At 72.2% G+C, this 56344-nt stretch carries 55 protein-coding genes and 1 pseudogene (2 of these 56 cut by a window edge); 17 read left to right on the top strand and 39 right to left on the bottom strand.

Annotated features, from left to right (window positions below; translation table 11 throughout):
- Both AB0H12_RS03315 and AB0H12_RS03320 read right to left on the bottom strand, forming a co-directional pair.
- On the bottom strand, positions 1–45 hold the 5' end (the start) of the coding sequence (locus AB0H12_RS03315) for a maleylpyruvate isomerase family mycothiol-dependent enzyme (RefSeq protein WP_499620457.1). The gene continues 816 nt to the left of window position 1, outside the view; only the first 45 of its 861 coding nucleotides appear in the window; its start codon is at positions 43–45; its stop codon lies beyond the left edge, outside the window.
- Positions 46–99: 54 nt separating this feature from the next.
- Positions 100–990: a LysR family transcriptional regulator gene (locus tag AB0H12_RS03320; protein ID WP_499620459.1), complete on the bottom strand. Its 891-nt coding sequence runs from the start codon at positions 988–990 to the stop codon at positions 100–102.
- Between the two features lie 103 nt (positions 991–1093).
- Here AB0H12_RS03320 and AB0H12_RS03325 point away from each other — a divergent pair, with 103 nt between their 5' ends.
- On the top strand, positions 1094–3202 hold the full coding sequence (locus AB0H12_RS03325) for a caspase, EACC1-associated type (protein ID WP_499620461.1): 2109 nt from the start codon (positions 1094–1096) through the stop codon (positions 3200–3202).
- Positions 3203–3219: 17 nt separating this feature from the next.
- Here AB0H12_RS03325 and AB0H12_RS03330 read toward each other — a convergent pair whose 3' ends face one another.
- Complete coding sequence (locus tag AB0H12_RS03330; protein ID WP_499620462.1) at positions 3220–4350, bottom strand: DUF418 domain-containing protein; 1131 nt, start codon at positions 4348–4350, stop codon at positions 3220–3222.
- 262 nt (positions 4351–4612) lie between these two features.
- Here AB0H12_RS03330 and urtA point away from each other — a divergent pair, with 262 nt between their 5' ends.
- The 5 genes from urtA to urtE are packed head-to-tail and all read left to right on the top strand — an operon-like array spanning position 4613 to position 9210.
- Positions 4613–5830: an urea ABC transporter substrate-binding protein gene (gene urtA / locus AB0H12_RS03335; protein ID WP_499620463.1), complete on the top strand. Its 1218-nt coding sequence runs from the start codon at positions 4613–4615 to the stop codon at positions 5828–5830.
- Positions 5830–6720, top strand: a complete 891-nt coding sequence (urtB, locus tag AB0H12_RS03340) for an urea ABC transporter permease subunit UrtB (protein WP_499620465.1) — start codon at positions 5830–5832, stop codon at positions 6718–6720. The genes urtA and urtB overlap by 1 nt, the downstream gene beginning before the upstream one ends.
- Positions 6717–7769 carry an urea ABC transporter permease subunit UrtC gene (gene urtC / locus AB0H12_RS03345; protein WP_499620466.1) on the top strand — a complete coding sequence of 351 codons (1053 nt, stop codon included), beginning with the start codon at positions 6717–6719 and terminating at the stop codon, positions 7767–7769. Before urtB ends, urtC begins: the two co-directional genes overlap by 4 nt.
- Positions 7766–8515, top strand: coding sequence for an urea ABC transporter ATP-binding protein UrtD (gene urtD / locus AB0H12_RS03350; protein WP_499620468.1), 750 nt, complete (start codon positions 7766–7768; stop codon positions 8513–8515). The genes urtC and urtD overlap by 4 nt, the downstream gene beginning before the upstream one ends.
- Positions 8515–9210: an urea ABC transporter ATP-binding subunit UrtE gene (urtE, locus tag AB0H12_RS03355; protein ID WP_499620811.1), complete on the top strand. Its 696-nt coding sequence runs from the start codon at positions 8515–8517 to the stop codon at positions 9208–9210. Before urtD ends, urtE begins: the two co-directional genes overlap by 1 nt.
- Position 9211: 1 nt before the next feature.
- On the opposite strand, the gene AB0H12_RS03360 is transcribed toward urtE, so the two are convergent.
- The 12 genes and pseudogenes from AB0H12_RS03360 to AB0H12_RS03415 form a co-directional block, all read right to left on the bottom strand.
- On the bottom strand, positions 9212–10495 hold the full coding sequence (locus tag AB0H12_RS03360) for an NHL repeat-containing protein (protein WP_499620470.1): 1284 nt from the start codon (positions 10493–10495) through the stop codon (positions 9212–9214).
- On the bottom strand, positions 10492–11250 hold the full coding sequence (locus AB0H12_RS03365) for a bestrophin-like domain (protein WP_499620471.1): 759 nt from the start codon (positions 11248–11250) through the stop codon (positions 10492–10494). The genes AB0H12_RS03360 and AB0H12_RS03365 overlap by 4 nt, the downstream gene beginning before the upstream one ends.
- A 269-nt stretch (positions 11251–11519) precedes the next feature.
- Positions 11520–12611 carry a hypothetical protein gene (locus AB0H12_RS03370; RefSeq protein ID WP_499620472.1) on the bottom strand — a complete coding sequence of 364 codons (1092 nt, stop codon included), beginning with the start codon at positions 12609–12611 and terminating at the stop codon, positions 11520–11522.
- Positions 12608–12940: a hypothetical protein gene (locus AB0H12_RS03375; RefSeq protein ID WP_499620474.1), complete on the bottom strand. Its 333-nt coding sequence runs from the start codon at positions 12938–12940 to the stop codon at positions 12608–12610. The genes AB0H12_RS03370 and AB0H12_RS03375 overlap by 4 nt, the downstream gene beginning before the upstream one ends.
- A complete protein-coding gene (locus AB0H12_RS03380; RefSeq protein WP_499620476.1) occupies positions 12937–13737 on the bottom strand; it encodes a hypothetical protein in 801 nt (266 codons plus the stop codon). The genes AB0H12_RS03375 and AB0H12_RS03380 overlap by 4 nt, the downstream gene beginning before the upstream one ends.
- Positions 13734–14804, bottom strand: a complete 1071-nt coding sequence (locus tag AB0H12_RS03385; RefSeq protein WP_499620477.1) for a hypothetical protein — start codon at positions 14802–14804, stop codon at positions 13734–13736. Before AB0H12_RS03385 ends, AB0H12_RS03380 begins: the two co-directional genes overlap by 4 nt.
- A gap of 75 nt (positions 14805–14879) precedes the next feature.
- Complete coding sequence (locus AB0H12_RS03390; RefSeq protein ID WP_499620479.1) at positions 14880–15521, bottom strand: response regulator transcription factor; 642 nt, start codon at positions 15519–15521, stop codon at positions 14880–14882.
- Positions 15509–17038, bottom strand: coding sequence for a sensor histidine kinase (locus AB0H12_RS03395; RefSeq protein WP_499620481.1), 1530 nt, complete (start codon positions 17036–17038; stop codon positions 15509–15511). The genes AB0H12_RS03390 and AB0H12_RS03395 overlap by 13 nt, the downstream gene beginning before the upstream one ends.
- Before the next feature lie 36 nt (positions 17039–17074).
- Complete coding sequence (locus AB0H12_RS03400; RefSeq protein ID WP_499620483.1) at positions 17075–18373, bottom strand: FAD-dependent oxidoreductase; 1299 nt, start codon at positions 18371–18373, stop codon at positions 17075–17077.
- Between the two features lie 131 nt (positions 18374–18504).
- Positions 18505–21030, bottom strand: coding sequence for a DUF6801 domain-containing protein (locus AB0H12_RS03405; protein WP_499620484.1), 2526 nt, complete (start codon positions 21028–21030; stop codon positions 18505–18507).
- A gap of 323 nt (positions 21031–21353) precedes the next feature.
- Positions 21354–21626 (bottom strand): proprotein convertase P-domain-containing protein, encoded by a 273-nt coding sequence (locus tag AB0H12_RS03410; protein WP_372470772.1) that lies wholly within the window; start codon positions 21624–21626, stop codon positions 21354–21356.
- Between the two features lie 93 nt (positions 21627–21719).
- A pseudogene (locus tag AB0H12_RS03415) lies at positions 21720–22520 on the bottom strand (S1 family peptidase); the annotation flags it as partial.
- Positions 22521–22814: 294 nt separating this feature from the next.
- On the opposite strand from AB0H12_RS03415, the gene AB0H12_RS03420 reads away from it, so the two are divergent.
- Positions 22815–23387 (top strand): TetR/AcrR family transcriptional regulator, encoded by a 573-nt coding sequence (locus AB0H12_RS03420; protein ID WP_499620485.1) that lies wholly within the window; start codon positions 22815–22817, stop codon positions 23385–23387.
- A 304-nt stretch (positions 23388–23691) separates the two neighbouring features.
- Positions 23692–24489, top strand: coding sequence for a family 16 glycosylhydrolase (locus AB0H12_RS03425; protein ID WP_499620486.1), 798 nt, complete (start codon positions 23692–23694; stop codon positions 24487–24489).
- Between the two features lie 231 nt (positions 24490–24720).
- Here the strand turns inward: AB0H12_RS03425 and AB0H12_RS03430 are convergent, their stop codons facing one another.
- The gene (locus AB0H12_RS03430; protein ID WP_499620488.1) at positions 24721–26196 is read right to left on the bottom strand and encodes a chymotrypsin family serine protease; all 1476 of its coding nucleotides are present in this window, start codon (positions 26194–26196) and stop codon (positions 24721–24723) included.
- Between the two features lie 161 nt (positions 26197–26357).
- Complete coding sequence (locus tag AB0H12_RS03435; protein WP_499620489.1) at positions 26358–27170, bottom strand: nitroreductase/quinone reductase family protein; 813 nt, start codon at positions 27168–27170, stop codon at positions 26358–26360.
- 362 nt (positions 27171–27532) lie between these two features.
- On the opposite strand from AB0H12_RS03435, the gene AB0H12_RS03440 reads away from it, so the two are divergent.
- A complete protein-coding gene (locus AB0H12_RS03440) occupies positions 27533–28069 on the top strand; it encodes a DUF4232 domain-containing protein (protein WP_499620491.1) in 537 nt (178 codons plus the stop codon).
- Between the two features lie 27 nt (positions 28070–28096).
- Here the strand turns inward: AB0H12_RS03440 and AB0H12_RS03445 are convergent, their stop codons facing one another.
- The 8 genes from AB0H12_RS03445 to AB0H12_RS03480 all read right to left on the bottom strand — a co-directional run bounded on the left by AB0H12_RS03445 (position 28097) and on the right by AB0H12_RS03480 (position 36310).
- On the bottom strand, positions 28097–29398 hold the full coding sequence (locus AB0H12_RS03445; protein WP_499620493.1) for an ABC transporter permease: 1302 nt from the start codon (positions 29396–29398) through the stop codon (positions 28097–28099).
- Positions 29395–30066, bottom strand: a complete 672-nt coding sequence (locus AB0H12_RS03450) for an ABC transporter ATP-binding protein (protein ID WP_499620812.1) — start codon at positions 30064–30066, stop codon at positions 29395–29397. Before AB0H12_RS03450 ends, AB0H12_RS03445 begins: the two co-directional genes overlap by 4 nt.
- A gap of 62 nt (positions 30067–30128) precedes the next feature.
- Positions 30129–31139, bottom strand: a complete 1011-nt coding sequence (locus AB0H12_RS03455) for an efflux RND transporter periplasmic adaptor subunit (protein WP_499620494.1) — start codon at positions 31137–31139, stop codon at positions 30129–30131.
- Between the two features lie 141 nt (positions 31140–31280).
- The gene (locus AB0H12_RS03460) at positions 31281–32288 is read right to left on the bottom strand and encodes a GDSL-type esterase/lipase family protein (protein ID WP_499620496.1); all 1008 of its coding nucleotides are present in this window, start codon (positions 32286–32288) and stop codon (positions 31281–31283) included.
- A gap of 190 nt (positions 32289–32478) precedes the next feature.
- Positions 32479–32907 carry a hypothetical protein gene (locus AB0H12_RS03465; protein WP_499620497.1) on the bottom strand — a complete coding sequence of 143 codons (429 nt, stop codon included), beginning with the start codon at positions 32905–32907 and terminating at the stop codon, positions 32479–32481.
- Between the two features lie 97 nt (positions 32908–33004).
- Positions 33005–33949 carry a sporulation protein gene (locus AB0H12_RS03470; protein WP_499620499.1) on the bottom strand — a complete coding sequence of 315 codons (945 nt, stop codon included), beginning with the start codon at positions 33947–33949 and terminating at the stop codon, positions 33005–33007.
- Positions 33950–33974: 25 nt separating this feature from the next.
- Entirely contained in the window at positions 33975–35012 is a 1038-nt protein-coding gene (locus AB0H12_RS03475; RefSeq protein ID WP_499620501.1) for a hemolysin family protein, read from the bottom strand.
- Positions 35009–36310 carry a hemolysin family protein gene (locus AB0H12_RS03480; RefSeq protein WP_499620502.1) on the bottom strand — a complete coding sequence of 434 codons (1302 nt, stop codon included), beginning with the start codon at positions 36308–36310 and terminating at the stop codon, positions 35009–35011. Before AB0H12_RS03480 ends, AB0H12_RS03475 begins: the two co-directional genes overlap by 4 nt.
- 131 nt (positions 36311–36441) lie before the next feature.
- Between AB0H12_RS03480 and AB0H12_RS03485 the strand changes: the two genes are divergently transcribed.
- Positions 36442–36831 (top strand): helix-turn-helix domain-containing protein, encoded by a 390-nt coding sequence (locus AB0H12_RS03485; protein WP_499620503.1) that lies wholly within the window; start codon positions 36442–36444, stop codon positions 36829–36831.
- 57 nt (positions 36832–36888) lie between these two features.
- Here the strand turns inward: AB0H12_RS03485 and AB0H12_RS03490 are convergent, their stop codons facing one another.
- Together AB0H12_RS03490 and AB0H12_RS03495 are read right to left on the bottom strand one after the other, a co-directional pair.
- On the bottom strand, positions 36889–37551 hold the full coding sequence (locus tag AB0H12_RS03490) for a hypothetical protein (RefSeq protein WP_499620504.1): 663 nt from the start codon (positions 37549–37551) through the stop codon (positions 36889–36891).
- A 117-nt stretch (positions 37552–37668) separates the two neighbouring features.
- Entirely contained in the window at positions 37669–38607 is a 939-nt protein-coding gene (locus AB0H12_RS03495) for a cation diffusion facilitator family transporter (RefSeq protein ID WP_499620505.1), read from the bottom strand.
- An 81-nt stretch (positions 38608–38688) separates the two neighbouring features.
- On the opposite strand from AB0H12_RS03495, the gene AB0H12_RS03500 reads away from it, so the two are divergent.
- Complete coding sequence (locus tag AB0H12_RS03500) at positions 38689–39060, top strand: ArsR/SmtB family transcription factor (protein ID WP_499620506.1); 372 nt, start codon at positions 38689–38691, stop codon at positions 39058–39060.
- A 144-nt stretch (positions 39061–39204) separates the two neighbouring features.
- On the top strand, positions 39205–39384 hold the full coding sequence (locus AB0H12_RS03505; protein WP_499620507.1) for a hypothetical protein: 180 nt from the start codon (positions 39205–39207) through the stop codon (positions 39382–39384).
- A 272-nt stretch (positions 39385–39656) separates the two neighbouring features.
- Here the strand turns inward: AB0H12_RS03505 and AB0H12_RS03510 are convergent, their stop codons facing one another.
- Positions 39657–42716, bottom strand: a complete 3060-nt coding sequence (locus AB0H12_RS03510) for an AfsR/SARP family transcriptional regulator (RefSeq protein ID WP_499620508.1) — start codon at positions 42714–42716, stop codon at positions 39657–39659.
- A gap of 178 nt (positions 42717–42894) precedes the next feature.
- On the opposite strand from AB0H12_RS03510, the gene AB0H12_RS03515 reads away from it, so the two are divergent.
- Together AB0H12_RS03515 and AB0H12_RS03520 are read left to right on the top strand one after the other, a co-directional pair.
- Positions 42895–44055, top strand: a complete 1161-nt coding sequence (locus AB0H12_RS03515; protein ID WP_499620510.1) for an L-histidine N(alpha)-methyltransferase — start codon at positions 42895–42897, stop codon at positions 44053–44055.
- A gap of 6 nt (positions 44056–44061) precedes the next feature.
- Positions 44062–44628, top strand: a complete 567-nt coding sequence (locus AB0H12_RS03520) for a hypothetical protein (protein ID WP_499620512.1) — start codon at positions 44062–44064, stop codon at positions 44626–44628.
- A gap of 57 nt (positions 44629–44685) precedes the next feature.
- On the opposite strand, the gene AB0H12_RS03525 is transcribed toward AB0H12_RS03520, so the two are convergent.
- The 6 genes from AB0H12_RS03525 to AB0H12_RS03550 form a co-directional block, all read right to left on the bottom strand.
- Complete coding sequence (locus AB0H12_RS03525; RefSeq protein ID WP_499620513.1) at positions 44686–45042, bottom strand: DUF6292 family protein; 357 nt, start codon at positions 45040–45042, stop codon at positions 44686–44688.
- A gap of 120 nt (positions 45043–45162) precedes the next feature.
- The gene (locus tag AB0H12_RS03530; protein WP_499620515.1) at positions 45163–46782 is read right to left on the bottom strand and encodes a tannase/feruloyl esterase family alpha/beta hydrolase; all 1620 of its coding nucleotides are present in this window, start codon (positions 46780–46782) and stop codon (positions 45163–45165) included.
- 118 nt (positions 46783–46900) lie between these two features.
- Positions 46901–47431 (bottom strand): hypothetical protein, encoded by a 531-nt coding sequence (locus AB0H12_RS03535; RefSeq protein ID WP_499620516.1) that lies wholly within the window; start codon positions 47429–47431, stop codon positions 46901–46903.
- Positions 47432–47641: 210 nt separating this feature from the next.
- Positions 47642–48496 (bottom strand): NAD(P)-dependent oxidoreductase, encoded by an 855-nt coding sequence (locus tag AB0H12_RS03540; protein WP_499620517.1) that lies wholly within the window; start codon positions 48494–48496, stop codon positions 47642–47644.
- 34 nt (positions 48497–48530) lie between these two features.
- Positions 48531–50033, bottom strand: coding sequence for an amidase (locus AB0H12_RS03545; RefSeq protein ID WP_499620519.1), 1503 nt, complete (start codon positions 50031–50033; stop codon positions 48531–48533).
- A 97-nt stretch (positions 50034–50130) separates the two neighbouring features.
- Complete coding sequence (locus tag AB0H12_RS03550) at positions 50131–50289, bottom strand: hypothetical protein (RefSeq protein WP_499620520.1); 159 nt, start codon at positions 50287–50289, stop codon at positions 50131–50133.
- Positions 50290–50306: 17 nt separating this feature from the next.
- Here AB0H12_RS03550 and AB0H12_RS03555 point away from each other — a divergent pair, with 17 nt between their 5' ends.
- Together AB0H12_RS03555 and AB0H12_RS03560 are read left to right on the top strand one after the other, a co-directional pair.
- The gene (locus AB0H12_RS03555; RefSeq protein WP_499620521.1) at positions 50307–50942 is read left to right on the top strand and encodes a hypothetical protein; all 636 of its coding nucleotides are present in this window, start codon (positions 50307–50309) and stop codon (positions 50940–50942) included.
- Positions 50943–51044: 102 nt separating this feature from the next.
- Positions 51045–51977 carry a hypothetical protein gene (locus tag AB0H12_RS03560; protein WP_499620523.1) on the top strand — a complete coding sequence of 311 codons (933 nt, stop codon included), beginning with the start codon at positions 51045–51047 and terminating at the stop codon, positions 51975–51977.
- Positions 51978–51982: 5 nt separating this feature from the next.
- On the opposite strand, the gene AB0H12_RS03565 is transcribed toward AB0H12_RS03560, so the two are convergent.
- Both AB0H12_RS03565 and AB0H12_RS03570 read right to left on the bottom strand, forming a co-directional pair.
- The gene (locus AB0H12_RS03565; protein ID WP_499620524.1) at positions 51983–52834 is read right to left on the bottom strand and encodes an ABC transporter permease; all 852 of its coding nucleotides are present in this window, start codon (positions 52832–52834) and stop codon (positions 51983–51985) included.
- Complete coding sequence (locus AB0H12_RS03570; protein WP_499620526.1) at positions 52831–53715, bottom strand: ABC transporter ATP-binding protein; 885 nt, start codon at positions 53713–53715, stop codon at positions 52831–52833. The genes AB0H12_RS03565 and AB0H12_RS03570 overlap by 4 nt, the downstream gene beginning before the upstream one ends.
- Before the next feature lie 115 nt (positions 53716–53830).
- Between AB0H12_RS03570 and AB0H12_RS03575 the strand changes: the two genes are divergently transcribed.
- A complete protein-coding gene (locus AB0H12_RS03575; RefSeq protein WP_230572245.1) occupies positions 53831–54532 on the top strand; it encodes a MerR family transcriptional regulator in 702 nt (233 codons plus the stop codon).
- On the opposite strand, the gene AB0H12_RS03580 is transcribed toward AB0H12_RS03575, so the two are convergent.
- The 3 genes in view from AB0H12_RS03580 to AB0H12_RS03590 are tightly spaced (at most 20 nt apart) and all read right to left on the bottom strand, a layout consistent with a single transcriptional unit that may run on beyond the window.
- Complete coding sequence (locus tag AB0H12_RS03580) at positions 54502–55158, bottom strand: response regulator (protein ID WP_499620528.1); 657 nt, start codon at positions 55156–55158, stop codon at positions 54502–54504. The genes AB0H12_RS03575 and AB0H12_RS03580 overlap by 31 nt on opposite strands.
- Complete coding sequence (locus AB0H12_RS03585) at positions 55155–56114, bottom strand: sensor histidine kinase (protein ID WP_499620529.1); 960 nt, start codon at positions 56112–56114, stop codon at positions 55155–55157. Before AB0H12_RS03585 ends, AB0H12_RS03580 begins: the two co-directional genes overlap by 4 nt.
- Before the next feature lie 20 nt (positions 56115–56134).
- A protein-coding gene (locus AB0H12_RS03590) for a serine hydrolase domain-containing protein (protein WP_499620531.1) crosses the window boundary here: on the bottom strand, positions 56135–56344 show its 3' end. Its footprint extends 1197 nt past the window's final position; only the last 210 of its 1407 coding nucleotides appear in the window; the start codon falls outside the window, past its right edge — the gene reads right to left on this strand; it ends in the stop codon at positions 56135–56137.

Raw genomic sequence — 56344 nt, forward strand, 5'->3', positions numbered from 1 at the left:
GTCCGACAACACGTCCCGCACCACAGGCCACTGCTCGTCGACCACGGCACACCCCCAAGTTGCTCGACCCGTACGATAACAGCGTTTCGGTGATGGGGGCTACCGAAGCCGCACGGTGGTCTCCACGAACGCGCGCACCACCGGCCGGGCCGTCTCCGGCACCCACCCGACCGCGATCCGCAGCGGCTCGATGTCGGTCACCGGCCGCCACGCCAGGTCGGGATGCGCGTAGTACTCCACCATCGACTCCGGGCCGAAGCACACCGCCGCGCCGGCCGCGACGTGCTCCAGCATCTCGTCCGCGTTGTCGTTCTCCGGTCCCCACACGGGTTCGCCGCCGTCCGGCCGCGGGTTGACCGCCCACCAGTCCACCCACGCCTTCGGCGCCTTGCGCGTCCACATGAGCGGTTCGTCGCGCAGGTCCGCGATGCGCACCGACTCACGCGCCGCCAAGGGGTGCTCGCGGGCCAGGGCGACGTACCGCGCCTCGGTCGCCACCACGTGGGTGCGCAGGCCGGCGGTGTCGGCGGGCAGCCAGACGAACGCCACGTCGACCAGCCCCTGCCGCAACGCGTCCGGCTCGCCGCCCCAGTCGCACCGCTTCGGCTCGATCGTCACGTCGGGCCGCTGCTCGGCGAACGCCGCCCGGGCCCGCCGCGCCACGCTGCCACCGCCCGACGCGACGAACCCGACCCGCAGCACGTTCGCCTCGGCCGCCGCCGCGGAACGCGCCGACCGCACCGCGTCCCGCCACTCGTCCAACGCCTTGCGCGCCAACGGCAGCAGCTCGCCGCCCGCCGCGGTCAGCCGGACCTCCCGGCCGGTCCGCACGAACAACTCGACGCCCAGGTCCGTCTCCAACTGCCTGATCTGCCTGCTCAACGCGGGTTGTGAAACGTACAGGGCCCGCGCCGCCCCGGTGAAGCTCAAGCGTTCGGCCACGGCCACGAAGTACCGCAACACCCTGGTGTCCACGTCGAGAGGACTCATACCGGCAGCGTATTCGCAGGCCTGCGCGCCCCGTTGCGGGCCCGTTCTGGTGATCCAGGCGCGAATCGCGACGACCGGTGCGCCACGTCCCTAATCTCGTCCCATGCGCCGAGCGTTGCTGATCGCCACCGACACCTACCGGGATCCGACCTTCGGCGCCCTGCGCGCGCCGCGCCTCGACGCCGCCGAACTGGACGTCGTCCTGAGCGACCCGGCGATCGGCGGCTTCGACACCGAGGTGTTGGTCAACGAGCCCGTCCAGCACCTCCGCGAGCGCATCGAGACGGTGCTCGGCCAAGCCGGGCACGACGACCTGGTCCTGCTCTACCTCTCCGGTCACGGGGTCAAGGCGCGGCTCGGCGACCTGCACTTCGTCACCACCGACACCCGGCACACCGTGCTCGCGACCACGTCGCTCGACGCGGCGTTCGTCCGCAGGCAGATCGACGACAGCCTGGCCGGGCAGGTCGCGGTGTGGCTCGACTGCTGCTACGGCGGAGCCTTCCCCAGCGGAATGCTGCCCCGCGCGACCGAGGACGTCGACGTCGTCCAGCAGCTGGCGGAAGGCCGCGGCTGCGCGGTCATGACCGCGTCCACGCACATCCAGTACGCCTACGAGCCGGTCGGCGACCACGTCGACGACCGCGCCGAGCCGTCCGTCTTCACCAAGGCGATCATCGACGGCCTGCGGACCGGTGACGCGGACCTCGACCACGACGGCGAGATCAGCGCCCGCGACCTCTACGGCTACGTCCACGACCGCGTGCGCCGCACGAACCCCGACCAGACGCCGACGAGCAGCGGCACGCTGTCCGGCGACCTGCGGATCGCCTACGCGGGCACGCCGCTGCCCGCCGGGCTGCCCGACGAACTGCGCCGGCTCCTGCGCAGTGCCGAGGACGGTTTCCGCCGCGCCGGGCTGCGCATCCTGGACGACCGCGCCCGGGCAGGTGACCAGACCTCCCTCGCGGCCCTGCGCGCGCTGGCGGAGGGCGCCGACCAGGTCCTCGCCGCCGCTGTGCGGGACATCCTCACGGCGAGGACGACACCCGCCCCACCGGCGGCTCCGCGCCCGAACACCACCACGACGACCGAGGACGAGACCGGTCGGGTGATCCGGATGATGCTCCGCCGGTCCGCGCCGGCGTTCAGCGCCCAGGGCGTCGTGGGGCACGGCCACCTCAGGGCGGTCTTCAGCCACGACTCGTCCATGCTGGCCGCGGGCAGGCGAGTGCGGAGGACCGACGGCTGGCGGACGATCTTCGAGTTGCCCCCTTACACGGAGTTCCGCGCGTTCAGCCCCGACGACCGCTTGGTCGTGGCCTTCAACCACACGGAACTCGCCGTGTTCCGGACGGCGACCTGGGAACAGGTGGCCACGATCCGCTTCTCCGGGGCCGTCGACCAGGTGGGGTTCAACCACGACGGCACGGTGCTGGCGGTCACCGCGCGGAGAACCACGACGATCTTCCAGGCCATCGGCGACCGCTGGCAGCACCTCGACGAGCCGGTGTTCCGCGAGGTCCGCGACGTCCGGTTCTGCTCCGACACCCCACGGCTCGTGGTCGCGACGGCCGACGGGCGCATCGAACTGCGGGACACGGCCACCTGGACGCGGCTCGGCTCCACGACCCTCGTCGACGTGCGGGTCACGGCACTTCGGTTCGGGTCGCTCCTGGCCGCCGCGTCGAAGGAGACGGTCACGGTGTGGCGCACCGACACGTGGGAGGTGGTCAGCTCCGCGCGGCTCGACGAGTCGGGGTACCACGGCCCGGTCGCTTTCGGGCCGGAGCTGGACGTCCTGATCTGTCGCGGCCGGCACGGGATCGAGATCCGCAACGTCGCGGACGGGAAGACCAGCAGGAAGATCCCGACCGACCTGTGGTCGCCCGCGCTGAGCGGGAACAGGCGGTTCCTGGCCGGGGTCTCGCCGTACGGCTCGAACCGGAAGGAGAACGAGGTGTGGGTCTGGGTGCGGGACCGCAGGGACGCCGACGGGTTGCGCCGCAAGCGCTTGCCGCCCGAGCCGTCCGTCGCCGCGGACAACGGAGACCGGAGGCGGGTGGGACGGTACAGCGCGGTGGGCGGCGGTGTCGTCGTGACGGCGGGCGTCCTGGTGATCACCGAGTGGGCCGCGGTGCCTGTCGTCGGCGCGGGAGGGGTGCTGGCCGCCCTCGCCTGGTGGGTAGTGGACCGGGTCTGGAGGGCCTGACCCGGCCCACTGCCCGACTACGCCGTGACCGACCGTCGCTGCGGCGCGCGGTAAGCCCAGTCCCACACCGTTTCCACGGGGCCGCGCTCGAACCGCCGCATCCACCACGACGCGCCCACGACCAGCAGCACGGCGACCACCAGCCACACACCCCCGGTGAACCACGGGCCCAGGTGACCCCAGCGCCGCGCCAAGCCGAGACCCCACTCGTAGCAGAGCACGGACGCGATCAGGTTCTGCCCGACGTAGCAGCTCAACGCCGACCGGCCGACCGCCGTGACGCCCCTGCGCACCGGACCCGCCTCGGCCCTCATCCGGTTGACCAGCGCGGTGATCCCGCCGAGCAGCCCGAACGCGACCAGCGGCGCGCACACGTAGCGGTCGACGGCGAACCAGTCGGCGCCGGCGAGCGTGGTGGTGGCGTTCAGCGGCACGCCGACCCCGAGGCCCCACACCACCAGCCGCCGCTGGATCCGGACGCCACGCGCGGAGTTCTCCAACGCGCCTGCCTCGAACAGCCGCGCACCCGCCAGGAACAGCAGCCCGCTCAGCGGCAGCACCAGGAACCCCTCGGCCCGGAAGACCGCGAAGTGCTCGACCCGGGCCCGCACGCCGCCCCACCAGCTGTCCGTCGCCAGCACGAACCCCGGATCACCGACCGTCGTGATGTCGGTCAGCAGCGCCACCGTGATCAGGCCGACGATGCCCAGGTTCGCCGCGCCCATCGCGACCATCCAGCCGACCTGGACCCGCCCGCTGCGCCCCACCAGGTAGGCGACCAGCACGGACACCACCGCGTAGAACATCAGCACGTCGAACTCGAAGACCAGCACGTAGTGCAGCAAGCCCTCGAACAGCAGCAGCGCCGAACGCCACAGGTACCAACCGGGCCACCGCTGCCCCCGCCGTTCGGCGGAGCGGTGCTGGATCGCCAGGCCGATGCCGAACATGATCGACAGCAGTCCCAGGAACTTCCCGTTGGTGATCATCTGCAGCAACGCGGTCGCGGTGTCGCCCGCGCCCGAGCCGAAGCCCGCCAGGAAGCCCGTCACCCCCTGCGGATGCGTGAAAGCCCACACGTTGGTCCCGAACGTGCCCAGGATCGCCACCCCGCGCAGCACGTCGAGCGCCACGATTCGTCCGCCCATGACCCACCTCCCCCGAACTAGGTACCCGGCGAACGTAGGACGAAAGGCCGTTCGCGATCGTCGGTCGAAGGTGCCCGGCGGTGTCGCACCTTCGGACGATGGCCGACGGCCGAACGGATGACATGACGACCGCGCAAGGTGAGCGCGGAAGGTCACAACTCCATACCGTGCGGAGTTGGCCACACGAACGTAACCTCGCGCGCCCGGCACGCAACACGCGGTTCATAGCTTCTCGGTTCCACCTGCCCGAAAGGAGCCGCCGGTGCGTCCCAGAACCCTCAGCCGCGGTCTGATCGCCCTCCTGCTGCCCGCCCTCCTCGCGACGGCCTGCGTCGACGAGCCCGGCGGCGGCGCGGGTGCCTCCGGTGACGAGATCAAGGTCGGCATCCTGCACTCGTTGAGCGGCACCATGGCCATCAGCGAGGTGACCGTGCGCGACGCGGAACTGCTGGCCGTCGAGGAGATCAACGCCAAGGGCGGCGTGCTGGGCAAGAAGATCGTCCCGGTCACCGAGGACGGCGCGTCGGACTGGCCCACGTTCGCGGAGAAGGCGCAGAAGCTCATCTCGCAGGACAAGGTGGCGGCGGTGTTCGGCGGCTGGACCTCCGCCAGCCGCAAGGCGATGCTGCCGGTGTTCGAGCGCAACAAGGCGCTGCTGTGGTACCCGGTGCAGTACGAGGGGCTGGAGAGCTCGCCGTACATCTTCTACACCGGCGCGACGACGAACCAGCAGATCGTGCCCGCGCTGGACTACCTGGCCGCGCAGGGCAAGAAGAAGATGTTCCTGGTGGGCAGCGACTACGTGTTCCCGCGCACCGCCAACAAGATCATCAAGGCGTACGCCGCCGCCAAGGGCATCGAGATCCTGGGCGAGGAGTACACGCCGCTCGGCCACACGGAGTACAGCACGCTGGTCAACAAGATCGTCGACGCCAAGCCGGACGCCGTGTTCAACACCCTCAACGGCGACAGCAACGTGGCGTTCTTCAAGCAGCTGCGCGGTTCCGGCGTCACGCCGCAGGCCACGCCGGTGGTGTCGGTGAGCGTCGCCGAGGAAGAGGTCAAGGGCATCGGGCCGGAGAACGTGGCCGGGCACCTGGTGGCGTGGAACTACTACCAGACCACCACCACGCCCGCGAACGACGCGTTCGTCAAGGCGTTCAAGGCGAAGTACGGCGCGGACAAGGTGACGTCCGACCCGATGGAGGCCGGCTACAACGCCGTCCACCTGTGGGCGGAGGCGGTGAAGAAGGCGGGCACGACGGAGGTCGAGGCGGTGAAGAAGGCCGCGGGCGGCATCACGATCGAGGCGCCCGAGGGCACCACCACCATCGACGGCGACAACCAGCACGTCGCCAAGACCGCGCGGATCGGCCTGGTGCAGGCGGACGGCCAGATCAAGGAGGTGTGGTCCTCCCCCGGCCCGATCAAGCCGGACCCGTACCTGAAGAGCTACGACTGGGCCGGGGGCTTGAGCTGATGGGCGCGCTGGTCAACCAGCTGCCCATCGGGCTGAGCATCGCCGCGGTGCTGCTGCTCATCGCGCTCGGCCTGACGTTCACGTTCGGTCAGATGGGCGTGATCAACATGGCGCACGGCGAGTTCATCATGGCGGGCGCCTACACCGCGTACCTGTTGCAGAGCTCGTCTCTTCTGGGGGACACCGGCCAGTCGTTCCTCATCGCCCTGCCGGTCGCGTTCGCCGTGGCCGGGTTGATGGGGCTGCTGCTGGAGTGGTCGCTGATCCGGCGGTTCTACGGGCGGCCGTTGGACACGCTGTTGTTGACCTGGGGCGTGAGCCTGGTGCTGCAACAGCTGGCGCGTGACGTCTTCGGCGCGCCCAACGTGCAGGTGACCGCGCCGGGCTGGTTGGTGGGCGGCGTCGACGTGCTCGGCGTGCGCCTGCCGTACAACCGGGTGTTCATCATCGTGCTGGCCGTGGTGTGCGTGGTCGGGGTGTGGCTGTACCTGACCAGGCTGCCCGCCGGCCGCCGGATGCGGGCGGTGGTCCAGAACCGCGAGCTGGCCGCGTACAGCGGCATCGCCACCGGGCGGGTCGACCGGTTCACGTTCCTGCTCGGCTCGGGGCTGGCCGGGGTGGCGGGCGTCGCGTTGACGCTCGTCGGCCCGGTCGGCCCGAGCCTGGGCACCTTCTACATCGTGGACGCGTTCCTGGTCGTGGTCGCGGGCGGGCTCGGCCAGTTGCGCGGGGCGGTGCTGGCGGCGGTCGCGCTCGGATTCCTCAACAGCTACCTGGAGTTCTGGACGGACGCCAGCCTGGCCAAGGTGCTGGTGTTCGTGGCCATCATCGCGTTCCTCCAGGTCCGACCGCAGGGCATGTTCGTGCTGAAGGGGAGGGCGTTGGTATGACGTGGGGTCGCATCTCCCTCGTGGTGTGCGTCGTGCTGCTGGCGTTGGCGCCGTTGGCGCTCTCGCCGTTCCGCCTCGGGTTGCTGGCGAAGTACCTGTGCTTCGCGATCGTCGCGGTCGGCATCGCGCTGGCCTGGGGTCAGGGCGGGATGCTGACGCTCGGGCAGGGCGTGTTCTTCGGCCTGGGCGGCTACGCGATGGCCATGTACCTGAAGCTGGAGGAAGCCGGGTCCGCCGGGTTGCCGGACTTCATGGTGTGGAGCGGTGTCGAGGAGCTGCCCGCGCTGTGGAAGCCGTTCGGCAACCCGGTGTTCGCGCTGGCGGCGGTGGTGCTGGTACCCGGGCTGGTGGCGTTCCTCTTGGGGCTGCTCGTGTTCCGGCAACGCGTGCGCGGCGCGTACTTCGCGATCCTGTCACAGGCGTTGGCGGCGGCGTTCGTGATCCTGCTGGTGGGCCAGCAGGGCCTGACCGGCGGCACGAACGGGATGACGAACTTCAGCCGGTTCTTCGGACTGGACCTCACCGACCCCAACGGGCAGCGCGCCGTGTACGCGATCACGGCGCTCGTCCTGGGCGTGACGTTCCTGGTGGCGAAGCTGCTGGTGCGCAGCCGGTTCGGGCGGCTGCTGGTGGCCGTGCGCGACGGCGAGGACCGGGTGCGGTTCCTCGGCTACGACCCGGCCGTGGTCAAGGCGATCACGTTCACCGTATCGGCGGTGATGGCCGGGCTGGCGGGCGCGTTGTTCGTGCCCGTGGTCGGCATCATCTCCCCGGCGCTGCTCGGCATCGTGCCGTCGCTGGAGCTGCTGGTCGGGGTGGCGGTCGGCGGGCGGTTCGTGCTGGCCGGCGCCATCGCGGGCGCCATCGCGGTCAACTACGCCAAGACGCTGTTCAGCGAGGACTTCGCCGAGGGCTGGCTGTACCTGCAAGGCGGGCTGTTCGTGCTGGTGCTGGTGTTCGCACCGAAGGGCCTGGCGGGCGTGGTCGAGTCGCTGCGCGACCGGTCGTCGTCGCGCAAGCGGGGCGCCGCGGTGGAGGTGACGGCGTGACGGCGCTGCTGGAGGTGCGCGGGCTGCGCGTGGTGTTCGACGGTTTCGCGGCGATCGACGGGCTGGACCTCACCGTCGAGGAGGGCGAGCTGCGGTTCCTGATCGGGCCGAACGGCGCGGGCAAGACGACGTTGATCGACGTGGTCACCGGGCTGACCAGGCCGGTGGCGGGCAGCGTGCGGTTCGGCGGCCGGGAGCTGGTCGGCCGGCGGGAGCACCGGATCGTGCGGATGGGCGTCGGCCGCACGTTCCAGACCGCCACCGTGTTCGAGGAGCTGACCGTGGTGGAGAACCTGGACCTCGCGGAGAGCTTCCGGTTGCCGCTGCGGTCGTTGCTGCGCCGGCGGCGCGGCGTGTCCGACGCGGTGGCCTCGGCGTTGGAGACGGCGGACCTCACGGCGTCGGCCGACAAGCCCGCCGGTGTGCTCTCGCACGGGCAGCGGCAGTGGCTGGAGATCGGGATGCTGCTGGTGCAGAAGCCGAAGCTGCTGCTGTTGGACGAGCCCGTGGCGGGCATGAGCCGCGCGGAGCGGGAACGGACCGGCGAGCTGCTGCACCGGATCGCCTCGACGCACACGGTGGTCGTGGTGGAGCACGACATGGAGTTCCTGCGCAAGTACGCGCGCAAGGTCACCGTGCTGCACCAGGGTCACGTGCTGCGCGAGGGTTCGGTCGCCGAAGTGCAGGAGGACCCGCGGGTGCGCGAGGTGTACCTGGGTCGGGCCAAGGGGAAGGCGGTCACGTGATGCTGTCGGTGTCCGGGGTGGACGCCGCCTACGGGCGGGCACGGGTGCTGTTCGGCGTGGGGCTGGAGGTGCCCGCCGGGTCGTTGGTGTGCGTGATGGGACGCAACGGGGTCGGCAAGACGACGTTGCTGAAGACGGTGATGGGCACGCTCACGCCCACGGCCGGCCGGATCGCGTTCGACGGGCAGGACGTCACGCGGATGCCGACGCACCTGCGGGTGCGCGCGGGCATGGCCTACGTGCCGCAGGGTCACGTCTCGTTCCCGCAGCTGACCGCGTGGGAGAACCTGCAGGTGACGCTGGAGGCCACCGGGCACCGCGACCCGGCGGCGGTGGACGAGGCGCTGGACGTGTTCCCGGCGCTGCGGCAGTTGGCCAAGCGGTCGGCCGGTTTCCTGTCCGGTGGTCAGCGGCAGCAGCTGGCGATCGCGCGGGCGTTGATCACCCGGCCCCGGCTGCTGGTGCTGGACGAGCCGACGGAGGGCGTCCAGCCGTCGGTGATCGACGAGATCGAGGCGGCGATCGACCGGCTGCACCGGGAGGTCGGGTTGACCGTGCTGCTGGTGGAGCAGTACCTGGACTTCGCGTTGCGGCTGGCCGACAGCTACGTGGTGATGGACGCGGGCGAGGTCGTGCGCGCCGGCGCCACGGAGGAGCTGCACGACGAGGAGGTGCGCCGGATGCTGGCCGTCTGAGCTACCGGCGCCTGCTCGCGGCCTGGCGGGCGAGCGCGCCCGCGGCCAGGATCAGCAGGATCGCGGTCAAGCCCCAACGCCGCTGGTCGCGGACCGTGTTGTTGGTCGGCGCCATGGTCTCCGCACGCCGGTCCGGCACGTCGATGTCGGCCGGCGGCGGGGGCGGGGGCGGCGGAGGCGGGGGTGGTTCCGGCGGGGGTGGTACCGGCGGGGGTGGGTTCTGCGGCGGGGTGGTCCGCAGCGGCGGCGGGATGTTCGGCGGCGGCGCCGCGGGTGCGGGACGGACCGTCGTGGTCGTGGTGGTGGTCGTCGTCGTCCGGGCGATGGTGGTAGTCGTCGTCGGGGGCGGGGTTGTGGTGGTGGTCCGGGTCGTCGTGGGTGGCGTCGTCGTCCTCGTCGTCCTCGTCGTGGGCGGCGTGGTGGTGGTGGTGGTCGTCGTGGTGGGTGGTGTCGTGGTGGGTGGTGTGGTGGTGGTAGTCGTCGTGGTGGGTGGTGTGGTCGTCGTCGTGGGTGTGGTCGTCGTGGTGGTGGGCGGTGTGGTCGTCGTGGTGGGGATCGGGATGGTGGTCAGGCAGCCCGACGAGTCGATGGTGTGCAGGGCCTTCCTGGACGAGATCTCCGTGACCACGCCCGAGCCGTCCAGCGCCACCCGCCACAGCGTGCTGCGACCGCCGTGGTTGTTGTTCGTGGCGTACAGCGCGCCGTCCGGCGCGAGGGTCACCGCGCCGTAGCCGCTGCCGCCGGGCAACCGGCCGGCGCCGGGCACGGCCTTCGTCCGGCCGGTGCGCGGGTCGATGCTGACCACCACGCCGTGGCCGCGCGGGTGCGTGGCGACGCCGTAGAGCAGGCCGTCGTCCGGGTTGAGGTCGAAGTCGTCGACCGTCGTCCCCTCCGACGGCCACAGCCACGCCTGGTGCACCACGTGCCCGAACGTGGGGCTGTCCCGGTCGATGTCGACCGAGTTCAGCCACGGACCGACGCGCACGACCAGCCGTTCGTCGACCACCACGCCCGCCGTCGCATTCCGCAGCAGGGGCGAGGGGCGCGGCGCCTTCGCGACCACCCGGCCCGTCCGGTCGAGGGCGACGAGCCTGCCGTGGTGGTCCACGCCGTACACGAGGTCCTGCTCGGAGGAGAAGCCGATGGCGTTCAGCCGCACGTCGAGCGTGGTGAGCGAAGACGTCTCCCCGGACGGCAGCCGCACCCGGAAAACGGTCGACGGGCCGTGGGCCTCCGCCTCGACCTGGATGGCGGTGCACACGACCTGGGCGAGCGCCTCGATCATCCGAATCGCTCCATGGCGGCCTCGAACGCCGCGGGACTCACCCCGGCGCCACCGCCGAACGGGTTCTGCAGCTGGTAGATCGCGTACAGCAGCAGGGTGATGGTCGCGGCGAGGGTCGCCACGATGAGCACGTGCGTGCGGATGCGCGCCCCGCCGAACAGCAGCGGCAGGCACACGGCCAGCACGCTGCCCGCGATCAGCACGAACCACACCACCGAGGTGACACCGCCGCCCGCCGCGTCCAGCCGCTCCTGCCTGGCCTCGTACACCTGCCACAGCTGGTTCGCGGCCTCGATCTTGCGGTCGGCCTGCCACTCGTCGTTCGTCGGCGCCTCGGCCACGACCCGGCGCAACTGGTCGAGCTGCGACCAGCCGGTCGACTCGAACGACGTGCCCTGCGTCATGCCGGGCCACTCGTCGTCGATCACGGTGGCGGCGTAGTCGCGGGACAGGTTGCGCACCTGCTCGCCGGTCTCCGCGGACAGCGAGTCGCTCGCCCACGTGGCCGCCACCAGCCCATCCGCCTCGCGGTAGGAGACCTCACCCGCCTGGGTGACGGCGTCGAACAGGGCGATGAGCACGAACGCCACCAGGACCGCGTGCAGGCCGCCCACGATCGTGAACACCTGGCCGGCGGACTCGTTGTTCGCCGAGCGTCCTTCCAGCTCGCCGTACTTGCGGATCAAGTAAGCCATGACGGCGGCCACGATCGCCGCGCCGCCGACCCACAGCAGACCTGTGAGGTAAATGCTCATCGACACCCTTTCGTCACTCGGGATGAATTCCACAGATCCGCCGATTTCACTCACCCGAAAGCTAGTGATCGACCCGATCCGGTGAGAAGTGCGTTCATCCGAGTGCCAAGAAACCCCAATCTCTCAGGTGACACGCTCACCCCGCACGAGCAGGAGCGCCAGCTGGAAGCCGCCAGAATGCGGAGAAATCCAGCTCATCGAGCTAACCCATTAGCCCGATCGAGTTGTTTGCGTCACGACAGACCGTCGTGGGCCCCCAGAATATCCGCTCAGCCCGCGAACAGCAGCGCCAAACCGCCCGAGGTGTAGCCGACCATCAGGACCAACAACGGCACCTGACCGGTCAGGTGCCTGCTCGCCGGCAGCAGCCGCAGCGCGCGGTCGTGCGCGGACACCACGGCCAGCAGGTGCCCGGCGAGCACCGCGCCGAGCTGCACCGATGCCACCAGCACGGGCGCGGCGAGCGCGTCGTCGGGGGTGAAGCCGGTGATGCCGAACAGCAGGGCGACGCCCCGTTGGCCCTCCACGGCGAGCAGCGAGAAGTAGTGCGCCACGACGTACCCGGCGACGATCGGCACCATCGAGTGCGCGAGCTGCCCGCCGAACGACCGGCACGCCAGCAGGTAGCTGCCCGCGACCAGTGCCACGGCCGCCACCAGCCCCGCCGTGTCCGGCACGGACAGGCGTTCCCAGGCGGGGGTGGAGCCGATGCTGTCGAACGCGGTCGAGCCGAGCAGCACCGCCACCACCGCGACCAGGCCGGGCCGCACGGGCGTGGCGACGAGCGCGCGGAACGGGTTGCCGCGCAGCGGCGACAGCCGGCCCAGCAGCGTCGAGAACACCTCGAACCCGTCGGCGCGCTCGAACCACGTGCGGCCGAACACGACGCCGCCGGCGACGTTCACCACCGCGTGCGCCACCAGGAACCACGGCAGCGCGTCCGGCGAGACCAGCTCCACCCAGGTGAACGCGAGCAGGCCGAGCGCGGCGGGCCAGTGGCCGAGCCGTTCGGGGTACGCGCGGCCGAGCGCGACGCGGGCGGCCAGGCGCAGCGGGTTGACCACCCGCCACACCGGGCCGAACAGCATCGACAGCACCGGCACGCCGACCCACACCAGCACGAACACCAGGTGCGGCCACGCCGCGGCGGGCACGAGCACCAGCCCGACCGCGACCAGCAGCCGCACCGGCCACCAGTCGCGGTCGGGTGTCGGCTCGGCGGCGTCGAACCGGGGCTTCGTCCACAGCAGACCCAGCGCCAGGAACGACGCCAGCAGCGCGACCGCCGCGCCCTGCAGCACCAGGTCCAGCGGGAGCGGCAGGTCGTGCCGGGCGCCGACGCCGTGGGCGAGGACGGTCACCGCACCACCAGCTGCACGAGCAGCGTGTCGGGGTGCGCCTCCACGTCGTACGTGCCCGTCCGGTCCACGGTGAACTTGAGCACGGCCGGTTTCCCGCTCTCCGCCTCGGCCAGCACGTCGACGCCGTGCACGTGCACGTCCACCGGCTGCTCGCTGGTGACGGTCAGCTCGACGGCCTGCCCGCGCACCGCCTCCACCCGCTGCGGCGACGCCTGGTCCACCGACAGGTTCAGCACCAGCGGGTCGGCGGAGGGCGGCGCGGCCTCGGGCGCGGACGAGCAGCCCGCCAGCACGAGCAGCGCGAGCACCAGGGCGTGAACGGTCTTCATGTGGTGGAACCAGTCCTTCTCAGGTAGTCGAATCCGCCTGCGGCGAGGCCGAGGCCGCCACCCAGGGTGAGTGCCACGAGCAGCCGGTCGACGTCGGCCGGACCGGCGAACGGCAGCTGGGAGAACCGGAAGCTGTCGAAGTCCGGTATCCCCGCCACCACCAACATCGCGCCCACGACGGCCGCCACGAACGCCGTCGCGGGCTTGCGCCGCACCGCCGCCACCGCGGCGACGACCGTCAGCGGCCACGCCACCAGGCCGACACCGCTCGCGCCGAGCAGCAGCGGCACGAACGACCCGCCCGTCACGGCGAGCGTCGAGCCGACCGCGTGCCACACGTGCGCGGCCGTCACCACGACCACGCCGACGGCCAACAGCGCCCGCGCGCGGCCCAGGAAGTAGCCGCCGAAGGCGAGCGCGGCCGTGACCAGCAGCCACCACAACGGGTTCGGGCCTGGTACGACGTCCACCTGCCCCTTGATCACCGAGTGGCCGAGCGGCACCTCCCACTGCGGCGCGGTGGTGCGTTCGTCGCGGTAGCGGTACGTCTCCCCCGGTCCGATCGCGCGGTCCTCGGTCCGGTCACCGGCTCCGCCGACGGTGATCGCGACCGCGCTCCCGTTGCGGATCTCCAGCTGCGTGCCGTGGTTGACCATCGCCGCCGTGACGCCGGGCAGCGGCGGGTCGATCCCGGTGACCCGGCTCAGGTGGTCCTGCGGCGTGAGGCCGCCCGCGTGCGCCTGGGCCGGGCCGGCGGTGGCGACCAGCAGGACGAGGGCCGGCAGCAGCGCTCTCACCGGCGGGCGGTCGGCACGAGCACCACCGCCATCAGGACGCCGTGCAGCGCGGCCATGACCGGCGCCCCGGTCCACATCTCGGTGACGCTCGGGGTCGTGCCCTGGTCGATGATGGCCGCCGCGAAGAACACCGCCCACGTGACGAACGACGCCGCCCCCGCGAAGATCCGGTACTGGGCGACCCGGCCCTCCGACGGGTTCAGCTTGAGCAGCAGCACGTCGATCACCACACCGGACACCAGGAACCCGATCGCGATGCTCATGTTGGTGTAGTTGGCGACGGCGGTGCTGAGCAGCATCACCACGAACGCCAGCAGCGTCGCCGCGCCGAACGGCAGCCGGAACCGGCGCACGGCCAGCAGCAGCGGCAGGATCATGATCAGGTTGGTGAACATGACCGACGCCGCCAGCTCGACCGCCCGGCCCGAGCCGCCCGCGCCCTTCTCGAAGCTGAACGCCCTGATCACCTGTTCAGTGGTGAACACGGTCGCGTCGGCGTAACCGGCGAACAGCAGCACCAGCGAGGTGGTGAACGCCAGGGCCAGCCCGGCGGGCAGGAACCGCCGCAGCGACGGGCTCACCACGTCCCGGTCGCTCCACAGCGTGCGCAGCGGCGTGGTGAGGATCAGCACCATCGACGAGATCAGCACCAGGTGGGTCGGGCTGAACAGGATGTCGATGCCCTGCTCGATGCCGATGAACGTGTGCCACAGGTAGTCGCCGACACCCGCCGCGGCGAACACCGGCAGCGCGACCACCGCGGGCCCGTAGCCGATCGGGACCGCGTCCAGCCCGCGCAGGCCCTGCTGGTAGTTGCGCCACAGCACCCACAGGATCCACGCGCCGGTCGCGGCGAAGCCCGAGTAGAACACCGCGTGCCACGGCGTGAAGAACGACTCGAGCTCGGGCACGTTGGAGTGCGCCCACGCGTCGAGGAACAACCCGATCGAGAACCAGGTGCCGAGCAGCACCGTGATCAGGTCCGTGCGGTAACCGGCTCGGGGGCGCCGGCTCGTCGCCGGGCTCCCCGCCAGGTCGTCAACTGCTGCTTCGCGCCCCAGTGTCATGGGACGAGCGTGCCCACGCCGGGGCGGCCCGGGAATCGTGCCAGCACCACCGCGTGGTGCGGTTAACCGCACCTTTCAGGCGTTGAGGTACCGCAGGACGGCGAGGACGCGGCGGTGGTCGTGGGGGCTCGCGGACAGGTCCAGCTTGGTGAAGATGCTGGTGCAGTGCTTCTCCACGGTCCGCTCCGCGATGAACAGGCGCTGCGCGATGGCCTGGTTGGTGCGCCCTTCCGCCATCAACGCGAGCACGGCCCGTTCCCGGTCGGTCAGCCGGTCGTCGCTGTCGTCGCGCCGCCGCACCAGCAGCCGGCTCACCACGTCCGGGTCGAACGCCGACCCGCCCGCGCCCACGCGCCGGATCGCGGCGGTGAACTCGGCCAGGTCCGACACCCGGTCCTTGAGCAGGTAGCCGACGCCGTCCGCGCCCGCGTCCAGCAGCTCGGCCGCGTAGCTCACCCGGACGTACTGCGACAGCACGAGCACCCCCGTCCCGGGGTACTGGCGGCGCAGCACCACCGCGGCCCGCAGCCCTTCGTCGGTGTGCGTCGGCGGCATCCGGATGTCCACGATGGCCACGTCGGGCCGGTGCTCGTCCACCGCCGCCATCAGCGCCGGCGCGTCCTCGACCGCCGCCACCACGTCGAAACCGGCCTCGGCGAGCAGCCGCGCCAACCCCTCGCGCAGCAGCGTCGAGTCCTCCGCGATCACGACCCGCACGGCAGCACCACCCGCACGCTCGTGCCCGTCGCCGCCGCGCTGACCACCCGCATCGTCCCCCCGTTCGCTTCGACCCGTTCGCTCAGGCCGCGCAGCCCCGAGCCGCGCACCGGGTCCGCTCCCCCGCGCCCGTCGTCGTCGACCTCCACCACCAGCCGTCCGCCCCGGCCGCTGATCACGACCTTCGCCCGGGACGCCTCGGCGTGCTTGGTGACGTTCGCCAACGCCTCGGCGACAACGTAGTACGCGGTCGTCTCCACCAACGGCGGCACGTCGGCCGGCAGGTCGAGGGTCAGGTCGACCCGGGGCTCGGCCAACGCGGTCAGCTCGCGCACCGCGCCGTGCAGGCCGCGTTCGGCCAGCACGGGCGGGTGGATGCCGTGGCACACCGCGCGCACGTCGTCGATGGTGGCCAGCACCGCCTGCTTGGCCTCGGCGGCGAGCGCGCGGGTGCGCTCCGGCGGCACGGTCTCGGCCAGCCCCAACGTCATCACCGCCGACAGCAGCCGCTGCTGGACGCCGTCGTGCAGGTCGCGCTCCAGCCGGCGGCGCTCGTCCTCGGCCGCCCGCAGCACCTTCGCGCGCGACTCGGCCAGCTGCCGGACCTTGGCCCGCAGCTCGGCGGTGAGCCGCTCGTTCTCCAGCGCCAGGCCGACGGCGGCGCACGCGGCGTCCACGAGTTCCAGGTCGAGCCCGGGGTCGTGCAGCAGCACGGCGACCGGTGCGCCGCCCCGGTCCACCCTGGTGTGCACGGAGTCCAGCGCGACCGGGTGCCCGTCCACGTCCACGTACCGCTCCTGCTCGGCCACCCAGTACGCCACGCGCAGGCTCGGGTCGTGCAGCGTGGCGGCCAGCGCCTCCTGCACGCCGTCGCGCCTGCTGTCGCCGCTGAGCCGCACCACCAGGTCGGCCACCTCGCCGCGGTCCATCCGCCGGCGCAGCAACCCGGCCAGGTAGGCGAACGGGATGCCGCTCAACGCCAGCGTCAGCACCACGTACGGCGGTTCGAGGCCCGCGCGTTCCACCGGTTCCCACACCACGAACGCGAGGATGGCCACCGCGGTCGCGCCGAGCATCGCGGTCAGGGTCCGCCGCTGCGCGATGCTGCTGCGCCGCCAGCGGTGCAGTTGCAGCACCAGCATGGAGATGCCGACGACGGCGGTCATCATCGTCTCGGACTCGACGAGCCAGGCGGCCCACGGCTGGCGCCGGTACTCCTCGGCCACGGTCAGCACCAGGCTCTCCGCGTACCCGGCGCCGACGACCAGCCGCCGCGGCAGCGTGACCAGCCTGCCCGTCGGGAACGCGACCAGCGCGTGCCCGAGCATCGAGGGCCACCCCTTGGCGAGCAGCATCAGCGCCATCGACCCGTCGGACAGGACGTAGTCGAGCAGCCAGCCGACGCCGATGAGCACGAACAGCAGCCCGATCCGGTTGCGCGGCTGCACGCGGCGGCCGATCACACCCGCGGTCACGTAGACGACGCTCACCGCGAGCATCGCGAACGGCAGCAGCATGGTGCCCAAGGTAGCCGTGCCGGCGGACCGGGCGGCTCAGCCGCGGCGCAGACCACCGATCACGACGCGCGCCAGCACGTCCGGCCGCAGGATCGACGACGGCGGCTGGAGCAGCCCGATGGTGCGGATGAACGCGGTGGCGGCCACGGGGTCGTGCGTGGCGACGCGTTGCAGCCTGGCGACGTACCGGTTCAGCGCCTTGGTGGACAGCGACCGGTGGCCGGCGATCTCCGGCAGCGCCAGGTCGCCGAGCGCGTTGAGCTGCCACACCGGGTCGATGATCTTGGCCGACGCGCGGAAGAACCGCCGCGCCAAGTCGTCCTCGCCGTCCTGCAGGCACTTCCGCAGCGCCTCGGACTCCAGCGCCGCCACCGTCATGCCCTGGCCGTAGATCGGGTTGAAGCTGCACATCGCGTCACCGAAGACCAGCAGTCCGGGCGGGAACTGCCGCAACCGCTCGTAGCGGCGGCGCAGGCTGGCCGGGAACCGGTGCGTGCGGATCTCGGTGAGCGGCTCCGAGGCGGCGACGGCGTCCTGCACGTCCGGCGGCGCGGACCGCTTGAGGAACGCCAGGAAGCCCGCCTCGTCGGTGGGCGGGTGGTCGCCCGCCATGCCGACCTGGGTGATCATCCACTGGCCGTGCTCCTGCGCGGCGAACGCGAACCCGGTCGGCCTGCCCGGCACCGGGCCGAGGAGCACCAGCTTGTCCGGGAACGGCGTGGCCGGGCGCACCAGCCGGCTCGCGTAGACCATGTCGACGTCGATGCGGTCCTCGTCGGGCGTCGGCAGGCCCAGGGACGTCAGCCAGGCCCGTGCCCGACCGGACCGGCCCATCGCGTCGATCACGAGGTCGGCGTCCAGCACCTCGTCCGCGCCGTCCCGGGTCACCTTCACACCGACCACCCGGCCGTGCTCGAACACCGGGCCGACCACGTCGCAGCCGGGCATGATCCGCACGCCGGGGTAGTCCGCGATCTTCGCCCGGATCGCGCCCTCCAGCATGGGCCGGGTCGTCTGGATGTCGGACGCCCCGGTGTCCGCGCGGACCAAGGTGTGGCCCGCGAGCACGAACCGGGCGTCGACGTTGAAGCCGACGCGCAACCCGCCCGCGTCGACCAGCTCGTCGGTCAGCCCGGGGAACATCACGTCCAGCGCCTGCTTGCCGCGCAGCAGGATCGTGTGGAAGTGCTTGGCCTGTGGCACGCCTCTCCGGTGCACGACGTCCTCGGTCAACGGGTCGCGGTCGACCACCGTGATCCGGTCGTAGAAACCGACCAGCGCGCGGGCCGCCAACAGCCCGCCCATGCTCGCGCCCAACACCACCGCATGCGTCATCCGGCGACTCTGACAGCGTCGGCAGCCGGCGTGCATCTTCGTCAGTGCGGACCTCGTGCCTCGGAGGCCGTTCCCGCGTCGAGCGGCCCGCCCGGGAGTCCCGGACGGGCCGCTCGGCCGGGCGCCGGGCGTCAGCGCTGCGGGCGCGGTGACAGCGTCACCTCGATGGTGTTGCCCGGACCCGACGTCATCCCGCTGATCAGGCCGGTGAGCGGGCCGCAGCCGGTCAGCGCCGGCAGCGTGTAGGCACCCGTGAGGGTGCCGCCCGCGAGCGGGTCGAACCCCGGCTTGGACTCCAGCGGGATCGACGCCGGTGTCTTCGTGCGGCAGTCGGGGCCGGTGCTGACCGGGATGCCGAGCACGGTGACGTGCGGCAGCTTCACCGTCATGCTGGACGTCGACCTGAGCACGCCGCCCGCCAGCGTGCCGGTGGTCTTGGCCGCCCGGGCGAACTGGATCTTCGCCTTGACCGGCACGAACCCGAAGGCCTTGAACCGGCCGGTGGTCGGGTCGAGGGTCAGGTCGGCGTCGAACGCGCCGGTGGACAGGTCGAGCGCGGCGGCGATGCCACCGGTGAGGGCGACCGTGCCGTTGGCGGCCTTGATCCTCGTGCCGCCGGTCAGGCCGTAGCCGTACTCGACGACCGGCGGGCCTTGGCCCGCCTTCGTGCGGACCTTCACCTCGGCGCTCGGGCCCGACGTGTTGCCCGCCGCGTCCTTCGCCACGACCGTGAAGCTGTACTCGGTGTCGGGCGTGAGGCCGTCGACCGCGGCCGTGGTGCCGGTCGTGGTGCCGGCCGACGCGGCGCCGTTGAACACCTCGTAGCCCGTCACGCCGACGTTGTCCGCGGACTCGTCCCACGCGAGCGCGACGCTGGTCTCGGTCTGGGCGGTGGATCGGGGGTTGCCGGGCGTGGCGGGCGCCTCGGTGTCCGGCAACGGCCGGGTGCGGACCCTCAGCGCGGCGCTCGCGTCGGACGTGTTGCCCGCCGCGTCCCTTGCCACGACGGTGAACGTGTACTCGGTGTCCGCGCTCAGGCCGTCGACGGTGGCGGTGGTGCCCTGCGTGGTCGTGGCGAGCGTGCCGCCGTTGTAGACGTCGTAGCCCGTCACGCCGACGTCGTCGGTCGCCGCCGCCCACTGCAGGGAGGCGCTGGTCGGCGTCGCGCCGGTGGAGACCAGGTCGCCCGGCGCGGTCGGCGCCCGGGTGTCCGGTGCGGCCTTCGTGCGGGCGGTGACCGGTGGGCCGGCCGGCGAGCGGTTGCCCGCCGCGTCCTCCGCCACCACGGTGAAGCTGTACTCGGTGTCGGGCGTGAGGCCGTCGACGGTGGCGCTGGTGCCCTCAACGCTCGTGGCGAGGGTGTTGCCGTTGTAGACGTCGTAGCCCGTCACGCCGACGTTGTCGGTGGCCGCGGCCCACGACAGGGGCACGCTGGTCGGCGTGGTCTCACCGGCGGTCAGGCCGGACGGGGTCGTGGGAGCCTCGGTGTCCTGCGCCGAGGTGACGGTGAACGTGTGCAGCACGGTCCGCTGGGCCGGATCGACCGGCGTGCAGTCCGCGACGAACGTGCCGAGGCCGGTGTCGGTGCCGTCGGCCTTCTTCGGGGTCATGGTGAGCACGAGGTCGTGCACCGACAGCGTCGCCGTGCCCGGCTGGTCGAACCGGAGCGCGGGCGCGGCGCCGCCGGCGTTGATGATCAGGTCGCCGCCGGTCGGGATCGGCTGGTTCGGCACGGCCGTCGGCACGGCCACGGCGAGGTGGCTCCCCGGCGACCGCACCAAGGACGTCGCGACCGCCGTGCCCTGGATGGTTTCCGCGCCGACGAGCCGCAGGCCCTGGGTCGCGGTCGGTCCGGCGTTCGACACGGCGGTGATGTCGATCTCCGGCGTGAACTCGCCGACGCCGATCTCCGCCGGCAGGTCGGTGTCGATGTCGACGGTGACGTTCTGGTTGCCGATCAACGGGAACGGGCAGGTGTAGACCTGGCGCAGCGGGGGCGTGCCGCCGACGCCGGCCGGCGCCTCGGGCGTGACGGCCGCGCCCGAGACGGCGTAGGTGTGCAGCACGGTGTCCTGGTTCGGCGTCGGCGTGCAGTCGGCGACGAACGTGCCGAGGTCGGTCGGCGTGCCGTCGGCGCGCAGCGGGGTCATCTCCAGCACCAGGTCGGTCACCTCGACGGTGGCGGCGCCGGGCTGGTCGAAGCGCAGGCCGGGCGCGGAGCCGACGGCGTCGAGCACGAGGTCGTCGCCGATGGCCGGGATCGGCTGGTTCGGCACGTCGGCGGCGACCTGCACGGTGAGCGCGCCCTGGTCGCCGGGCGCGGTGACCTTCGAGGTGGCGCGGGCGGTGCCGCGGATCGTCTCGGCGCCGACGAGCCTCAAGCCCTGCGTGGCCGTCGCGCCCGCGTTCGACAAGGCGGTGATGTCGAGCTTCGGGGTGAACGCGCCGGCGGCGACCGCGCCCGGCTGGGTGGTCTTGATGTTCACCGAGACGTTCTGGTCGCCGATCAGGGGGAACGGGCAGCTGTAGGTCTGGGTCAGGTCGCCCTGGGCGGCCGAGCCGGTGCCCGTGCCGATCGCGAGGCCCGCGACGACCGCGGTCGCGATGGCCGCCGCGCCGAGCCCGGTCAGCCCGCGGGCTGGTCTGCTGTGTTTCACGGAAACGTCCTCCCTGACGCCGAGCGCACGTCGGCAAATAAGGGGTGGAATGGTTCGCAGACGTGCTGCAAGGGGAAATTAACCACGCCGCAACACTTGCGCAAGACCGTCGGGTAACCATTCTCGGACGGGTCTGGAAGTTGTCATCTTCGGACAATTATCCAGCCTTTGACCTGCACTGATGAGACACAGAAAGGGTTATGGGGAACAATTGGCACGCGGGTGCGCAGTGCCGGGATTGTTTTTGGCACACCTATGACAAACCGCGCGCCGAGTGCTCGGCGCGCGGTCGTCGGGTGGTGCGGTCGGGTGGTGCGGTCGGATCAGAAGGTGAGCCGCCAGGCGTCCACGTAGCCGGTGTCCTGGCTGTAGACGTCCTGCACCTTGAGCCGCCACGTGCCGTTGGCGACCTCGGAGGAGGCGTTCACGGTGTAGGTGGCGACCACGTTGGGCGTGCTGGAGTTGCTGGAGCTCTTGACCCGGTAGGTGGAGCCGTCCGGCGCGACCAGGTCGATCACCAGGTCACCGCTGTAGCTGTGCTTGATGTCCACGCCGACCTTGAGGGTGGACGGCGCGTTGCCCGCGACGCCGCTCACGGTGACGTTGCTGTAGACCGCCGCGCCCGCGTCGGGGATGGTGACGTTGTCGAGGTTCTCGAAGACCTTGCCGGGCGGCTGCGGCGTGCCGCCGAGGTCGGCCGCGGCCTGGTTGATGGCCGCGGCGAACGTGCTGACCTCGGTGTAGACGCCGGGGTTGTCGGCCCGCGCGCACCCGTTGCCGTGGCTGACGATGCCGACCTGGACCCACGCGCCGCTGGTGTCGCGGCGGAACATCGGGCCGCCCGAGTCGCCCTGGCACGTGTCGACGCCGCCCGCGAGCTTGCCCGCGCACAGCTCGGCGGCCGGGATCAGGTCCGCGTAGTACGGGTCGGAGTTCTTGCACGTGGTGTCGTCGATGTAGTCGACGTTCGCCTTGAGCAGGTAGCGGGACTGGCCGCCGTTCTCCCGGGTGGCGCCCCAGCCGGCCACGGTGAACACGCCGGTGTTGTGGGCCGCGGTGGTGGCGATCGGCAGCAGCGCCGCGCCGGTGATCGGGCCGGCCAGCTTGATGATCGCCCAGTCGCCGCCGGTGGCCGTGCCGTAGGTGGGGGCGCGGTGCACGTAGGTCGACGTGCGGGTGACGCGAGTGGTGTCCTGCAGGTCCACCACGCCGTAGGTGGCGGTGATGGACGTGTTGTTGCCGGTGCGGCTGACGCAGTGCGCCGCCGTCAGCACCAGTTGGTCGGTCAGCATCGAGCCGCCGCAGCCCATGGACAGGCGCACCATCCAGGGGAACTCGCCCTTGGCGGCCTGGGTGCCGCCGACGACCATCGGCGTGGGGTTGCCGGCGTCCGGCAGCGGCGGGGCGGCGATCGCCTGACCCCCGAAGGCGGCCAGGGCGGCGACGATGCCCACACCGAGGGCAAGCGTCCTTCTCACGGTGTCGCGCACGGTTGGTCCTTCCCGCGCCCGGCCGGGATCGTGCTCGCAGGGTGGCCGGACGTCGAGATCGCAGGGAACTATCCAGCCGACCCCTCTGCCGGCGACTCATCGTGCGTGGCGAACGGCCTGCTCACAATCCGTCGATCGACGGGAGTTCTTCCGGTGTGGCCCGTGGTAGGGCGTCGTTCTGCCGGGTTCTGTGCCGCGGACTGCCGTGCCCGGGACGGTGCCGCCTCGGACAGGTTGATGTGCCGGCGAGCGGCCGGATTTGACTTCCACAGGTGTGAGTGGTTAATTACACTTGTGCCTGCCGCATCGAGCGAACGCCGCCTGTCGACCGCCGAGGAACGTCGCGAGACCGTCCTGCGCACCGCCATCGGCGCGTTCGCCGCCCGCGGCTACTACGGCACCACCACCGGCGAGGTCGCGAAGTCCGCCGGCATCTCGCAGGCCTACGTCTACCGGCTGTTCCCCGACAAGGAGGCCCTGTTCCTGGCCGTGGTGGAGCACAGCTTCGCGCGGGTCAGGGAAAGCCTCGCCGACGGGGTCGCCGAGGCCAAGGGCAGCACGCCGGAGGACGTCCTGTACGCGATGGGCGACGCCTACGCCCACCTCATCTCCGCGGAGAACACGCTCCTGCTGGTGCAGATGCACGCCCAGTGCGCGGCGATCTCCGAACCGGCCGTGCGGGAGGTCTTCCAGCGCGGGGTCGCGCGGACGGTCGAGTACGTGCGCAGCGTGTCCGGCGGCAGCGAGGAGCAGGTGCAGCAGTTCTTCGCCATGGGCATGCTGTGCCACCTGGTGGTGGCGGTGAACGCGGACGACATCGACGCACCGTGGGCAAACACCCTGTCGAAGGGCATCCGCCACTACTGATCCACCCGACCCGACCAGCGGCCTTCCTCCCGTCGCCTCACCTGTGAGCGATCAACCACTCATAACCTACCTCTGGACGTACCAAGACGACCACGCGCCGCGTCCGTGCGGCGTGCCGACCGTGCCCGGCGGTTGCCTTCTCGGACAAGGAAAACGTCGCCCCGCGAGCGTGTGCGTCCACAGTGGACCCATCTGGCCACCTCCCACCCCCCCTTCCAGCGGCACTCGTTGACGTGACACTGGTGTGATCTCTACGTTCGGAGCGACACCGCCTCGTCAACGTCGTCGAGGAAAGGGCTTTCCCATGACAGTGAGCCGACGCGGTTTCCTGGTGGCGGGTGGCGCCGGACTGGCCGCCCTCGGCACGTCCGGGCTCGGCCGGGCAGCCACCTGGGAGACCGTCATCAACGGTTCGTTCGCGAACTACAGCACGTTGGAGTCGGTCTGGAACTACCGCTACCCGTGGGGTTCGGACCACAACGGCACGGCCCGGATGTACGCGAGCTCCTCCGACCACAACCACGTGTTCCTGGAGGGGTCGACGCTGGTCATCAGGGCGACCCGGATCAACTGGAACGAGGGCAACAGCTCGGCCGACCCGTACCTGCCCATCCGGTACCACTCCGGTGCGGTGCACGCCCGGCAGCACGTGCTGGTCAACGACCAGTTCCCGAACTGGGAGGTGCGGGGCGAGTTCCAGGCCCCGTCGGCGCGCGGCACGTGGCCCGCGTTCTGGCTCACGGGTGTCAACTCGTGGCCGCCGGAGAGCGACATCCTGGAGTACAAGGGTGACGCGCGGAACTGGTTCAACACGTACAAGAACCCCTCGGGCGGGTGGTCGAACACCATCCGTCCGGTGTCGTCGCCCGGTTCCTGGCACACGTACCGGGCGTGGATCACCAAGGTCAGTGCGACGGATGTGGACATCCACTACTACCTCGACGGGACGTGGGTCGGGCAGCACCGGGGCGCCGACTTCGTCGGCAAACCGATGTGGATCATCATCAACCTGCAGATGGAAGGCTCCTCCGGCACGTCCGGCCCCACCACTGACACCTATTACCGTGCTCGCAACCTCTACGTGGGCCGCACCCGCGCTTAGCCCGTGGTGCCGAGTGCATGGCGTGTCGGCGTAGCCATGATCGATCAGGCGGCAACGGCTGGGCGGACGACGTCGCAATCGGCTCTTGGGTCTGGAGCGGGCTGGGTGTCGCCGGGTCCGGTGCCGGGCGGGGTGGGCCGGCGGAGGTGGGCAGGGTGGGGCGGGCCGTGCGGTGCGGCGGCGCCCGGCCCGCCTCCCCCGACTCGGGGAGGCGGGCCGGGCGCGGGCAGGTCAGCCGTTCGGGGTGGTGATCACGGAGAACGTCGACCGCAGGCTCGCGTAGCGGGTGTGGATGTCGGTCAGGATCGTGTCGATCGGTACGTAGTTGTTCAGTTCGCCGGAGGCGCACGCGCCCTTGCGGGACTGCTGGTTGCCTTCCAGGATGCCCAACGCGGTGTGGTCGACCTGGCTGAACAGCGGACCGCCGCTGTCACCCGGCCGCGCGCAGAGGTCCGTGTTGATGCCCACGTCGGTCGACAGGACGCGCCCGCAGCGGGTGCCCGGCTTGTAGCCCTGGCCCGCTCCGCTGTCGACCGCACCGGGAGAGTCGACCGCGTTGGACGCCGAACCGGTCGCGCACACGACCCAGCCGGCCTTGACCTGGGCCAACGTGTGGGTACCGGTGATGTACTCGTCCGCCGACGTCTCCTGCACGCCGCACGGGGTGTCGACGTTGCTGTCCATCCCACCGTTGAAGCAGTACTTGAGCACCCGGTTGCGGCCCGTGTGGTTCTCCAGCCACGTGTTGCGGGTCGGGGTGTCGACGTACAGCAGCGCCGCGTAGTCGTACGGGTAGGAGTTCTTCTCGATGCCGTGCTGCTGGAGCACGGGCACGCCGTTGTGCTGCGTCGGCGTGTTGTTGGTCTTGGTCGCCATGCAGTGGCCGGCGGTCAGCACCCAGGCCTTGCCCGGGTGGCCGCCGCCGGTGGAGCGCAGGTTGAAGCCGGCCGTGCAGCCGCCCCAGCTCCCGTCGTCCCGCTTCATGTCCAGCCGCAGGCCGCCGCGCATCGGCCCGTAGTTGAGGCACGCGAGCGGGTGGCAGGCGCCCTGGTCGGGGTACGTGGCCGCCAGCGGGTTGGGCTTGGGCAGGACCTTGGTCCGCACGGTCACACCGGACTCGTCGGCCACCGCCCGACGTGCCGCGTCACCCTCCTGCGCGACCTCGACGTCCTTGGCCACCGCGACCTTCTCCCGCGCGACCCACGAGCGCTCCCACAGGACGACCTCGTTGTCACGCTCGCTGACCGCGGGCAGGTACACCGCGTCGGCTCCGGCGCCCACCTTGGCGGCGATCCGGTCCTTGGCGGCGGTCAGGTCGGCCAACGAGTGCCGCACGGCCTGCGTGCGGACGTGCGCCCGGTCGGGCAGGTCCTCCAGCAGCCGGTTCGCGGCGGCCGGGTCGGTCAGCGCCACCACCAGCTCACCGGACGCCTGGTCGAGCCACATGCCGCCGTACTCGGCCGCGTTCTCCTCGCGCAGCACGCCGTCCAGGCGCACCGCCTCGTGCTGGAGTTCGAGCCGGCGCAGCGCCTCCCGCTCGCTGACGCCGTAGTTGTCGACGAGGTACCGCACGGACTCCGCGACCTCCGCCGGGTTCAGCGAGGCGGGTGCCGATGGCGCGGCGGTGGCTCCTCCCGTCGCGCTCACCACGGTCGCCGCGACGACCAGCGAGGCGAACAGGGCCCCCAAGCCCTTTGCTCTGCCCACGGACATCTCCTTGCTCGGTGGATGGGGAACATGAGCATTCAACCTGACGTGGACTAGCCGCATCGGTGAAGCCCTGCCGCGCGGGGCGAAGACGGGTAGTCCTACCTACTTCACGTCCTCACGCGGTCGATCGGTTGTCACGAAGTCCGTCGGGGACCCCGTCAGGCGTCGAGGAAGGGGATCAACTGCTCCTCCTCGTAGGTCAGGTGGGCCTCCAGCTCGCCGATCAGCTGGTCGACGTCGGCGCGCAGGGTCGCCGCGTCACCGCGTTCGAGGGTCTGCCGCAGCCGTGCCAGCAGGTCGGCGATGGTCGCGTGCTCCTCGGCGAGCCGGTCGAGGGTCGGCGCGAGTTCCGGGAACCGGTCCCGCAGCATCGGGAACATGCCGCGGTCCTCGGACGTGTGGTGGAAGCTCAGGCCCTGGCACGCGGTCAGGCAGTTGACCTTGAGCTGCGCGCCGAGCGTCGGCTTCGACCCGGCGACCTCCCGGCGGATGGTGGCGAGCTCCCGCCGGAACGCGCCGTGCACGAGCTTGAGCGCCGCGCCCCAGCTCGTCGCGTTCGGCGGGCCGCCGGCGACCTGCGCCAGCGCGACCACGGGGATCCGCCGGGTCGTCTTGGCCTGGTACTCGGCCCAACCCGGGTCGGACTCGACGGCCCGGTCCCACAGCTCGTCGCGTTCCGGGCCGTCCAGCACGGTCGCCTTGGCCTCGTAGGTGAAGACGCCGTCCTCCACCTGCGCCACCGGGTTGGCCACGAGGTTGTGGAACCAGGCGGGGTGGCGTGGCGAGCCGCCGCCGGACGCGATGACGACGATCCGGTCGCCGTCCGGCAGGTAGCCGAGGGGGTTCGTGCGGCGTGCGCCGGTCCGCGCGCCGGTGGTGGTCAGCAGGATGAGCCTGCCTCCTTCGAAGGGACCGCCGACGCGGCCCGCGTTGGCGCGGAACTCGTCGATCACCTGCTGGTTGAAATCCATCTGCGGTTCGTCTCCTGATTTTGGGCATGACCGGATCACCACGGGTGAATTGCGCCGTGGTTTTCGGTGAAGGTTTTGTGGAGGCGCGCGGGCACGACGGTCCCACGCGGTGACGCGCACGCGCGCGTCAGTGCGCCGATGCGCTGGTGTGGGGATCAACGGGGTGCGGGTGCGTCGCGGCTACGTGCGCGGAAACCCGGGAAACCCCGGTGTGCGGCGGGCCTCTGGCCCACCCGGCGGTCAAACCTTGGCCGGGTGACTCTCTCGCTCGTGGCTCAAGGCCGACCCGGCAGTCACGAGCGAGAGCATATCTTGTGAATGCGACGTCGGGCAACATCCGTCATTGTGCGACGATCGATGACGTGCCCCGTCTTCTTTTCCTGCTGTTGTTCGTGGTGTCCGCGTGCACCGCCGCGCCGCCGGTTCCGCCGCCGTCGCCGTCCGCCGAAGCCTGCCCGACCGGCGTGGAGTACGCGGTGACGGGCGAGGAGGCTGCCTCGGGCCTGCGGGTGCTGACGCTGGAGCTGACCAACTGCGGCACGGAGGCGTTGGAGCTCGAGGGCTACCCGTCCGTCACGGTCCTCGACGCCGACCGCGAGCCGCTGACGATCGCCGTCGGGCGCGGGTCGTCCGGGATCTCCGCGGTGGAGGCGTTCGACGCCGAGCCCCGGCCGGTCGCGGTGGGGCCCGGCGAGTCCGCGGTCACCGGGTTGTTGTGGCGCAACACCTACACCGACACGTCCGCGCCGCCGGCGGTCGGCGAGCACCTGGAACTCGCCGTCGCCACCGGCCGGCCGGCGCAGGTGCTCACCCCGACCCGGGAGAACGGCGATCCCGTCACGATCGACCTCGGCAGCTCCGGCAAGCTCGGCCTGCGGCCGTGGACCGCCGCGCCCTGACCGCACACCACCGGCGCGGCCGAGCGGCTACGCCCGCATCACGGTGGAGATCGGGATGCGGGCCGCGCGCAGCGCCGGGACGAGCCCGCCGAGGATGCCTGCCACCAGGCCCGCGACCACACCGGCCACGCCCGCCTGCCACGGGAACGCCGTGCCCTCCAGCGACGGGAACCGCGAGCCGAACACCATCAGCGCCAGCTTCAGCCCCACCACGCCCGCGCCGATCGCCAACGCCGCCGTGAGCAGGCCGGTCAGCAACGTCTCGGCCAGCACGATGCCCGCCAGCAGCAGCCGGGGCGTGCCGACGGCCCGGCGCAGCGCGAACTCCTCGATGCGCTCGCCGACCGTGGCCAGGCCGACGTTGAGGATGCCCGCCACGCCGATCAGCAGCACCAGCGCCGCCATGCCGAGGAAGATCCAGCGCATCAACGCCAGCTCCGTGGACATGCGCTTGAGCGTCTCCACCGTCTGGACCTGGATGCGGTCCGCGGGCGTGCCCGCCGCGACCAGCCTGGCGCGCAGGACGTGCTCCACCTCGACTGCGGCCGGCGTCATGAGCACCTGGAGCCCGGGGCCCATCTCGCTGCCGCTCATGCTGGTCACCGGCAGCCAGTTCAGCAGCTCGTCGGACCGCACGTAGGCGGTCGGCTGGTAGCCGCCGTCGTCCACCACGCCGACGAACTGGGGCGTGGGGTTGGCGTCCGCGCCGTCGACCCTCATCTCCGCCGGCACCTGGTAGCGGCTGAACGCCTTCGCCGCCTCCAGGTTGAGCACGAGCCTGGGCGCGAGCGACGGCGCGCCGTCGAAGTCGAGCCACCGGCCCTGCGACGGGCGGAACGGCCGGAACTGGCGGATGTCGCCCGTCAGCCCGACGAGTTGCAGCTCGATCGCCTGGCCCTGCGGCGAGGCCGCGTTGCCGTCGTCGAGCGGGCGGCAGCCGTTCTCGTCGCACGTCATCCGGGCGCCGCCGGGCTGGTCGATCGGCCCGCCACCCTCGTTGATCGGCTTCACGCCGGGTTCGCCGATGATCGCCCGCGCGCTGGTCATGGCGACGGCGTCGGTGCGGCCCTTCAGCACCTCCAACGCCACCGGCACGGCCTGACCCTCCGGCGACAGGTACATCTGCCGGGTGCCGTCCTTGCCCTGGTACAGCTCGACGTCGGCGAGCATGGCCCGGTTCGCGATCTCCGCGCCGGCCTGCACCACGACCACGGCCAGCACGCCGAGGAACAGGCTGACCATCGACAGGAACGTGCGCAGCTTGCGGGCCCGGATGCCCTGGCCGCCGATGATCAGCGACGCCCGGAGCCTGCCCGACAGCCTGATCACGCGACCACCCGCTGCCCGGCCGGGCGCAGCAGGCCGTCGGACAGGTGCAGCACCCGCCCCATCTTCGCCGCGTGGTCGTGGTCGTGGGTGACGAGCACGAGCCCGCAGCCCACGTCGGTGGCCTGCCGCAGGACTTCGACGACGAGGTTGCCGGTCTCGGTGTCCAGCGCGCCGGTCGGCTCGTCGGCCAGCAGGATCCGCGGCTCGCGCACCAGGGCGCGGGCGATCGCGACGCGCTGCTGCTCGCCGCCGGAGAGCCGGGGCGGCTTGTGCTTGGCGAGGTGGCCGATGCCGACGCGGTCCAGCGCCGCCAGCACCTTGGCCCTGCGCTTGCGCCTCGGCAGCCAGCCCTGGCCGTTGACCAGCGCCATGGCCACGTTCTGCGCCGCGGTGAGGTGCTTGAGCAGGAAGAAGCGCTGGAACACGAACCCGAACTCGGCGCTGCGCAACGCGGCGGCCTTGCGTTCGGGGATCTTCGTGATGTCGCGGTCGCCCAACAGGTACTGGCCGCCGTCGGGTCGGTCGAACAGGCCGATCAGGCTGAGCAGCGTGCTCTTGCCCGAGCCGGAGCGGCCGAGGATGGCGACGCTGTCGCCCGCGTGCACGGTGAGGTCGACGCCCGCGAGGATGGTGCGCGGCTCGTCCTGGCCCTTGAGGGTCTTGGTCAGGCCGGTGAGGTGGATCAACGGGGGCGACGCCACCGGCGGCGGCACGAGCAGGGGTGACGTGGTCACTTGCGCCCCGCTCCCGGCTCGACCTGGCCCGCGGCCTCGCCGGGTGGCAGGTTCGGTCCGGGCACGGCCAGCGTCTCCTCGCCCGTCAGGCCCGACTTGATCTCCACGACCTTGCCGTCGGTCAGGCCGAGCTCGACGTCCGTGGTCACCTTGGCGCCGTCGGGGCCGACCACGTCGACCTTGCCCTTGCCCTGGCCGCCCGCGACCGCCTCGACCGGCACGACCAGCGCGTTCTGCGCGGACGCGGTGACCAGTTCGAGGGTGGCGGCGGCGCCGTTGACCATCTTGACGTCGGCGGGCGCGGTGCACACCAGGCGCAGTCCGGTCGGCTCGGAGGAGGTGTCGGGCTCCCGCGGCTGTTGCTGGGGCGGCGGCGCGGGGGTGTTGGCGCCGGTGGCGTCGGTGTCGTCCGGCTCGGGCTGCGTGGGCGGCGGCGCGGGCACGGTGCCGACGGGCAGTGCCGCGATCGTGCCGAGCAGCGTGCACGGGAACGGACCGGGGCCGTTCTTGATCTGCGCCTGCACGACGCCCTGCGCGGCGTCGGAGATCCGGTAGGCCTGCTCGCCGTCGATCTCGGCGACGATGCCGTAGCCCGCGTGCTTGGCCGAGGCGATCGGCATGCCCGCGGTGACGGTGGCGCGGTCGTCGACCAGGCGTCCGCCGAACGTGGAGCCGGCGGGCACGTCGACGTTGGTGGGCTTGCCGTCCGTCCAGACCGTGGCGATCCGGGTCGGCCTGGTCGGCGTGGCGGTCGGCTCCTCCACGGTCCAGTAGCGCACCTGGCCCGCGACCGGGGCCACGATCCCGAACAGCGGGTTCATGGTGACCTTGCCGGTGAGGCTGACCTTGTTGGTCAGGTCCTGCCTGGTCGGCGTGGCCGTGGTCTGCACGGTGCCGCGTGGCGCGAGCTCCGGGTTGACCGGTTCGGCTCCGGTCGACGTGCACGAGGCCGCGGCGAGCACCGCCGCGGCCAGTCCGCACACGCGGACGAAGGCAGATTTCGACACCGGTCCCCCCAAAGCGATTCCCCTATCCGGTCTCGCCAATTTACCCATATGACGCCGGGGGGATCATCGGGGTTGCGTGACAACGGGAAACCGCTCTCACCCCGGTCGGGAGGAGAGCGGTTTCCGGTGGTCAGGGGTCTGCTACGCGACGGCGTGCAGGTTACCGTCGGCGCCGGCGAGGCAGCGGGCCGAGCCCGCGCCGCCGTTGACGAACTCGGTGAGGCAGCGGCCGAACTGCTCGTGGCCGGCGGCGTTGGGGTGGAACGACTGCTGGGCCAGGTGGAGGCCGATGGCGTCCAGGCCGCCGGTCACCAGCGCGTACGGGTCGACGGTCAGCCTGCGCTGCCACTCCCCCGCGGAGCTCTCGCCCTTGCTGCACGCCTCGTGGTTCTCCGTAGCGCGGGAGAGGTCGAGGAACTTCACGCCCGACCGGGTGGCCACCCCGCGCAGCGCCTCGGACAGCTGCGGCACGGCGGTCGTGCGGCCGTAGCCCGCGTCGGCCAGGCGCAGCGGGCAGCCCTGGGGGCCGTGCAGGTAGCGGTCCATCTTCTCGGTCACCGGCGAGGCGTACGAGGTGAGGACCAGGTTGTAGGAGGACGTGGCGTAACCGGCCTGGGTCATCGCGGTGCGGACGTCGCGCAGCGCGTTCTCGACCTTGGGCGCCATCCCGGCCAGCCGGCCGGGCCACTCGCGCTCCAACGTGGACCGGCAGCTCGCGCCGAACGGGTTCACCCACGCGGCCACGCAGTCGACCATGGTGTCGGCGAACCGCACGTCGTCGTTCGCGCCGACCTGCACGACGACCGTGGTGACGCGGTACTGCCGGGCGATGTCGATCAGCCGCCGCGCCTGGGAGCCCTCGGTGTAGTGCACGGTGTCGGCCAGGGACACGTTCGCCGAGTCCGCGCCCGAGCACGCGAGGTTGAACGTCCGGTCGGCCAACTGGGTGCGGTGGACCATGGCCCGGGTGGAGCGGTGGCACCAGTTGCCGTTCTCGCCCTCGGTGCCCGGTTCGTAGGACCCGGCGCCCTCGCCGGACATCGCGCTGTCGCCGAGCGACACCACGGCGGTCTGCCGGTCGTCGACGGCGCCGGCCGTGACGGGGACCGCGAAGAAGGTGGAGCCGGTGAGCAAGAGCGCGCCGACCACGGCGCCAACCTGTTTCCGCGACACCGCAGGCCTCCAAATGGGGTTGCCGTCGATCGGACGTGATCCGACCGTAGGGTGCGCGTAACGTGCCGACAACGTCCGATCGGCTGTTTTGCCCGAACCTTCGGCGGTCCGCAGGCGATCGGCCCACCTCGGGTCGACGTCGGTCCACAAAGGAACGCGCGGGCGATCAGCCCCAGACGGCGAGGTGGTCCGCGCAGGCCCGGGAGACGGCGGCCTCGTCGGACCCGTCGGTCAGGTGGCCCATCGGCAGTCCCGCGCGGACGTCGGCGGGCAGGTCCTCCACGATCTCGGCGACCTTCTGCGCCACCCACCGCGCCTCGGCGCGGCCGCCGGCGAACATCCGCGCCACGTGGGTGCAGGAGAGCGCGGCGGCGGCGAAGTCGGCGGGCGGGATCGACGCGCCGCACTCGGCCAGCGCGCCCGCCAGCACGTCGCGCACCTCGCCCGAGTCCCTGCCGCTGAGCCCGGCCAACGCGCGAAGGTCGTCACCGTCGTGTCCCTCGACCAGCCAGTGGGCGGCCCAGCCGGGCACGTCCTCGACGGGGACGGCGTCCAGGGCTGCCCGGAGCGCGACCAGTTTCGGCGTGGGGACCATGCGCCCATCCTGCGGTGCGGAGAGCCGTGGGTCGAACGAGAAAGAGCGGTGCGGTGGAGCGGAGGGAAGGCCGCCCCACCACACCCGGTCGGGACCGCTACTCGTCGAAGCCCAGGTCCTCGCCCCCGTCGAACGCCTCGTCGACGACCTCGCCCAGCACCATGCCGCCGACGACACCCGCCGCGACACCGCCGACCACCGCGCCCATGCCCGGCCCGCGGTGGTGACCGTGGTGGCCGTGCTGACCCGGGTGGCCGTAGGCGGCGTGGCCGCCGCGTTCGGCGATCTGCGCCATCCACTGGCCGACCGCGCCCGCCCAGTCGGTGTTCACCGCGTCGGCGTGCGAGGCGGTGAACCGGCCGAAGGCGTCCGAGCCGGACGAGAACATGCCGCCCCGCTTGTCCGCCTCCAGCACCACGACCAGCTCGTGCGGGCTGGTCACGAAGGTCAGCTCGACCTCGTTCACCCGGCCCGCGAACTGCGCCGGCGGGAAGAACTCGATCTCCTGGTAGAAGCCGAGTTCCTGGTGCACGCCGTGGATCCGGCCCGCCTCGACGTCGGCGGAGCGGAACTGGAAGCCGAGCTGCCCGAACGCGTCGAGCACCCGGTCCTGCGACGGCAGCGGCCCGACCAGCACCGGGTCCAGGTCGCCCTTGTCCGGCGCGCCGGAGATCACCAGCTCGGTCCGCACGCCGACCGTCACGCCGGGCAGCGGCTGCCCGCCGACCGCCGTGATCGGGGTTTCCCACGGCAGCGGCAGCTGGAACGGCACGGCCACCAGCTGACCGGCCGAGACCCGCACGTCCTGCGCCACGTCCAGGCGCAGGAACTCGGCGACGCCGCCGAACTCGTGGTCGCCGTGCTCCACCTCGACCCTGGTGACGAGGGACAGCACGATCCGGTCGATCCGGGCGTCGTTGCTGCCGCCCTGGATGCGCACCTGGCCGGTGATCACCTGGCCGGGCTGGGCGTGCGGCGTGTCGAGGACGGTGTCGACGGACGGTCCGCCGACGCCGAAGGCGCTGAGCATCCGCTTGAACATGGGGTGGTGTCCCTCCGGGGCGTGGTCAGTTCGGTTGGTCGGTCTCGTCCTCGAAGTCGCCGATCAGCTCTTCGAGGAGGTCTTCGAGCGCGGCGATGCCGACCACGCGGCCCTCCGCGTCCGCCACCAGCGCCAGCTGCGCCCGCTCCGCGCGCATCCTCGTCACCGCGCCCGCGACCGGCAGGCCGGCGGACAACGTCAACGGCGTCGTCATCAGGTCGCGGGCCGGCGTGTCGGCGCCGGCGGCGGTCGCCCGCACGGCCTCGCGGACGTGCACCAGGCCGACGAACCGCCCGTCGGCGTCGGTCACCGGGAACCGCGAGCGCCCGCACGCGCGGCTGCGGTCCTCGATCGCCCGCGCGCCGAGGTGCTCGGCGACGGTGACGGTGCGCTCCACCGGCACCATCACCTGCGCCACGGTGGTCTGCTGGAGCTGCAGCATCCGGGTCAGCAGCCGCCGCTGGCCCTCCGGGATCAGGCCGTGCTCGGCCGACTGCCGCACGAGCATCCGCACGTCGTCCGGGTGGTGCTCGTGGGTCAGCTCGTCCTTCGGCTGCACCTTCACCAGGAGCAGCAACGCGTTCGTGGTCGCGTTCAGGCCGCTCAGCAGCCGGCGCACGGCGTGCGCGAACGCCCGGAACGGCATCGCCAGCAGCAGCGCCGACCGCTCGGGGTGGCTGATCGCCCACGACTTCGGGGCCATCTCGCCGAGCACCATGTGCAGGAACACCACCAGCACCAGGCTGATCGTGAACGAGATCGCGTACGACACGCCGGACGGCAGGCCGACCGCGAGGAACAGCGGGTCGAGCAGGTCCGCCACGGCGGGCTTCGCCAACGCGCCCAACCCCAGCGTGCACAGCGTGATGCCGAGCTGCGCCCCGGCGAGCATCAGCGACAGCTCGCGCACGCCCGCCAACGCGGCCCGTGCCGCGCGGCTCGTCTCGGCGGCTTCCTCGAGCCGGTGCCGCTTCGCCGCCATCAGGGCGAACTCCGCGGCGACGAAGAACGCGTTGGCCGCCAACAGCAACAGGGACAGGAGCAACGACCACGTGGTGCTCATCGGGGCACTCCCGTGCTGAGCAGGACCCGGCTGGGCACGTGCCGCGCCACGGCCGTGACCCGCACGCGGACCGCGCCGGTCTCGACCTCGTCGCCCACGTCGGGCGTGCGGCCGAGACGGTGCAGCACCAGGCCGGAGACCGTGTCGTAGCTGTCGTGCGCGGGCAGCTCGATGCCGGTGGCGTCGGCGATCTCGTCGATCCGCAGCCGGCCCGGCACCTCCCACCCGTCGGCGCGCCGCTCCACGGTGTCGCGCACCACGTCGTCCTCGTCGTGGATCTCGCCGACCAGCTCCTCGGCCAGGTCCTCCAACGACACCACGCCCGCGAAGCCGCCGAACTCGTCCACCACGCACGCCAGCTGGCGGCGTTCGAGGCGGAGCCGTTCCAGCACGGCGGGCAGCGGCAACGTCGACGGCACCACCAGTGCGGGTGACGCGATGTCACCCACCGGTGTGGTGGCGCGGTCCTCGGGCGCGACGGTCAGCACCTCGGCCAACCCGACCACGCCGCGCAGGTCGTCCAGCCCGTCGCCGACGACGGGGAAGCGGGAGTGGCCGGTGTCCAGCAGCTCGACCACCCGCGTCACCGGCTCGTCGGCGCGGACCGCGCGCACCGAGACCCGCGGCGTCATGGCCTGGTCGGCGACGAGGCCGCGGAAGTCGAGGCCGCGGTCGAGCAGGCGGGACAGCTCTGGGTCGAGGTGGCCCCGCTCCTGGGCCTCGCCGATGATCTGCCTGAGGTCGTCCGGCGTGGCGCCCTGCGGCAGCTCCTCGACGGGCTCGATGCCGACCGCGCGCAGCAGCCGGTTCGCCGCCGCGTCGAACAGCCGGATCACCGGGCCGGTGACCTTGAGGTAGGCCAGCGTGGACGTGCTCAGCGCCTTGGCGAGGGCGTCCGGTTTCGCGATGGCGAGGTTCTTGGGGAACAGCTCGCCGAGCACCATCTGGACCGCGGTCGCGAACGTGAGCGCGACGGCCATCGACAGCGGCACGGTCAGCGCGGGTGACAGGCCCGTGTTCTCCTCACCGAGGACGGCGGCCAGTCCCTCGCCCAAGAGGGGTTCGGCGACGTAACCGGCGAGCAGCGCGGTCACCGTGATGCCGAACTGGGCGCCGGAGAGCATGAAGGAGAGGCGTTGCGTGACGCGGTAGGCGCGTTCGGCGGCCTTGTCGCCGTTCTCGGCCTGCTGGCGCAGCCGGCCCCGGTCCACCGCCATGTAGGCGAACTCCTGGGCCACGAAGTAGCCGGTGGCGGCGGTGAGCAGCACGATCGCCAGCGTGCCGGTGAGGATCAACATGGTGCGGTGCCGTTCAGCCGGGCCTGACCCGGCCTGTTACTTCCGTCTTCGTCGGCCATACCTCACACTAGCACGTGACACTGTATGGTTTGAGGCGAATTGGTCCATGTCACGCGGGCGGGAGGTGAGCGGTGGCGGAGGTGCTGCTCAAGATCGGCGAGCTGGCCGCGCGCGCCGGCGTCAGCATCCGCACCGTCGACTACTACACGAGCCTGGGGCTGATCTCGCCCGCGCAGCGCACGGCGGGCAACTACCGGCTCTACGGGCCCGGTGACGTGGAGCGCATCCACCTCGTGCAGCGGCTGGAGGTGCAGGGCGTGCCGCTGGACGAGATCGCGACCGCGTTCACCACGCGGCAGGCCGACGTCGGCCCCATCCTGGACCGGATCGACGAGGACCTGCGGGCGTTGCAGACGGCGGCGGAATCGGCGTCGCCGGAGGCGCACGGCGTGCTGACGGCCATCGCGAACCGCGTGCACTCGCTGATCACGTTGGCGCTGGAGATGCCCCCTCTCCCCTGACCCGCGCGCCGTCGTCGGCCCCGCCGTGCGGACGACGGGGGCCGACGACAGACCCGATCAGCCCAGCCAGGGGCCGAAGTGCTCGGCCACGACGGTGGTCAGGCCGCCGACGCTGAGCCGGCCGTCGACCTCGATCACCCGCAGGCCGTGTTCCCGCGCCCGGTCGACCACGTCCTCGGCCAGCAGGCGGTCACGCTCCAGGCGGTTCGCCTGCGCCCGTTCCGGGTCGCTCACCGCCGCGGAGACCTTGGCCGCCCTGGGCAGTTCGCGCAGTTGCCGTTGCCGGAACGCCTCGGTCGGCACCAGGAACACGGCCTGGCGCGGGTCGGCGATCAGCGGCGCGACGAGCTCCGGCCGCAGACCCCACCCCTCGGCGACGAGCGGACGGCCGCTGGACAGGGCGCGCAGGTCGTCGAGCACCATGCCGAAGCGCTCGGCGTGGCTGTGCTTGCTGTGCTCGGCCATCTCCTGCGGCGACGGCCGCACCCACGTCGTGTCGGGGTCGTGCGCCTGGAGGGTCTGCCACGCGTGCCGGTGCGGGTAGCGACCGGCCTGCGCCAGGGCGCGGTCGTAGTGGCCTCGGGCGTCGTGGAAGTCGTAGTGGTAGGCGGTCAGTCCGAATCGGCGTGACAGGAGCCAGGCGACGGTCGACTTGCCCGACCACTGCGCGCCACCGATCCACAGGACAGTGCTGAGTTCACCAGAAGGTCCCCACCTCATGGTGGCAAGGGTGACTGCTCCCAAAGGGGTATACAAGTCTTGTTTTTGCTGGTCAGAAGTGGTTTAGTAGTAGGAGTTCAGCCGGTTGCACGGTCCCCACCCCGCAACCGGCGGCAGTCAGGCCCCGTCCGTCGCCGGTTCGGTGTGCACGGTGACGGCGGTCAGGCGTGGGACGGCGCGCTTGAGGTGGTGCTCGACCTCGTGCGCGATGCGGTGGCCCTGCTCGACGCTCAGCCCCGCGTCCACCGCGATCGCCAGCTCCGCCCGCAGCACGTGGCCCGTCCAGCGCATCCGCACCCGGTCGGCCCGCACCACGCCGTCGACCTGCGCGGCGGCGCGTTCGGCCAGGTCCACCGACGCCGGGTCGACCGCGTCGAGCAGCCGGCCGAAGACCTCGCCGGCCGCGTCGCGCAGGACGACCAGGATGGCGACCGTCATGCCCAGGCCGACGAGCGGGTCGGCGGCGGGGAAGCCGAGGGCCACGCCGGCGCCGCCCAGCACCACGGCCAGCGAGGTGAAGCCGTCGGTGCGGGCGTGCAGGCCGTCGGCCACCAGCGCGGCCGAGCCGATGTCCCGGCCGACGCGCACGCGGTAGCGGGCGACCAGCTCGTTGCCGAGGAACCCGACCACGCCCGCCGCGGCCACGACCCAGAGGTGCCGCACCGGCTGCGGGTCGAGCAGGCCGCGCACCGACTCGTACCCGGCGTACACCGCCGAGGCGGCGATCACCAGCACGATCACGACGCCGGCCAGGTCCTCCGCGCGGCCGAGGCCGTAGGTGAACCGGCGGGACGCGGCACGGCGGCCCAGCACGAACGCGATGGCCAGCGGCACCGAGGTGAGGGCGTCGGCGACGTTGTGGACGGTGTCGCCCAGCAGGGCGACCGAGCCCGTGACCAGCACCAACACCGCCTGGACGACCGCCGTGGCGAACAGCGCCACGAACGAGACGACCAGCGCCCGCATCCCGCGCTTGCTGCTCTCGAGGGCGCTGTCCACGCGGTCCGCCGAGCGGTGCCCGTGCCCGTGGCCATGTCCGTGCGTTCTGTCGGTCACCGTTCCGCCTCTGGTCGACCTGTGGGAGCTGTCAGCATACCTGCGCAGTCACGCAGATACGCAACCAAGTAGGCTTGCGCCATGCACACCGCGTTGTCGGACTTCGACATGCCCAACGACGAGCAGGTCCACCTGGCCGCGGAGTCGTTCCGCCTGCTCGCCGACCCGACCCGGATCAAGGTGCTCTGGGCGTTGTTGCAGGGCGAGTCCTCGGTGGCCTGCCTCGCCGAACTGGCGGGCGCCGCGCCGACCGCGGTCAGCCAGCACCTGGCCAAGCTGCGCCTCGCGGGTCTGGTGAAGGGCCGTCGGGAGGGGACGTTCGTCTACTACTCCGCCGCGAACGACCACGTGAAATCCCTTCTGGCGCAAGCGCTCTACCACGCCGACCACGTCGACCGGGACATCCCGCCCGCCGACGACGCCGAGCAGGAGGTCGCGCACCACAAGCACTGAGCGGCACCGGCGGTTTCACCCTTACGTCGCAACGAACCGGGCTTATCAGTGCAGCTCAGCGGGTATCCGAAGCTCCCCACCCGGTTCGACGAGGAGCAGGACTATGGGCACCTCCCCCTCCCCCTTCCGCGACGGGAGGCCGTGATGGCGCAGTCGCGGGACCTGATCGACATCCGCAGCGGAGACCTCTTCCACCAACCCGTCCCCTACGGCCTGGTGTACCCGACGTGCACGGCGGACGGCGAAGCGCCGCCCAGCCAGCGCGGCCGGACCTGGGAGCACCTCACCGCGTCGGGTCGCGAGCTCCAGCCGGTTTCCCGGTGAAGCGCGGCGGTTGTCCCCCGACGGGGCCGTGGGCAGCAGCCCACGGCCCCGTTTTCGTTGCGGTGAAGCGAAAAACCAGCGACGGCTGGGTGACGTGACGCGGTGGGCGTGACCGAGTTCGTCCCTCCCGAGTGGACGGTCGAACGGGTTCGGGCGAACGAGGCCGAGCTGGAGCGCATCCACACTTCGCCGACTCCGGCAACGGGCCCGCGATCCGGGTCGACCACCGGCTCGACACGACCGTCGACCGGTGGCGCACAAGAGCAACGCGCTCATGGCCCGCCTTGCGCGCCGACCCGCGCCGCGCACACCGGGCAGTCCGGCACCGCCCGGTCCGGCACGCCGAGCGCGGCGAACCCCTCCGCCGCCGCGCACCACGACCGCGCCGCCTCGCCGTGCCGCCCCGCGGCGCACTCCGCCCGTGCCATCCCGTGGCGCCCGCGTGCCCGCTCGTACCGGCCGCCGAGGCGCCGGGCGTGCTCGAAGTGCCGCAACGCCAGTTCCGGCTCGCCGGTCGCCAGGCGCAGCAGCCCCAGCTGGTACCGGACCTCGCCGAGCAAGGGCGGGTCGTCCGCCACGACGCCGACCGCCAACGCCGCGTCGAGGTGGTCGCGGGCCTGGCTGAGCCCGCCGCGCGCCAGGTGCACCGAGCCCAGCCCGCACAACGCCTCGCCCTCGTGCCGCTGGTCGCCGAGCTCGCGGAACCGGACCAGGGCGTCGTGGTAGTGCGCGGCCGCGCGGTCGGGTTCGCCCGCCCGCCGGTGCACGTGCCCGAGGTTGAGGGTGGCGGCGGCCACGCCGAACCGGTTGGCCAGCTTCTCGAACACGGTCAACGCCCGCTGGCCGTGGTCGAGCGCGCGGGCCGGGTCGCCGAGCCTGAGGTGGAAGCCGCCGAGCGCGGTGTGCGCGACCGCTTCGCCGAACGCGTCGTCCTGGCCGAGCCGCAGCGCCAGCACCCGCTCGCCCTGCTCGACCGCGTCCCGGTAGCGCCCGGCCAGGTAGTGCACGACGGCGATGTTGGTCAACGTCCGCGCGGCGCCCGCGTGGTCGCCGAGTTCTTCCCACAGCGCCAACGCCTGCTCGTAGGCGTCCACCGCGTCGGTGTGCCGTTGGGAGGTCTGGTGGGCGACGCCGAGCGCGTTCAGCGTCTCGGCCTGCGCCCGGATGTCGCCGAGGACGCGCGCGGACGTCAGGCCGACCTCGTGGGTGGCGGTCCAGTCGTCCAGCAGGCCGAGGGTGAACCAGTGCCGCCACAGCGTGTTCGGCAGCCGCCAGGCGTGCTCGTGCAGGCCGGACGTGGCGGCGAGGCGGGTGGCCGCGACGAGGTTGCGGCGTTCGGCCTCCAGCCACCGCGCGGCGGTGTCGCGGTCGCCGGGGCCCGCGTCGGTCTCGACCGCGGCCACCGCTGCCGCCGCCCGGTCCAGGTACCAGTCGAGCACCCGGGCGACGGCGGCGGCGGACTCGTCGGGGTCGGCCAGCTCGGCGGCGTACACGCGCAGCAGGTCGTGCAGCCGGTAGCGGTCGAGCCCGATCTCCTCCACCAGGTGGCCGGAGGCGAGCACGGCGAGCTCGTGGCGGACGTCCGACCCGGTGGCCGCCCCGGCCGCCTCGGCGTCGAAGTCCGCGCCGGGTAACGCGCCGAGCAGCCGGAACACGCGCGCCGCAGCGGGCGGCAGCGCCCGGTAGGACCAGGAGAAGACGGCGCGCACCGCGGCGGACGGGTCGTCCGGGGGTGAGAGCAGGTCGATCCGCCTGGTCTCGTCGGCCAGCTGCGCGGCCAGCGCGGTCAACGTCGTCGAGGGTCGGCGCACGGCCCGGTGTGCCACGACCCGCAACGCCAGCGGCAGCCCGCCGCACAGGTCGACCAACCGCGCGGCGGCGGCCGGTTCGCCGTCCACGCGTCGGCCGAGCACACCGCGCAGCAGCGCCACGCCGTCGTCGGTGGACAGCGGCACGACCGCGACCGGGTGCGCGCCGTCGCGGGCGGCGAGGCCGGCGAGCTCCGCGCGGCTGGTGACCACGACGGCGCAGCCGGGCGCGCCGGGCAGCAGCGGCCGGACCTGCTCGGCGGACCGGGCGTTGTCCAGGACCAGGAGGACGCGGCGGTCGGCGAGCAGGGACCGGCACAGCGCCGAGCGTTCGGCCTCGCTCTCCGGCACGTGGTCGCGGTGCACGCCCAACGCGCGCAGGAACTCGCCCAGCACGGCACGCGGCGGCGCCGGCTCGCCTTCCCCGTGCCCGCCGAGGTCGGCGTAGAGCTGCCCGTCGGGGAACCGGTCGGCGACGCGGTGCGCCCAGCGCAGCGCGAGCGCGGTCTTGCCGACACCGGGTGTGCCGACGAGCGCGACCACGACGGGCCCGCCGGCAGGAACGGCACGTCGATCCCCCGCCACCGAACCGGCGCCCGACACCGCCCTCGGGTCCAGGTCCGCCCCACCGGCACGTCCGGCGACCGCGGCGAGCGGCCCGTCCCCCAGCCGAGCCGCCGCCCGCGCGGTGAGCAGGGCGTCCAACTCGGCCAGGTAGCCGTCCCTCGCGACCAGGTCACCGGCCGGTGGCAGCTGGCGAGGCGTCGGCGTGGCGGCGGGCGCCGGGGTGTCGGCGTCGGCCAGCAGCCGCTGGTGCAGGTGGCGCAGGTCCGCACCCGGTTCGACGCCCGCATGCTCGATCAGCAGCCCGCGCAACCGCCGGTAGACCTCCAGCGCCTCCACCCGCCGTCCGCAGCGGTGCAGGGCGAGCATCAGGGCCCCGGCCACGCGTTCCCGCCCGGGGTGCTCGGCGGCCAACGCGGTCAGGTCGCCGACCACGTCGTGGTGCCGACCCAGCTCCAGGTCGGCCTCCAGCCGGTCCTCCAGCGCGGCCAGCCTCTCCTCGGCCAGCGCGACCACCAGGCGGTTGCGCAGCGGGCCGTCGGCCGTGTCCGCCAACGGCGCGCCGCGCCACTCCCCCAGCGCCGTCGCGAGCAGCCGCCGCCGCACCGCCACGTCGGCCGTGGCCCGCGCCCGTGCCACGTCCTCCCGGAACCGGTGCAGGTCGACGTCCGCCGGATCGATGTCGAGCCGGTAGCCGCCGCCCGTGCCGACCAGCGCCACGCCGAGCCCGCCGAGCAGCTTGCGCAGCCTCGACACGTACACCTGGAGCGTGCCGCGGGCGGTCGGCGGCGGCACCTCCCACAGCGCCTCCGCCAACCGCGCCACCGGCAGCACGCGACCGGCTTCCGACGCCAGCACCGCCAGCACGCACCGGAGCTGCGGACCCGGCACGGGGATCAGCCGATCCCCGTGCGCCACCTCGACCGGACCCAGGACCGACAACCGCACCGTGCCCCCCATGACCGGTGAAATTAGCGACAGTCCCGGCCCGGACACAGGCTGTCCGGCTGTCCGGAGCTGTCCCGGACAGCAGGCCGGACCCGTGCTCGACCACCGGCCCACTGCCGCGGCGAAAAGCACATGACTGTCGGTGGTGATCGGTAGGCTCACCGTGCGGACCCACAGCGGAGGAGGCCGAGTGACGGCGAGCGACGGGCAGCTGGTCGGCGACCTGGCCAGGGCCATCGACGAGTCGGACTTCGCCTGGTCGCTGGTGCTCGTCGGCGAGGACCAGCGGGACAAGCTGGCCGCGCTGACCAGCGATCTGCTCGGCAAGCCGTCGACCAGCGGCGACGGCAAGCAGATCGCCTCCGGCTACGCCTACTGGGGCATCGGGCCGACGATCGCCTGGGCGCACGCCTGCGCCGACCCGTTCTACCTGGTGATGAAGCAGAGCCTGGACTCGTTCACCCGCCGCTGGGGCCGGGTGCGCGGCCGGGTCGGCGAGGGCTTCCACCACGTCAGCTTCGGCGTCGGCACGGGGCACAAGGACCGGCTGGTCCTGGAGCACCTGCTGGAGCACAACCCGGGCCTGCTCTACGTGCCGGTCGACATGAGCTCGGAGATGTTGCGGCTCGGCACGCAGGAGGCCACGCACCGCGTCGGCCTGCGCGGGCACCGGGTGGTGCCGGTGCAGCTCGACTTCTCCATCCCCGACAACCTGGCCGAGCTGCGCGAGCTGATCCACCGGCTGGTCGGCGACGAGCCGGTGCTCTACTCGCTGCTGGGCAACACGCTGGCGAACTTCGACCACGACGGCGAGCTGCTCGCGAACCTCACCGCGCTGGTCCGGCCGCAGGACCTGTTCCTGCTGGAGGTCGCCACGACCGAGGCGTTGAACGACGACCTGGCGCAGGACGCGGTCGAGGAGTACGCCCGCAGCCGCGCGTACCGCGAGTTCGTGACCAGCTCGCTGCTGCACAACACCGACCTGACGATCAACGTGGACGCGGTGCAGTTCCGGGGCGCGGTCGAGGGCGACCGGGCGTTGAAGGTCAAGGTCGTCTACCAGAACCAGACCGGCGGCGACATCATGATGATGCTGCCCGACCGGAACCGGGTGCCGTTCCCCGACCGGGACACCATCCGCCTCTACCTGACCCGCAAGTACGCCCGGAAGGCGTTGGACGGGATCGTGCGCGAGGCCGGGATGCGCAAGGTCACCGGCACGCACTCCGACTTCGGCGTGCCGCGCTCGTCGCAGGGCTTCGGCATGGACCTGCTGCTGCTCGCGCCCGGCGAGCCGGTGCCCGCGCCGAGGGCGGTCGACGACGTGGCCAACGTCATCTGGGGGAACTGACCCCCGATGACCCGCATCGCGATCACGGCCCTCACGTTCGGCGCGCTCGCGGTGGCGATGGGGCTGGGCGTGAGCTGGTTCGTCGTGTCGGCGCCGGGCGAGCGGTGGGAGCCGGCGGTGAACTCGTTGGCGCTGCTCGCGGGCATCACGGGCATCTTCGCCGAGCGGTGGGCGTCGCAGCGCGAGCAGCGCAACCAGGCGATCGAGTCGATCCGGCTGGAGATGGCGCGCAACCGGGAGACGCTGGACGGCGAGGCGTTCAGCGCGAGCTCGCGCGGCAGGCGGGTGTACCCGAGGCTGGTGCAGTCGGCGGTGGACTCGGCGTTGTCGTCGGGCGCGCTCAGCCCGCACCGCGACGCCGAGCTGATCGACCTGCTGCACCGGTGGCGCACGGCGGTCGCGTCGGTCAACCGGCGGCTGGAGCTGACCGAGATGCTGGTGTTCACCAGCGCGTCGGACGAGAAGGCCGAGCAGTTCCACACGGCGCTGCACAGCGCCAGCAGCTTCTTCCAGGGCGTTCGCACGCTCCTCGACGAGGCCCAGGACGCCCTCGGCGGGCCGGTGCGGCCCTAGCGCCGCGACCGGCAACCTTCGCCGCGTCTTCGGGCGCTCGGCAGGCGCCTCGCGGCACTAGCTCGCGGCCAGCAGCCCGCCGTCGGCCGGCGCGAGGTCCAGCCCGTCCACCCAGCGCGCCACGACGGCGGGTTCCGGCCGGACCGGGCCGCGCAGCCTGGCCAGCACGAACGGCGGCTCGGCGCTGTCGGTCTCCACCGCGACCGACCAGCCGCGGTCCTCGTCCCACAGCAGGGCCACGTCGCGGTCGGTGAAGCCGGGCAGGTGACCGTCGAGCGCGAGGTAGGCGCCGAGGCGGGAACCGTGGGACTGCACGCACGAGCACTCGCCGCTGAGGCCGAGCGCCCGCGTCACGTCCGACACGTAGGCCAGCACCGCGCGCACCGCGCTGTCGTCATCGAATTCCCAGTCCATCTCGCACCACCGTCCCCGCACCCGATGTCCCCGGTCGGCACCGACCACTCGCCGCGGTCCGGGGTAACCCGATCGTGCGGTTTCAAAACCCGTACGTCCGGACTTCTGGCCGGCGAGACGTCAGGGAGCGACCGGACCAGGCTTTTCGTACAGGTAGGAGCCCACCCAGTCGACCGCGTCCCGGGTCGGCTCCGCCGGTGGGGCGGCCACGAAGTTCGCCGCGTCGTCGACGCTGCCGGTGCCGTCGTAACGGGCGGTCAGCGGGTAGGGGAACACCGGCCGGGTGCGGACCGCGTCGCCGGCCCGGCCCGTCGCGACGACTCGGTCCGGCGCGGCGCCGTGCTCCACCCACGCCAGCAGTTCGCGGATCGGGTCGAACCCGGTCAGCGTGCCGCCGCCACCGCAGTGGTGCATGCCGGGGACCATGAACACCCTGGCCCAGGAGCGGACGTCCCCGTCGCGTTGCGCCAGCCGTTCGTAGTAGTCGAGCAGGGCGCGCGGCGGAACGCCCTGGTCGCTCCAGCCGTGCCAGAGGATCAGCTTGCCGCCCGCCTCGCGGAACTCGTCCAGGTCGAGGCTCATCGCGTTGCCGCGCACGCCCTCGACGTTGAGCCGGGCGAACTCCTCGGCGGTGAACTCGACGTCGGCCAGCGACGAGCCGGGCGAGCCGACCGGGAAGCCCATGTGCTTGAGGAAGTTGTCCGCGAGCAGGGCGGAGAACGTGGCGGCGCGGGGACTGGTGGTCGGGGTGATCCAGTCCACCCAGGCCCGCTCGGAGCCGCGTTCCTGCCCGGCCGGGTAGAGCCGCTTGCCTCGGGCGTCCTTCGGGCCCGCGTACAACTTGCGCACCACGTCGAGCTGCTCGGGCGTGAGGCACTTGCCGCCGGCGGCGGTGCACAGCAACGGCGCGGGGTCGTAGTCGCACCGGCGCGGGTCATCGATCTGGTCGTCCACCAGGCCGTCGATGCGGTCGCAGTGCCGCACGACGGCGTCGTGCAGCAGGGGCAGCAGATCGGCCGTGAGCACCGGCAGCCCGTCCGCGCCGGTGTTCGTGCGGGCCAGCCACGCCTGGTAGAGCACGAGCGGGCTCTGGTAGTTGGCGGGCGCGCCGGCGATGATGCCGTCGAAGTCGTGCGGGTAGCGCTGGGCCAGCAGCAGCCCTTCCCGGCCGCCGTTGGAGCAGCCGGTGAAGTAGGAGAACGAGGGCGGGTCGCCGTAGAAGTCCTCGATGACCCGCTTGGCTGCCATCGAGACCACGTGCGGCGCGCGGAACGCGAAGTCGTCGCGGGCGGCCTGGTTGGCGGCGGCGGGCCTGCCGTCGGCCGACCGGACCGTGCCGCGACCGACGTGCCCGTCGTCCGTGGCGGCGACCGCGACACCGCCGACGTCCGGTCCGCAGTCGGGGAACGAGGGCGACACGAGCTCGCCGCAGAACCCGCCGCAGCCGTACTGGAGGTAACGGCCGGTGTAGGTCGTGGTCGGCAGCTTCAGGTGGAACCGGACCTCCGGCTCGACGTACCCGAGCACGGCGCAGTGCGCCGCCTCGTCGCCCTCCCCCACCGCTTCCGCCTGCGTCACGTGCGCGCGCGTGCCGGGGATCTCGAAGTCGCGCACCAGGTCCGCGCACTCGGCCACGGGCCGGATCGTCGTGCCCTGCTCGCCGGGCGCGGCGGCGAGGGCGGCCACCAGAGCCACCACGATGCCGACCAGCACGCCCCACCGGATCACGCGCACCTCCATCCCCGCCCATTCTGCCGATCACTCGCGCACCGATCGGATCCCGGGTCCGGCGGCGGCCGGACCCAGCCCGTTCGTGCGGAGTATCCCCTGTTCGGGGCGTTGGCGGACCGGAAATGGATCAGGGACGGGGTGTGAGCACCGCAACGCCCGCGATGTCGTCCAAGTACGCGGAGGTGAAGCCACCGGCGACGTTCTCCGCCTCGGCGATCACCACCGTGACGCCGTCGAGCACGGCGGAGTCGTAGTTGTGCGCCGTGAACGGGACGTCAGCGATCTGGAGTAGGGACCCCGACAGCGGCGTGAGGTCGCCGGTGCCGTGGATGTCCTCGAGCCTCTTGAACTCGCGGGCCTTGTCGCGGTCGTCGAACTCGATCCAGGCGACGAACACGACGGCCGTCCCACCCTTGTCGTCCGTGAGGGTGAACAGCATCCGATCGAGGGCTGCGCAAGGTACGGCCTTCAACAACTCCTGCACCTGCCCGAACGAGTGGGACACGCACTCGTCGTCAGCGCGAGTCGCCCGATCGACCACGCGGAGACCGGTGTCGCGCCAGATCTCGTCCGGATCGCCAGGCGCCGCGAGCCCACCAGCCCCAGCGGCAACCACACCGGCCAGCGCGGCGGCGGCGATCAACCCACCGGACCCCACACCACCACCTCCACCCCGTCCGGCACCTGTCACCCACTGGTACCCGCTTCGACGGTAACTCCCACCTGCCGACGGCGGACAGGCCAATCCCCAACGATCACGACCGGCGGCGCACTCGGGATCTGCGCCGGCGACCCCGTCACATCGAGCCGGGCTTGAGCGTGACCACCGACCCGAACTCAACCACCACGCGGAACCCGACCCCCCAGCTCAAGACCCGAATGCCGCAACCACCGCGGCCATGTCCGCCCCTTCCCCCACCCGCCCCGCCGCCACCCGGTAGTGCTCGTTCAACACCCGCATCAGCCGATCGTCGGTACCAGCCACCGCCATCGCCGCCATGATCAGCTCACTGTCCTTGACCGCGCCGTCCACCCCGAACGACGCCGTGAACTCGCCGTCGATCATCGCCCGTCCCTTGACCTGCGCATGAGTGCTGTCCACCGGACCACCGGCGATCAACTCCAAGAACGCGTCGGGGTCCAACCCCAACCCGCGCGTCAAGGCCACCGCCTGCGCGGTCGCAGCCGTGATCGACAGCACCCACGAGTTGGCCGCCAGCTTGAGCCGCTGCCCGTCCCCGGGCCGTTCACCCGCCCACACCGTGCGCAGCGCGATGGCGTCGAACACCGGCGCGAGGAACTCCCGCACCTCCACCGGACCGGCCGCCAGAACGGTCAGCTTCCCCTGCTCCGCCGGTGCGCGCGTGCCGAGGACGGGCGCGTCCACGAACGGCACGCCGTACGTCGTGGCCAGTTCCGCCAAGTGGTCGACACCGTCCAAGCCGACCGTGCCGCACTGCACCCACACCGCACCGCGCTCGACCGACGGCAACGCCTCGGCCATCACCCCGGCGGTGGCGTCGGCGTCGAACAGCATCGTGAGCACGACGTCCGCGCCGACGACCGCGCTCTTCGGGTCGTCGGCGACCAGCGCACCCTCGTCGGCCAACGGACGCGCCTTGGCCACGCTGCGGTTCCACACCACGACGTCCATCTTGGACCGCAGCAGGCTCCGCGCCATCCCGGCGCCCATCAGACCCGTTCCCAACACCACCGCGCGCATGGACCCAACATTCCATCCAGGACGGTGGACCGCATCACGAGGGCGACGACGCCAGGTATCCGGGCGCCCGGCGGGCGGGCGCCGCCCGTTCGAACGCGGCAGCGAACCGCAGCACGGTCGCGTCCTCCCGGTACCCGGCCATGAACGACACCCCGATCGGCAACGGCCCGGCGAAACCCGCCGGGACGGAAGCGTTCGGGTACCCGGACACGGCCGCCGGCGTCGACGACCCCAGCTCGAACGCGTCACCGCCGCCGTACTCGGTCCGCCACGCCGGCCCGTTCGTCGGCGCCATGATCACGTCCAGCCGGTGCGCGGCCAGCACCTCGTCGATCGAACGGCGGGCGAGCGAGGTCGCGGTCCGGCGCTGCTCGACGTACGCCGGATCGGTCAGCGGCGGAGCCTTCGCCGCCTCGACGAACAGCTCCTGCCCGAACTCGCCCAGCTCCACCGGGTCGGCCTCGTTGAACGCGATCAGCTCGGTCAACGTCCTCGGCACGTCGCCCGGTCGCGTCTTCAGGTACAGCTCCAGGTCGTGCTTGAACTCGGTGATCAACGCCGGGAACTCGGCGGCCTCGACCTGCTGCTGGTACGGCAGCTCCACCTCGACCACCACGGCGCCGGAGCGCCGCAGGACGTCCACCGCCGACTGCACGACCCGGTCCGCCTCGGCGTTGCGCCCGGCCTTGCGCCACACGCCGACCCGCTTGCCGTTCACCGTCGCCGACCCGAGGCCCGACGCGTGGTCGACGCCCTTGCCCTCCAGCACGGACATCAGGATCGCGGCGTCCACCACGTGCCGGGCCATGGGACCGGCCGTGTCCTGCCGCGACGAGATGGGCACGATGCCGTCGCCGCTGATCCGGCCGAGCGTGGGCTTGAGACCGACCACGCCGTTCTGGCCGGCCGGGCACACGATCGAGCCGTCGGTCTCCGTGCCCACCGCGACCTGCGCCAACGACGCCGCCACCGCCGCGCCAGAGCCCGACGACGAGCCGCACGGGTTGCGGTCGAGCACGTGCGGGTTGTTGGTCTGCCCGCCGGTCGCGGACCACCCGGACGTGGACGACGTGGAGCGGAAGTTCGCCCACTCGGACAGGTTCGTCTTGCCCAGGACCACCGCGCCCGCGTCACGCAGGCGTCGCACCAGCTCGGCGTCGTCTCGCGGCGGCACGCGCAGGGCACGTGAACCGGCGGTGCTGCCCATGGTCCTGGTGTCGATGTTGTCCTTGAGCAGCACCGGGATGCCGTCCATCAGGCCCTTCGCCCGCCCTTGCCGACGTCGCCGGTCGCTCTCCGCCGCCTGCGCGAGCGCTTCGGGGTTCAGCGCGACGACCGAGCGGACCTCGCGGTCGACGGTCTCGATGCGGCGCAGGTAGGCGCGGGTGAGGTCGGCCGAGGTGAGGGTGCCGGCGTCCATTCGGCGGACCAGGTGCGGGATGGTGGCCGCGTCCAGGTTCTCGACCGGGCGGGTGCGGGCGTGGGCCGGTGGGGCGACGACGAGCACGCACAGCAGGGCCCCGAGCAGGGATCGCATGCTGGTACCCCAGTCCCGGGGACCGTTCGCGGTCAACCCGCCGTTGGTCGGGGGTTTCGGGGGGCGTGGGTTCGGGTGGGGGCGCGGTCGGTGCGGGTCATCGTGGCGCGTCTCCCTGGTCGACGCGCGCGTGCAGCCGTTCGCGGATCTCGTCGGGCGTGTAGGCGCGACGCTTGCGTTCGGCCCGTGCGATCACCACCCCGGTCGCCGTGACACCCGCGACACCGGCCAGTCCGAGCAGCTTCCACCAGCGCATCTGCCTAGGCTACCGGGATGGCTGGAACGAAGATCGGTCTGGACGAGGCGGTCGAACTCACCCGCACCGGTGACATCTGGTTGTTCCGCGGCAGCTCGGTGGCCGACCGGGCGATCCGGGTGACCACGAACAGCCCGGTGAACCACGTCGGCATGACCGTGGCCGTCGAGGACCTGCCGCCGTTGATGTGGCACGCCGAGATGGGCCGCTCCCTGCCGGACGTGTGGACCGGCACGCACCACCGCGGCGTGCAGTTGCACGACCTGCGTGACGCGGTGCTGGTGTGGGCGCGGAAGTACGGGCAGCGGGCGTGGCTGCGGCAACTCGACCGGCCGACGACGCGGGAGGAGGACGACGCCGTGCTGAAGACGGTGGCGCGGCTGAACGGGACGCCGTTCCCGTCGACGGCGAGGTTGGCCGGTCGGTGGTTGCGCGGGCGGTTGCCGAATCTGCGCGAGTCTTCGGACACGACGTTGGAGACGGCGTATTGCGCGGAGGTGGTGGCGGTGACCTACGAGGAGATGGGGCTGCTGCCGAGCGGGCGTCGGGTCAACTGGTACGACCCGGGACGGTTCTGGAGTGGTGACGAGCTGGATCTGGTGGGTGGGGCGCGGTTGGGGGAGGAGATCGGGGTGGAGATACCCCAGGAGTGATTCGGGGCCGGCTGGTGGGTTCGGAAGGTTGGCGGGGGGTGGTGAGGGCGCCTTCGCTTAAAACAGGAGTGTCGAAAGAGGTTCGGATCTAGCATTCGGTTGGTGAACAAGCGTTCGAGCGTGGCGTTGGTGGCCGTCCTGCTGGCCGGGTGCGCTGCCGAGGCCGGCGTGCCGCAGGAGAAGCCCCAGACCGGGTTGCTGGGCGCGCTGGCGGGTGTGCGGGCCACTGCCGAGTCGTCCGTGCTGGTCGAGTACGGGGACGTGGCGGCGGTGCGGGCGTTGCTCGACAAGGACCCCCAGCGCTTCCGGGACCTGCAGGGTTATGGGTACTCCGACCTGGCCGGGCACAGCCGCGTGCTGCCCGACCTGGTCGGGTTCGACCCGGGCAAGGCCAGCACGGCGTTGCGGGTGGGGCAGTCGCCGAAGTGGGCGGCTGTGCTGCGGATGGACGTCGACGTGCCGGGGGTGGACGCCAAGCTCGCCGGGTTGGGTGGGCGGCGTGGTGGCTCGGGTGTCTGGACGACCGGTGAGGACAACGAGATCGACCCGGACGGGCCGTTGGCGGAGGCCGGGATCGTGACCGGGTTCCAGCAGGTGCGGGTGGAGGCGGGCTCGGTGGTGCACTCCCCCGCCGGAGAGTCGCTGAAGTGGGTCACCGAGCCGCCGGGGAATCAGTCGTTGGCCGACGACCCCATGATCGGCGAGTTGGCGCGGTGCCTCGGTGACGTCTCGGCCGCGTTGATCAGCAAGCCGAAGAACGGGTTGCCGGTGGCGGCGGGGGTGCGCACGACGCCGGCGGGTGAGAGCACCGAGGTCGTGTGCGTGCCCGACGAGAATCCCAACGCGCTCAAGGACCTCGTGCGGACGAACCTCGAGACCGCGCCTTGGGCGGAGGCCCTGCCCGGCGCGACGGCCGAGCAGCCCGCCGACCAGACCGGTGTCGTGCGGGTGCTCGCGCCGACCGCGCCGGGCGCGCGGATCGGTCGGGTGCTCCAGGCGTCGCAACGCGGCGAGTTGCCGACGTTGTTCGACTGAGCCGTTCAGTCGAACCGCTGCGCGACCTGCTCCCGGCGGGCCGCGACGGACGAGCCCGATTCACGCCGGGCCATGCGGCGCAGGACGACGGACGCGAGGGCCAGGCCCACCACGGCCCACGCGCCGAGGGCGATCACGGTCTCCGGTTGCCGCCACGAGCCGCCGATCTCGGCGACCGCGACCGCGTCCGGCAGCAGGGCGGACCGCAGGCCGAGCCCCAGCCAGTAGAGCGGGAACGCCTGGCCGATCCACTGGACCCACCCCGGCAGGGCGGTGATCGGGTAGAACACGCCCGACACCGCCACCAGCGCCATGATCAGCAACGTGACGAAGCCGAGGCTCTGGGTGTTGCCGAACACCGCGCCCACGACCGCCCCGATCGGCAGGACGGCGAGCAGGCCGAGCACCAGCACCCACACCAAGGTGACCCAGGTCGACAGGCGACCCGGTCGCAGGCCGTCGAACAGCAGCATCGCGGGCACCAGGATGAGCACGAGCACCGCGACCGTCATCGCCGCCTTGCCCAGCACCTTGCCGATGACGTACGCGAGCACGCCGTTCGGCGTCGCCTTCGCCCGCAGCAACGTGCCGTCCTCGCGGTCCATGGTGAGGGTCATCGCCAGGCCCATCAGGCCGGAGAAGACCGCGCTCATCGCCAGGATCCCCGGCACGGCCTGCGCGCCCAACGGGAAGTCCACGCCGGGCACCGTGCCGTCGCCGAACGCGTACATCACGACCAGCGCGACCACCGGCAGCCACAGCCAGCCCATCAGCTCGCCCGCGTTGGCCATGGTGTGGCCGAACTCGATCCGACCGCGCCGCACCCCCGCGCGCACGGCCACCACCCGGGCGTTCACGCGGTCACCAGCTCGGACTCGCGCACCAGCGCCAGGTACACGTCCTCCAGGCTCGCGCGCCGCACTTCGAGGTCGTCCACCGCCTTGCCGTGCTCGGCGAACAGCTCGCGCACGTAACCGGTGGAGTCGGCCACGGACAGCACGTGCTCCTCACCGCCCAGCCGGTACCGCACCTCGGCCTCGCCGGCGATCCGGGCGGCCAGTTCCGCCGCCGTGCCGTCGGCGACCACCCGGCCGGCCACCAGGATCACGATGCGGTCGGCCAGCTTCTCCGCCTCGGCGAGGTCGTGGGTGGTGAGCAGGATCGAGGTGCCGGACAGGCCGCGCACCAGCTCGTGGAACTCACGCCGGGCCTCGGGGTCGAAGCCGACCGTCGGCTCGTCGAGGAACAGCAGGTCGGGCTGCCCGACCAGGCCGACCGCGACGTCCAGCCGCCGCCGCTGCCCGCCGGACAGCGTGCCGATCCTCTTGTCGGCGTGGTCGGTCAGGCCGACCGACCCGATCAGCTCGTCGAGGTCGAACGCCCGCCCGCGGTACGGCTCGTAGCACAGGCTCAGGTAGGACAGCAGCTCACGCACCCGCCACCGGCCGTGGTCGCGCCACGACTGCAGGACCACGCCCAGCCGGGCGCGCCACGCCTCGTCGCCGTCGTCGGGGTCGACGCCGAGCACCCGGACCTCGCCGGCCGACCGCTTGCGGAAGCCTTCCAGGATCTCGATGGTGGTGGTCTTGCCCGCGCCGTTGGGCCCGAGCAGCGCCACCACCTCCCCCGGTCCGACGGTCAGGTCGACGCCCTTGAGCACGTCGGTGGACCCGTACCGCATGCGCAGGCCGCGCGTCTGCACAACCGACGGTTCCCGCTGGTTGTCGTTGGTTTTCATGTCTTGAACCGTATCGTTGAAGTATCCTGTTGAGGCTTTCCGCGACTTGTGCGAGCAAGGTGTCGGAAAACCTTCAAATTCCCGTTGAACCCGAACGCGTGTGGGGTGCTTGCCGGTGGGTCTTCGCCCGGTGGATCTGGCCCGTGCCGCGGGCATCTCGGCCCAGCAGGTGCGCAACTACCTCGACGCCGGGGTGCTGCCGCCGGCCGAACGCTCACCGGCGGGGTACCGGGTGTTCGACGAGCGGCACCGGCAGGCGTTGACGACGTACCGGGCGCTGGGTCGCGGGTACGGGTGGGACGCCGCCAAGGCCATCATGCGCTCGGTCCACGACGGCGCGCCCGACCAGGCGTTGGTCCGGGTGGACGCCGAGCACGCGGCGGCGCACGGGCAGCGGCTGGCGTTGCGGGCGACGGCGGAGGCGTTGGAGGCGGTGGCCGGGCACCCGCCGGACACCGTGCCGCGGACCGGGCTGCGGGTGGGCGAGTTGGCCGCACGGCTCGGCGTGCGGCCGTCGGCGTTGCGGGTGTGGGAGGCGGCGGGTCTGCTGCTGCCGAAGCGCGACACCGACGGGCACCGGCGGTTCGGCCCGACGGACGTCCGCGACGCCCGACTGGTGGCCACGCTGCGGCAGAGCCGCTACCCGCTGCCGACGATCAAGCCGATCATGGACGAGTTCCGCAGCTCGGGCGGCGCGGACGCGTTGCGCGCCGCGATCACCGCCCGGGAGGCCGAGATCGGCCGGCGGGCCCGGTCGATGCTCGAAGCCGCCGCCGCCCTGCACGGCTACCTGGCGGTGGTCAGTCCCGCCTCGTAGGCGAGGATCGCGGCCTGGACCCGGTTGGTCACGTCGAGGCGTTGCAGGATCGCGCTGACGTGCGCCTTCACCGTGCCCTCGGCGACGGTCAGGCGCCGGGCGATGTCCTGGTTGGACAAGCCCTGCCCCACCAGCGCCAACACCTCGCGCTCACGTCCGGTCAGGGTGTCGACCCTCTTGCGGGCCTGGTCGTAGCGGGTGAGGCGCCCGCCGCGCAGGTCGGCGACCACGCGGTGGGCGATCCTGGGCGAGAGGTAGGCCGCGCCCTCGGCCGCCGCGCGCACGCCGATCAGCAGTTCCCTCGGGTCGGCGGCCTTGAGCAGGAAGCCGTTGGCCCCTTCACCCAACGCCCGCGCGACGTACTCGTCCTCGTCGAACGTCGTCAGCATGACCACCGCGACCTCCGGTATGGCCAGGCGCAGTTCCGCGGCGGCGGCCAGGCCGTCCAGGCGGGGCATCCGGATGTCCAGCAGGACGACGTCCGGCTGGTGCTCCCGCGCCAGCTCGACCGCCTCACGCCCGTCGGCGGCTTCGGCGACCACCTCGATGCCCGGGTCGGTGTCGAGGATCGCCCGCACGCCGGCGCGGACCATCGCCTCGTCGTCGGCGAGCAGCACGCGGATCATGCCCCACCCTCCCGCGGCAGTCGGGCGGTCACCGTGAACCGGTCGTCGACCACACCCGACCGCAGCGTGCCACCGACCAACCGGACCCGCTCGGCCAGGCCCGCCAAGCCGCTGCCGCCGCCGTCGCCGGCGGGCGTCCGGTCGACCGGGTTGGCCACGGTGACCAGCACCTCGTCGGTCGTCGCCAGCTCCACGGTGACCGGCGCGCCGGGCGCGTGCCGGGCGGCGTTGGTCAGCGCCTCCTGCACCACCCGGTGCACGGCGCGGTCCAGCAGGGGCGGCAGCGGGGTGGTGTCGCCGGTCCGGGTCAGGACCACCGGCAGGCCGGCCGCGGCTGCCCGGTCCACCAGCGCCTCCACGGTCTCGTCCGGCGGCTCGAACGGGGTGGCGCCCTCCCGCAGCACGCCGACGGTGCGCCGCAGGCGGTCGGTGGCCGTCACCGCCGACTCCCGCAGACCGGCCGCGGCCCGGCGGGTGGGCTCGGTGTCGGCGGTCAGCTCCAACGCGCCGGCGCGCAGCGCGATCAACGTCAACTCGTGGCCGAGCGAGTCGTGCATGTCGGCCGCGATCCGGGCCCGCTCACGCAGCCGGGCGCGATCGGCGACGAGTTCCTGCGCCCGCTCCAGCTGCACGATCCGCTCCCGTCCCACCTCGATCAGCTCGGCCTGCTGCCGCCGGAACCGGCCGGCGAGCCACGGCAGCGCCACGAACAGGCCTACGCTCGCCAACGCGCCGACACCTTCCCAGACCCGCACCACCGCGATCACCAGCCCGACCGCCGCCGCCGCGCCGACCACCAGCCCGCCCCGGCGCACCGGCCGGTACCGGCCGTGCAGGTGGACCAGCACGGCCAGCACCGGGTAGAGCAGCTGCCGCCACACCGGCAACGCGTCCGTGGCCAGCCCGTTGAGCAGCCCCGCGAGCGCGAGCACCGCGAGGACCACGCCGTTCAGCATGGTGCGGACCCTACCGAGGGTCATCCGGTGTGGACCGTCGCGCGCAGGCGGAGCAGCCGGGCCGTGGCCGTCGCCACGCCGGCCAGGGCCGCGACGACCACCGTGATCGTCAACGGCAGGGCGAAGTAGGTCAGCTGCGCCCACGTGACCGTGCGCCCGTTGACCAGGATCGAGGTGAGGTCCGGGTAGGCCGCCAGCAGCGCGCCCGGCACGAGCAGCGGCACGAACCG

It is taken from the genome of Actinosynnema sp. NPDC023794, assembly GCF_040639675.1.
GTDB lineage: Bacteria > Actinomycetota > Actinomycetes > Mycobacteriales > Pseudonocardiaceae > Actinosynnema > Actinosynnema luteola.

Bases quoted from the DNA above. Each gene is read 5' to 3' on its own strand.
- AB0H12_RS03360 (WP_499620470.1), bottom strand. From the start codon at position 10,495: ATGATCGAGGCGCTCGCCCAGGTCGTGTGCACCGCCATCCAGGTCGAG.
- AB0H12_RS03435 (WP_499620489.1), bottom strand. From the start codon at position 27,170: ATGGATTTCAACCAGCAGGTGATCGACGAGTTCCGCGCCAACGCGGGC.
- AB0H12_RS03520 (WP_499620512.1), top strand. From the start codon at position 44,062: ATGACCCGCATCGCGATCACGGCCCTCACGTTCGGCGCGCTCGCGGTG.
- AB0H12_RS03525 (WP_499620513.1), bottom strand. From the start codon at position 45,042: ATGGACTGGGAATTCGATGACGACAGCGCGGTGCGCGCGGTGCTGGCC.
- AB0H12_RS03475 (WP_499620501.1), bottom strand. From the start codon at position 35,012: ATGAGCACCACGTGGTCGTTGCTCCTGTCCCTGTTGCTGTTGGCGGCC.
- AB0H12_RS03470 (WP_499620499.1), bottom strand. From the start codon at position 33,949: ATGTTCAAGCGGATGCTCAGCGCCTTCGGCGTCGGCGGACCGTCCGTC.
- AB0H12_RS03320 (WP_499620459.1), bottom strand. From the start codon at position 990: ATGAGTCCTCTCGACGTGGACACCAGGGTGTTGCGGTACTTCGTGGCC.
- AB0H12_RS03505 (WP_499620507.1), top strand. From the start codon at position 39,205: ATGGCGCAGTCGCGGGACCTGATCGACATCCGCAGCGGAGACCTCTTC.
- AB0H12_RS03500 (WP_499620506.1), top strand. From the start codon at position 38,689: ATGCACACCGCGTTGTCGGACTTCGACATGCCCAACGACGAGCAGGTC.
- AB0H12_RS03570 (WP_499620526.1), bottom strand. From the start codon at position 53,715: ATGAAAACCAACGACAACCAGCGGGAACCGTCGGTTGTGCAGACGCGC.
- AB0H12_RS03480 (WP_499620502.1), bottom strand. From the start codon at position 36,310: ATGTTGATCCTCACCGGCACGCTGGCGATCGTGCTGCTCACCGCCGCC.
- AB0H12_RS03540 (WP_499620517.1), bottom strand. From the start codon at position 48,496: ATGCGCGCGGTGGTGTTGGGAACGGGTCTGATGGGCGCCGGGATGGCG.
- AB0H12_RS03465 (WP_499620497.1), bottom strand. From the start codon at position 32,907: ATGGTCCCCACGCCGAAACTGGTCGCGCTCCGGGCAGCCCTGGACGCC.
- AB0H12_RS03395 (WP_499620481.1), bottom strand. From the start codon at position 17,038: ATGCTGCTGCCGTTCGCGATGCTCGCGGTGAGCGTCGTCTACGTGACC.
- AB0H12_RS03555 (WP_499620521.1), top strand. From the start codon at position 50,307: ATGGCTGGAACGAAGATCGGTCTGGACGAGGCGGTCGAACTCACCCGC.
- AB0H12_RS03530 (WP_499620515.1), bottom strand. From the start codon at position 46,782: ATGGAGGTGCGCGTGATCCGGTGGGGCGTGCTGGTCGGCATCGTGGTG.
- AB0H12_RS03585 (WP_499620529.1), bottom strand. From the start codon at position 56,114: ATGCTGAACGGCGTGGTCCTCGCGGTGCTCGCGCTCGCGGGGCTGCTC.
- AB0H12_RS03400 (WP_499620483.1), bottom strand. From the start codon at position 18,373: ATGACGCATGCGGTGGTGTTGGGCGCGAGCATGGGCGGGCTGTTGGCG.
- AB0H12_RS03490 (WP_499620504.1), bottom strand. From the start codon at position 37,551: ATGAGGTGGGGACCTTCTGGTGAACTCAGCACTGTCCTGTGGATCGGT.
- AB0H12_RS03580 (WP_499620528.1), bottom strand. From the start codon at position 55,158: ATGATCCGCGTGCTGCTCGCCGACGACGAGGCGATGGTCCGCGCCGGC.
- AB0H12_RS03365 (WP_499620471.1), bottom strand. From the start codon at position 11,250: ATGAGCATTTACCTCACAGGTCTGCTGTGGGTCGGCGGCGCGGCGATC.
- AB0H12_RS03385 (WP_499620477.1), bottom strand. From the start codon at position 14,804: ATGACACTGGGGCGCGAAGCAGCAGTTGACGACCTGGCGGGGAGCCCG.
- urtE (WP_499620811.1), top strand. From the start codon at position 8,515: ATGCTGTCGGTGTCCGGGGTGGACGCCGCCTACGGGCGGGCACGGGTG.
- AB0H12_RS03330 (WP_499620462.1), bottom strand. From the start codon at position 4,350: ATGGGCGGACGAATCGTGGCGCTCGACGTGCTGCGCGGGGTGGCGATC.
- AB0H12_RS03550 (WP_499620520.1), bottom strand. From the start codon at position 50,289: ATGCGCTGGTGGAAGCTGCTCGGACTGGCCGGTGTCGCGGGTGTCACG.
- AB0H12_RS03325 (WP_499620461.1), top strand. From the start codon at position 1,094: ATGCGCCGAGCGTTGCTGATCGCCACCGACACCTACCGGGATCCGACC.
- urtB (WP_499620465.1), top strand. From the start codon at position 5,830: ATGGGCGCGCTGGTCAACCAGCTGCCCATCGGGCTGAGCATCGCCGCG.
- AB0H12_RS03545 (WP_499620519.1), bottom strand. From the start codon at position 50,033: ATGCGATCCCTGCTCGGGGCCCTGCTGTGCGTGCTCGTCGTCGCCCCA.
- urtC (WP_499620466.1), top strand. From the start codon at position 6,717: ATGACGTGGGGTCGCATCTCCCTCGTGGTGTGCGTCGTGCTGCTGGCG.
- AB0H12_RS03375 (WP_499620474.1), bottom strand. From the start codon at position 12,940: ATGAAGACCGTTCACGCCCTGGTGCTCGCGCTGCTCGTGCTGGCGGGC.
- AB0H12_RS03425 (WP_499620486.1), top strand. From the start codon at position 23,692: ATGACAGTGAGCCGACGCGGTTTCCTGGTGGCGGGTGGCGCCGGACTG.
- AB0H12_RS03510 (WP_499620508.1), bottom strand. From the start codon at position 42,716: ATGGGGGGCACGGTGCGGTTGTCGGTCCTGGGTCCGGTCGAGGTGGCG.